Below are 57,671 nucleotides of genomic sequence, written 5' to 3'. Positions count from 1 at the left end.
TTCCCGCTGATCACCATGCGGTTGTTCGCGGAAGAGGAGCGCTCCGGCACGCTGGAAACCCTGCTCACCGCGCCCGTCCGGAGCTGGGAGGTGGTGTTTTCCAAATACATCGCCGCGATGATCTTCTACACCACGCTGTGGATTCCCTGCGTGATTCAGTTCAAAATGTTTGATTGGGTGACCGGGCTCCCTCCCGCCTGGACCGGCGGTGCGCTTGGCGGCGTCCTCACCATCCTGATGCTGATGGGGGCTGCCTTTACCGCGATCGGCTGCCTGGCGTCCGCTCTCACCTCCAGCCAGATCATCGCCGGAATTCTAACGATTGGCTTGTTGGTCATTCAGTATTTCCTGGGATACGTCACCGTCATCTGGGGAAACTCGTTCGCAGGTGCGTCCATGTTTGATTACATCTCCTCGCAGCAGCACCTCTACTATTTCGCCAAAGGTCTCTTCGACAGCCGCCCTGCCATCTATTACCTCAGTCTCACGATTTTCATCCTGTTTCTGACTTACCAAGTGGTGGATTTCCGCCGCTGGCGCCGCTAAACCCATTCCAATCCGCGAACTTCGCCCCGTGTCTGACACTCAATCGAAAACCAAGGGAAAATCCGCCCGCCCGGTCAACCGCTGGGGCGTCGGCACGCTTTCCATCATTCAACTCGTGTTGCTCGCCGCCATCCTGTTGGCTGCCAACTACCTCTCCTCGCAACATTATGACAGGCTGGATCTGAGTCGCGAAGGAGCCTACACCGTCTCTTCGTCAACCCGGCGCTACCTCACCAGCGACGCGATTCAGAAGCAGCCGAAGCCGATCAAAATGATCCTAGCATTCCGCAGGACTTCCCCGTTCTACGATCGCGTGCGGACTCTTCTCGAAGAATACTCCCGGCTTTCCCATGGAAAGATCGAATTGGAAATTCTCGACCCCATCCGCAGTCCGGATCGCACCCAGGAAGTGGCCGCCGCTTATGGCATCACCCTGATTCGCGATCTGATCATCATCGACTCGCGGACCGATGACGCACCGGTCATCCACGAAGACCAAGCTGGAACCAAGGCACTGAATGCCAATGTCAAACTGGTCCTGGCCGAAGACATGATCGTTTATTCAACCGACCAGCAAGGCCAGCGCCGCCCGATCGGTTTCAAAATCGAAGATGTGATGACGGCCCAACTGGTCCAGTCGATCGAGGGCAAGCCACGCAAGATGTATTTCCTTTCCGACAAGAGCCGGATCGATTCTGAGGGCGAAAATTCACCCTGGAAGTCGCTTGAGACCACCATTCGCTACCAGAACATCCAGCTGACCGCGCTCAGCCTCGCCGGTCTCACCGACATTCCGGAGGATGCGGAAGGCGTCGCCTTGGTCGCCCCAAAATACGATTTGACCGAAGACGAAGCCAACGTTCTGGAGCGTTATTGGAATCGTCCCAAGTCCTCGCTGCTGGTTCTGTTGGAACCGGGTGAAACTCCGCCAAGATTGCGGGCTTTCCTGCGTGAAAACGGAGTCACTCCCCAAAATGACCGGATTGTCACCCGTGAAAAAGGCAAACTGGTCACCGCAGCCCGTGGAAATTTCACCTACGGCATCGATTTCCTCAAAGACTTGGCTGGCCTAGCGACCGTTTTTGAGGGCAGTAGCTCATCGATTGAAGTCCGTGAAGGCGCGACCGATCTGATCAACCGCAAGATATTCCCTACCAGCTTGATCCTCGTCACTGGCAATTTCTGGGGTGAAACCCGCTTTGGCCAAGGGGATGAGCAATATGATCCAAAGGAAGACACCAAAGCCCCGCTGACGATGGCGGCCAGTGTGGTGCGAGGTGCTGCTGCGGACGACCGATTCGCCGAGGACACTTCCCGCATGATCCTCACCACCAACACGGATTTCCTCAAACCTGAAAATCAACGGGCTGAGAATATGGACTTCCTGGCATCATCCGTTAACTGGTTGGTCGGGCGTGAATCTCTCGCCGGGATCGGACCTCGTTCCATTGGCATCTACAAGATGCCGATTTTGGACGCACAGGTTTCATTCATCAACCGGGTCAATCTGTTCTTCCTCCCCGCTCTTCTCGCACTGATCGGCGGAATCGTCTGGTCATCGCGTCGGGCCTGATTTTTCTCACCATGCGATCCACCGCGTTTACTTCTTTCCTGCTGGTTTTAGCCGCTGCCATTTGCGGCCTTGCTGGCTGGCGCATCTCGAAAGGCAATCTGGATGCGCTTTTCGGCGTCCCGCCGGCGACACTCGGAACCCCGCTCTACGACCATTTCGATCCATCAGAAGTCGAAAAAATCACCGTCTCCGTGCGGGATTTGCATGCCGAGTTCATCAAGACCGAAACCGGCTGGATGTATGCTCAGGAACCGAAGGACCGCATGGACCCACGCGCCGCCATCGCGATCATCAGCTTTTCCCGTGGCCTGAGGGTCGAGGATTACGCCCCCGTCAAGGAGGTTGATTTGGAGAAGACCGGGCTCGACACCAATTCGATCCGCATTGATTTGGCCACGCACTCGGGCCAGGCCTTGGCGAAATACCGCATCGGTTCCCGCACCCCATGGTTCGGGCAAGACACGAAAACTAAAGATCCACTGCCAACGGTATTCATCAGGCCTCGTGAACGTGGCCGCAGGGATTTTGTTTATACCTGTTCCGGCGACATTTTAGAGCTCTTCAGGGATAATCTGAAGCATCTGCGCGATCCAAGGCCGTTTTATTTCAACCCGCTGAATCTCCATCAAATTCGCATCCGCAGCGCGAGTGGTGAGTTCACTTTATCGCATGCAGAACCACGTGAGGCCTGGAAAATTGTCATCCCCCAGGAACTCAATACCGATCACGACACGGTGCTCAAATCTTTGATTGGCAATCTTTTCGAACTTTCGGCAACCAATGTTCTGGATCGCTCAGCGGTCACCCTGCCTACCAGCTCCGGCACCAGCCGCCCGCTGCAGATTGCCCTCAAAAACTTCAATGAAGATCAGGAAACGGTGTTGGAGGTTTACCCCCCGGAGTCACCCGATGCACGGGAAGCCTACGCAACCGTAAGTGATCGGCCGAATGCAGTACTGGTCCTCCCCCTTAAGCCAGAACCAGAGCTCGTCTCAATCGCGGATCTTCCACTATCGGTCAACGAATTGCGCGATCAAACGCTGACCAATTTGAATCCTGAGGCTTTGAAAAGCATCACGATCAATGCAGCCACTGCCCAACCGGTTACTCTCTATCGGAAAGGCAAAGCTCCTTGGCGTACGCTGATTGAGGGAGTCGAGCGCACAGCCAATGAGAGCAAGCTCTACGATCTGCTAAAAGCCGTGACCGAAAGCCGGGTGGTGGAATTTGTCACCGATGCCGCAACCGATTTTTCCCCCTGGGGACTGGATCGCCCGATCCTTCGCCTGCAATTCACCGGTGTGGATGATGAGTCGATCGAGCTCAGATTTGGCTTCAACAACCACGGCGAATTGTTCGCCAATCGGATTGGCACCTCCACGGTGGTCCGGCTGGACCCAGATATCTTGTCGAAAATCGCCATTCGTTCCTTCGAATGGCGGGATTCGATTCTCTGGCCATTTAGCAAAGTGGACCTGAAAAACATCGTCCGCACGATCCCGCCGGAAGCGCCGTTGGATCTGAAGTATGGCTTCATCCGGGAAGACTGGCACGGGGAACAGGACGGCAAGGACATCAGTGCCCAGATTGACCCAATCAAAGCGAACTACTTCCTCAATGTGCTCGGGGAACTGAGGGTCAAAGCATGGCTTTCTCCTTACGACGAGAAAGTCAGGAAGGCCTTGATCAATCCGTCGCTCTTACTTTCCGTGACTCAAAATGAAGTCGACGAATTTGGCGACACGACCGGTGAAATCGAACGAATTCTTTTGATCGGTCCCGCCAGTGACGATCCAAATCCTACATCCTACTACGGAAGACTGAATACGGAATTGAATCCTTTCACAATCAGTCGGGAGACCTACGACAAGCTCACTTCAAAACTCATCATCGATAACTAATCCAGGCAGCGATCGCCAATCGCTCGATTGCTCCGGGATTCTTCCGTTAAATCCATGCTTAGCTCACTTCGCCTGCTGGATTTTCGCTGTTTCGCATCCCTCGATATTGAAGCGCCACCTGCTGGAGCCGTCCTGATCGGAGAAAACGCACAGGGTAAAACTTCCATTCTGGAGGCCATTTGCATGTTGGTGCGCCTCCATTCTCCTCGCACCCACCGCATGGCCACCCTGTCCCGATTCGGCGCCGACCAATTCGGCATCGCTGGAACTTCCTGGTCTCAAGAACGTCGCGTCCGCTACTCACGCGATGGCTTCCGACTCCGCGTCGACGAAGAAAAACGCCCGAATCAATCCACCTACCTGGAAGATGGCGGACTGGTCGTCTGGATGGGCAACGAGGACCTAGAACTCATTCGCGGTTCCGGTGAAATCCGCCGCCGCTACCTGGATTTCCTCGGAGCTCAGCTCGATCCCGCCTATCGCCGTTCGTGGTCACGCTATCGCCGCGCACTTCGCGCAAAAAACTTACTTCTCAAAGAAGGTCGGACCAGAGACGCAGAAATAGCCTCCTATGAAGAAATCCTGGTCGAGCATGGCACGGTTCTCATGGAAATCCGCGCCCGCTTGGTCGAGGGGCTCTCACCGTTTGCCGCAGCGGCCCAGCTGGCCATTAGTGGCAAGGATGAAAAGCTGACGTTGAATTACCTGCCAGCCAGCGGACCAGACATGCGCCAATCGATGCTTCAGGCAAAAGAGCGCGAAACGCGTCTGCGACAAGCCGTGGTCGGCCCGCATCGGGACGATTTGGAATTGCGCATCAATGGCATGCCGGCCGGAGATTTCGCCAGCGAAGGACAACAACGCACCATGGCGCTGGCCCTGAAACTGGCTCAAGGACGATTGCTGGAACAACGCGGCGGCAAACTGCCGATTTACCTACTGGACGATATTTTTGGCGAGCTTGATCCGCTTCGCCGAAATGCCCTGATGAATCATCTGCCGACCGATGCGCAAAAGTGGATCACCACCACCCACTTGGACTGGCTGAGGGAAACGCAGGAGATTTCAAAACTCGCCCGCCTCGTTATTTCTCAAGGCAGCGCGAAAACCCAGTGAGCCAAGCGCGGCTAACTTCGTTTGATGGCGACGAGAGCCATAAACATGGGAAACTCTTCCACCGCCCGGTGCTCTGCTTTGCTGAACGCTCCGCCGCCCTGAGACCGGCGATGACTGTAGAGTTCTTCGCAGCCAACCACCGCCAACCCATCTTCTCCTATCGCGCTAAGCAATTGGGCTAGAGGTCGATGGTAGAAGATCGTTTCTTCCCCCGTCCCCTTGCCGGGATGCGTCGCAATCTGGATTTCCCGGGCAGAACCATAGGAATCCAACCGGCGATATTGAATTTTCTGATCCGCATCCCAGCCCCAGTGGGATTGGCGTGGAATCCGGAAACAGGGATGCATGAAAACCAGCACAACCTTGCCGCCCGGCTTCAACCCGTCGGAAATATTCTGAAACATACCCACCGGTTCCGGCACATCGTGAACAGCCATCAGGCAAGTCGCCGCGTCATACGTCCCATCCGCCCATTCGCCAGGCTGGCAGGCATCCGCCGTTACGAAAGACACCCGCTTGTCCGAGCCATGCCGGGATTTCGCCGCCTTGATCAATCGCGGGCTGGCATCCACACCGAGGTAACGTCCGATCTTTCCTTCCAAAAGAGGCTTCACCAAGACTCCCTGGCCGCAGCACACGTCCAAAATCGACTCACCTCCTTGCAGATCGAGCCATTTCAGCGTGGCAGGGAGAATCACATGCCGATGGTAATCAGACCCGGCTTCCCCCACCAGCTTGTCATACCAAGCCGCAACTGGATCCCATCCTTTATCTTCCGATGGCGCGGTCTTTTTGGGCTTAAAGCCGGACTGGCCCTGAGGGCGAAAAGGCTTGCGTGGTCGTGGAGGCATGAACGGCACCCTAGATTCAAAACCGCTGCAGCAAAGGCTTTTTCATGCAACTACTATTTTAAGTTTACTTGAATTTCCTAGCATCTAGATAATTAGTTTTTCTTGACTTCTTCTTCTCAATTCCTACAACCACGGGGAATTTTGACGTAGAAACCGGATGACATCGCCTTGCATTCATTTGAAATCGGGCTTGGAAATTGGCTACGGCAAGCCAATCGCCAAGCTCAGCGAGTCGATTCAGCTCTCGAGCGGCACCCATTTTCTTCTCGCGCGCAATGGTCGCGGAAAAACGACCTTGCTGCGGACCATCGCGCGCACCTTGAAGGCGCGAGCCGGTGAGTTCGAGACCCAGGGGTACATGCAATATTTACCGGAAGATTTGCGATTCGACCCGGAAATCACTCCCGGAATGATCTTCCGCATGTTGATTTCGAAAGACAAACGCTCTGCGGCGATGGAGCTGGCGAAGCGGATCGAACTGGATGTCAAAAAGCCCTACGGTCGTCTTTCCACCGGGAACCGCCGCAAAACCAGCCTGATTATGGCGGAATTCTCCATCCGGCCCAACGTTGGGAATATTTTACTACTGGATGAGCCATTTAGCGGACTGGACGCATTTGCCCGACAAATTTTTGAGGATATGTGGAAACAATCCAGCGATCAGGTGCTCCGGCTGGTGAGCTGCCATCCTGATTATGATTCCATGCAAATGCCGAGTGCCGTTTTGATCGAACGCCAGGATGTTCGCCATATTTCCGATACAGACCAAACATGGAGTTCCTTGAAAACCATGCTCAACTAATCGGCTTATTAATTAAATAACCCGAAAAAGACTATCCAAGTTTCGCAAGAAAAAGCCATATTCTCTTTTATATATCAAAATGCCACTGTTCCGCCTTACATTTGCAACCATCTTTCAGCGCAAAGCTTGGGTCATTTGTGTCCTGGCCGTGATAGGGTTGCCATTTGTTCTTCCGGTTATTTCCAGTGCCAGTGAAAACTTCACCTTGATCAAACCAGCACGCATCCAGGCTGCCTGGGCCACGCTCTGGATCTGCACCCTGTTATGGGGTTTGTTTACCGCCGCCAAACAGGGTGAAGCCAATGCCAAAACCGGTATGGGTGAGTATTTTTTCACCACTGGCATCTCGAACGGCAAACAACTTTTCCAAATATGGCTTGCCGTGTTTGCATTCATCGCGCCGCTGGCCATCTGCACCGCAGGGATTTCACAATTCGCCGCCACTCCGGGAGCAACTGCTGAAAAGTCGATGTGGTGGACCTTAAACTTCCAATACCTCACCCTGTTTCTTTTGGTCGTCGGACCGCTTCTTGCATTAGCCATCGGCTTAGCATCACGATTCGGTGGCATCGTTGGTTTTGCTGGCTCACTCGGCATTGCTCTTTATGGACTCTACGGGGTGGGCTATTTGGACAATTTATTAAAAATCGAATCTCACCCGATGCTGCAAAGCATCTGGTTGATCTCTCCTCAATACCGTTTTGCCGATTTGACCCAACGTCTCTATTTCAAAGATGGAGCACTTCCAGCTGCGGCTTTCCGTGACATGGTTTTCTACTTTGTAGGTATATTAGCCATCTATTGCGGAGTCTCACGCTTTTGCTTTCGCGCCAAACTTTCGACCTGATTTTGATGAAAAAACTTCCCCATAGCGCTTATCTCTCGACCGGCCTGATTGCGATCGGTGGAGTGATGTATGCCTATGCCGGGCGCGTATTGGTGATGAATTCCGATTTACGTGTGCCCTTAAATGTATTGGGAATCAACCGCAGTCCGTATGGCGAAGTGATCGCCATGGCCATGCAATCTCCGATCAACCAATATTGGAATCGCGGCCTGGAAGTTCAGGGACCCAACAAAGCGCCCTCACCGGCTCAAACCTCTCAAGACACCTCAAGCGCCTCTAGCGGAGGAATCAGCACGTTCCTGAATCAGCTGAGCCTCGCTCATGATACGCGAACGAATCCGATCCCACCGTCGGCAACGCAGCGGCGCTACCTGCGCCAGGAAATCGAGGACAAACTGAAATTTGCCTACGAGCTCGATCCCTCGCATTATGCAAATTACAATTCCTATCACTTTTTCCTGACCGAACCGGAATTGGGAACTCGTCCGGAACTCACCCCAGGCGCAGCAAAGCTTGCCGAAAACACCATCAAGTATTGCCTGTCCAAAAAGCACGATCCCAGACCCTCGCTCACCGCGGCAGCAGCCACGGAAAACGTGCTGGAGCTGATGTTCAATGATCAGCATCATGCCACTCCGAAATATACCACCGCTCAAATGCGCAAGCATCTTGAGTTGTTAGATTATTGCATCCAACGCTATCATCATCTCTCCGCCGAGTGGCAAGCGGATGGCAATTGGGAATTAATCTCACCTTACCGCCGTGCCGAATGTGAAGAGCGGCTGCAATTTGTGATGGGGGTTCGGGATGCAGCCGCCGCAACCATCACCCGATTAGAAAAACTTCATCAAACCAAGTCTCTCACTCCATTGCTTCAAGGCTCTTGACCGGCCCTCCCCCGCCTATGACCCACCCTCAGACATTCATGCCAGGACATGTTCCACCCGTTAGCACGCCAAGATTTTCCCCTGGCATGTCGGGAGTGGATCTTCTCAGCATCATCTTTCAAGTCTGCCGCAAACTCGGCGTGTCCGATATCCAGATGCGGACCAGCAGGCCGGTCTATGTCCACACCAACAAGGGAGTCGAAAAACTGGACTATCTCGGCATCCTCGATGCGGGAAACATGGATGAAATTCTCAAGGAACTCATCCGTAACCGTGAAAGCGGAAGCCATGGATTTGGCCAGAGCGGCTCAAATGGAAACCAGCGAGCTGAAGACAAAATCCAGGAAGCAATTGCCGAATTTGCAGAGCGGAAAGTATCCGATTTCTCATGCGATGGCATTTCAATGGGCAGCAGCGGTGAAAAATCCGGCCGCCTGCGCATCCAGGCGCACCTCAGTTCATCCGGCCTTGGGGTCACTTGCAGAATTCTGAATGATTTCATTCCTGAGCTCGAACAACTTGGCATCGATCCCGACACCATCGAAACCTTGCGGCGCTCCGTGCTCAAACGGGCAGGTTTATGCCTGGTGACCGGACCAACCGGCTCCGGCAAGTCAACCACCCTTGCTTCTTTGATCGATTGGGTTCGGCAACATCATCCCAAGCATATTGTGACGGTCGAAGACCCGATCGAGTATCAATATCCGGACGACATGGATGATCCGGAATATCCAGGATACCGCGTTCCCTGCCCCAGCATCGTCACCCAACAGGAAGTTGGGCGGGATGTTCAATCCTATCGGCAAGGTCTGAAGGATGTTCTCCGCAAGGCACCCCATATCATTCTGCTTGGCGAGATCCGGGATCGTGAAGCGATGGAAACGTGCATGGAAGCCGCACAAACGGGACATCTCGTACTTTCAACCCTACATACTACAGGTGCCGTAAAAACCATGGGCCGCATCCTGGAGCTTTATCCAAAGGACAATCATCATTCCGTCCTGAGCCGGTTGTCCGAAATCCTCATCTTCATCCATTCCCAAGGCCTACTTAACGGCGTGCAGCGCCGAGTGCTCACCTATGAGTTTCTGCACAACAGCGAGGATGCCGTTTCCAGTGCCATCGCCAACTACGATGGTGGCGCGCGATCATTGGAGGACGTCATCACCCGATCGGGCAACATCCAATGGGACTCGAACCTTAAACGACTTCTCAGCAAAGGACTGATTACTTACGAAACTTTCCAAAATGCCAAAATGAACCGGGATGAAGATCCAGATTAACCATTGGCTTCATTACCTTCATTCAATCTAACAAACACATCAAATACCCAACTGTTAGATCACTTCAAACCCTTGATCCCTCATTCAAAAAACCTTCCTTGCCCCCCGTTTCACATCGCCTACGCGATCGCGGTATTCCTGAATCCGCAATTTTCGTTATGGTGATTTCGTTCGACAGCAACTCGATTCAATAAACAACCACCCACTGATATCCTCATGAAACTGACTCAAAACACCAAGCGCACCGCAGGTCTTACCCTCCTCGAACTGACGGTCGTTATCCTTGTCTTGCTCTCCCTCATCGGCATTCTCTTCTTCGGCGCCAAAGCCTGGAAACGTGGTGCTGACCGCGCTGCTTCCATCCTCGTCATCCGCAACACCCAACAAGCCGTTCGTTCTTACTCGAACATGTATGGTGTTGATCCAGGTGCAACGGTCGCCGATCTTCCTGACAAACTCTTCGGAACTGGCAAGTTCGTTGCAAGCAACCCAACCGACGTCACCACTCCGGAAGACGATGCATCTACACCTGACATCGACGAATCCGCAACTGCTACCGAAACCGGCCACCCAGCAGGCGTTGACTACAAGTTCGCCTATGTCGATGGTGCTAACAATGTTCCTGACATCGGCGCACTCTACATCCAAACTGTTGCCAACGGCGACGCAGACGATGCTGAAGAGTTCAACCCAACCGAGCACAGCGACTGGTAATCCAACCTGCCTGAAAATGGCGTAAAACTTCCATGACCCGCCTCCCTCGTGGAGCGGGTCATTTCCCGTATCAAAACCTGGTTCCCTGAGGTTTTGGAAATCCCCCAAGAAAATCCCTCTCACTCCATCCCTTGCCCAAGTATCTTCATCCGGCGCAACTGAACGTTCTCAAACGCTTTAGCCAGGCCAATGACATTCTCAGAAATACCAGCCGTGCGAGCAATCCGGCATGGTATCAGGATGCGCTTGAACTGGACCTGCAGCTTCACATCCGCACCGATGGAGCCAACATCAGCTGCTATCTCTTCGAGCGACCGGAGAACAAATGGACTGCCGGTCCTGATCTGACGCATGACCAACTTCAAGAGCCTGCGAAAATCCAGGAATTCGCCAAGGCAGTACTTGAGCACGCACGCTCCTTGGGAGCAACCGGCCTCGGTGTCGTTTTAACCATCGGCGACGAGTTCGCCATTACCGATCTAAAGCTGGAGTTCAACGACCCGGCAGCTCTGCCAGAAATCCGGGAGCGAGCCGTCATCGATCCGCCATCGGTGCTCGAAGACGCTTCTCGCGATGCCGCCGAAAATTCCTGGCGGGTGCTTCCCTATCCGGGAAATCCAAATGGCAAAATTGGCACCTCCATCGCTCTTTCCCACCACTATCAGCTATTTCTCGATACCCTGCGGGTTTATGGCGAAGCTGAAAATTTCCCCATCGTCACCTGCGCGCTGAGCGCTCCACTCGTCGCCTTACTCGGCATCATCGGCACGGTGACACGAAATCCCGATCGCCCGTTTGTCGCGATCCTCCAATACCCTTGGCTGACAGTTCTCGCCTTTTTCAATCAACAGGCCGATCTGATCCTGCTGCGCACCATGCAGCACCGCGGCTTGCTAAGACCGGCGAACTTCCGCCAGGCGGTCGCCACCGCATGCACCGCCTTGGAAATCGTCGATCCCGACCTGTTTATTTTTCCGCTCGGCAAGCAGGTTGATACCAATCTGGTCACTGACCTCGGCACGACCTTTCCGACCAGCCATCTTGAGGTGGTAAGACCGCGTGATACTCACGGACTACCTGCCTGGGCGATCGAGCTGATCATTGCAACCCAACCCGCGAGCGAGGAACATTTGCCTGGCATCACCTTCGATACTTTCCGACGTGAAGGCTGGGTATTTCAAAATTTCCTGCCGCCGATCGGAGATGCTGTTGGCTTGTTCCCCACGAAATCCGAGATCAAATTATTACGGGGTCTGTTGATTGGCCGACTCGCGCTGGTAGGTCTCGTGCTGCTCGCGTTTGGCTGGCTGACCTTCAGCTTCAGCCGCAAAATTTTCCAGCCTGATATCTTTTTCCTGAAGACATCGGAGTCAGCGGATCTGTTAAAGCGGATCGCCAAACTCAACATTGAGCGCAAGCAAACCCAGCAATTGGAAAACCTGCTGGAAGACCGATCGAAGGCCTGGACATCGATGGAATTGCTCGCGCGTCTTCTACCTGAAAACTGCGGGGTGAAGGTGACGTCCTTCAACCTCAGCGTGCGTCCGCAAAACACGCCAGGACAGCCGAAAGTTGGATTTATCAAAGAATGGCAGATCAAGGGGCTGACTGATTCCAAGGGATTGGATTTGTTGAACCACTTGAACAACAACGAATCCATCGCTACGCATTTCGCCGAAATCGCGGAGCTCACCGGCAACACCGCGTTCGATCCCAAGGTGCCAACCCGGACTTTGGTCGTGAGCGTGAAATCGCGCGGAGTTGAAACCTCAAAAAGCCCGAAAATCGAAGGCACCAACCAACCACCGGCCTATCCTTATTCTTTCGAATTCGTCATCACCCAACGGTTTGAATCTGCCGACCCTCTGGCGATCAATGTTCTGAAAGCTCCCTGAATGTCCCACCTTCTCCGCTATGTATAAGACCCCGATCATCATGTTTGGCATTGTGCTGCCAATGACGATTGCGATCGCCATCATCGGTGCATGCGTCGTGGTGAATTCGAAACTGAACCACAGCTTTGAAGAGAAACAGCGGAAGTATACGACCAACGATCAGAACCGCAAAATCGCGCAGGCCATCGAAATCCAAATCGGCAAGCAGCGCCCTCATATCGAGCGCTGGGCGAACGATCTGAATCGCGAAACCGCCAGCGCTTTCAGCGAAAATCTTGGCAAGATCCGCAGTGAGCTTCCGGCTAAAGAATTCCAACAAACCGCTCCGCTCAACCGCGAGAACAACCAGGCTGGATTTGGCGCCATTTCCGCGCAAAACTCGTCTCGGGTAAGCATCGGATTCCGGGGTTCCTTCCGGACTGTCCAAAAAGCATTCTTGGAACTTGAAACTAGGATGCCGCGCCTGCAGCTGGAGCAATTCGACATCACCCCAGCCGCCGGGCCCGTTCCACAGCTGGATTTCAAGGTCACCTACACCTCATGGGAGAAATGAAACAACACCTCATCCTCCGCAGTTTTTTCCCTGATCGTCTGGCGCTGGGTTTCCTGGCTGCCCAGCTGTTCGGTGTCGCCATCTCTGGAGCGGCGGTCGAGCCTTCCCGCTACGCAGGGGCAGATCCTACCGACTACATCAAAACCATGGAGGCGAAGCTCGCCGCCCCGAGCCGCAAAACCGATCCATTCGGCTTGTTGCAAGATCCCGATGCAAAACCTGCCGGACCCGCCCAACCGATTGATGTTCCCAAAGTGCCATCCATTCCTCTCGAAAACATCGTCGGGCGGATGCAAATCAACACGATCATGCCTGCGGAGCATCAATTCCTCATTGGCTCGCGGGTGATTTCCCAGGGTGACATGCTTCCTGTAAGCTTCAATGGTGCGGTCGTCCAAATCGAGATCGTTGAAGTCAACTCCCGCCGCATTCTCTTTCGCAATCCGCAAAACAAGGATACCTATGCCCGCGAGCTTGATCTGCTCCCGCCCGGCATGACCCGCAGTTCAGGCAACGATGCGCCACCTGGAATGGTCCCGGACAGCGCCGGAACGCCTCTCCAACTTGATCCCGCTCCTGCTCCGACCAATTCCTCCAAACGTCGATAATTTCCGCTCATGAAATTTCCCATCAAGCTTTTACCATTTCTGCTGACTTTCCTGACTGGATTTTCGCTGGCTCAACCATCGGATGCTCCGTTGGTCGAACCCACGGTGCCGACAGAATCGCAGGCGACCCTGGACAGCGATCCGCCTTTGATCACTCCAAGTTCTCCGACCGATCCGGCGGACGCCTTTGTCGAGCAAACCTCGGGGAATCAAACTGCCCAAACCACCGCGACTCCGCATGATCCATCCGCCCAAGGGCCAACCGCTTCGCCCTTCGGACCACTCGAAGAGCAAAAACGCGAGATGGAGGAATCTCAGGATGGCTATCTGATCAAAGACGCCGCGTTGAATGACATTTTCCAGTTCCTGGCCAAAAAAGCCGGACGGCAGTACTTCCATAACGCCAAAATCAACGGCCCGGATTATCTGGTGACGGGTAACCTGAATGACGGCAATCCGCTGTCGCAGATGGAGGAACTTGCCTTCCAGTTCAATCTTTCACTCCACACTAAGGGCAGCACCATCTACGCGCTCACTCAGGCGCAACTCAGCCAATTACCAAGCACCGAGTTCCACTATCAGCTACGCTATCTGCGGCCGACTGATATGGAGCAGATCATGACCTTGGTCCGGCCGCTTCTCAGCCCGGGCACCGGGATCGTCAATTTCGAGCCGAAAACCAACACGATCGTCATCATTGATTCCCCACACCGGATCGATCAGGCCCGCGAATTCCTGCACAGCATCGACCGATCCAAAGGCCAAATCATCGTCGAAACCAAAATCCTCCGGGTGAACACCAAGGCTGCGGAAAGCGTCGGCGTCAACTGGTCGTCCTCGCTCGGCGATCTCGGCGTGCCGATTGATATTTCGCGGGATTTGAGTTCGATTTTCGGACTCCCCTCCAGCACAGCCAGCCAGATTGCCGATGCGGATGGAGCCAACCTGGTGCTATCACCGACCCAAGCATCCGGCGTGCTCCGCGCCCTGGCTCAAGGCGGCATCACCAATCAGGTCTCCAATCCGACTCTGATCACGGAAGACAACGAACAAGCGACGATCTCGATCATCGATCGTATCCCGATCATCACCACCACCGTCAGCGAAACCACTTCAGGTCAGAACACATCGGAAGAAGTTCGGTATAAAATCGACACCTCCGACAAATCCATCACGGAAGATCCCGAGAACCATCGCGAGATCGGTATTTCCATTGTGGTGACGCCCACTCTGCTTCCGGACGGGACGATCCGGATGAACATGAGACCCCGTTCATCCCAAATTGCCGAATATGTCACGGGTGCATCCGGCAATACTTATCCGCGCGTCACTGAATCCATGATCGAGACGATCGCCCGCATTCCCGATGGATATTCACTCATCGTGGGTGGCTTTTACGGCGAAGTTCAATCCAAGGATAAGACCAAAATCCCTCTTCTGGGCGACCTTCCGCTCATCAATTTCTTCTTCAAGAGCAAGGAAGCCAGCAAGGAGAACTCCAGCCTGGTATTCGTCGTGACTCCGAAGTCTTATGATCCGACCCGCGGGGCTCAAAACAACATGGCCTCATCACAAATCCGGCGCTCCACTCAGTTAGGCATCGAGTCGGAATGGGTGGATGAAAATAATCCTGGCCCGGCCCATGAGCCAAATCTTCAACGCTCGATCCGTGGTCTGCAGCCTGAACAGGCACCGTATTATCCTCGTACGGATTCGAACACCAAGACCAGCCGTTGAGTTTCCTTTCAGAGCATCATGTCGGATTTTACGCCCAGCGATCTCATGTCTGCCCACCCCGGGAGAGATGTAGCTGCTGCCATCGAAGAATGCCTGACCCGAACCTCTGAAGCGTTACTTGAATTAGGCCTCGCGTCCCGAGAAGAACTGACCCGTTGTGAAAACGCGGTGCGGCAGTCGCACGAAGATGGCCACCCGGGAGATCTGATAGAAGCGATCGCCCATCTCCAGGGAAATCCCCCGGATCAGGTGACCTCAGTGATGAACCAGCTTTCGGAAAAGATTGCCCGTTCGTTAAGCCCGACGCCGCCGATGATTCCGTTTGCCGCGCGCTTGATTACCCCCACTGCTTTCTACGAGGCATTTCCGGAAATCCGCAAACTTTGCAAAGCTCTGCTTTCGCCGGTCGTTTATGCCGAAGATACGGATGCCATCGGAACCGCCTCCCTGAACCCGATTGCGGCCATGATCGTGGCTGAGGAAATCCAAATTGCCGCCCAATTCCAAACCGGCATCCGCCCGTTTGTTAGCATTGCTCTCATTGATTTCGACGGTTGGGCCGCCGTGACCCGCAAGCATTTCGAGCGATGATCGAATTCGACGGCATATCCTTCAACGAGCTGATCAGCAGCCGCATCATGGCGGAGCTGGGCGCACACGATCCGTCGTATGCGGGAATCACCCACGATCAGGTGCCAAACCGGGTGACGCGATTCAGCTTCATGGCGGCGCTGGCACGGATCAACGGACTCGCGTTTTTTCCGAAAATCGCAGAATTTTGTGAGCCGGAATTGCACCATCACTGCGACGCTGCGGTGATGACCCGCGGTTTTTTTGCGCCACTTTGCATGGTCGGTGGGAGCAAGTTGATCGTAGCGATTTCCAATCCGTGGAGTCCGTTGGCAGAGGAATACCTCGCTCCCAGGTTTCCAGGATTGGAAATTGTAAAAATCGTCACGCTGGTATCGGAAATCAGCCGCACCATCGAATCCGTCGCAACCAACAGCGGCCCATCGCGGTCTGAATTGGAAGCGATCGATGTTGAGGATCTGGATGAAGGCCTCAGCGACTTCGATGTCACCTCCGAACATAGCGAGCCGATGGCTCAGTTAATCGCCACCATCATGGCGGATGCGGTCCGGACCCGCGCCTCTGACATCCACTTCAAAGTCGAAAAGGAGGATTTCTATTATTCTTTCCGCGTCGATGGAGACCTTGGCAGAAAAGTCGAAATTCCGATGAAGCTGAAGGATCGGCTGGATGCGTTCCTTCTCAATCTGATGAAGTTGCCGACGGAAATCCGCAACACCGCGCCAGGTATTTCCGGCCGCTTCACCATTTCCTATTTCCGGCGATCCATCGACATTCGCTACGAAAGGCATCGTACTTACCGCGGCTATCACGTGACCATGCGTTTGCTCGATAAAAGCAACATCAACGTCACTCTGGGAAAAGGCACACTCGCGTTCGATGAAGAAACGATGTTTTCGCTGCACCGCGTGATGAAAATTCCGGCAGGGATCATCGTCATGTCCGGCCCGACAGGATCCGGAAAATCCACCACCCTGAATGCAATTCTGCGCGAGCTGAACCGCCCAGAAGTGAATATCCTCACTCTGGAGAATCCAGTGGAGGACGAAGTTCCTGGCATCACCCATTGCGACTTGAAAAGTCCGAAGGAATTCAAGCCGATGATTGCTTCGTTCATGCGATCCGACCCGGACATCATTCTCATGGGAGAGGTTCGGGATCTGGAATCCGCCGAATTGGCCATCGAGGCCGCAGTGACTGGCCACAAGGTTCTAACAACCATTCACACCCCGCGCGCATCCCAGATTATCGAGCGCTTCGAGCAACTTGGCATCGAGCGCTGGAAAATCGCCCAGACCCTCAAAGCCGCTTGCGCTCAGCGTCTGGTCAAACTTCTGTGCCCGTATTGCAAGGAGCCAGTACGAGGAATCTCCGAGCTGGATCGTAAAACCTTCAGCCTGGATGACTCCTGGGCGGAAATCCCTTTGTTCAACGCCAGACCTGATGGTTGCCCTGAATGCCGCCAATCCGGGTATTCCGGACGGACCGCCATCCTTGAAATCATTCCCATTTCACCAAAAATTTCCGACCTGCTTTCGAAGGGAGAAATGACCCCCTACGAACTTGAAATGCAGATCGCAGCCGAGGGCAAACTCCCCAGTTTGCGTCGCAGCGGACTGCGATTGCTGCGCGAAGGAAAGACCGATATCCAAGCAGTCAGCCAAGTCATCGATATGACCTACACCGATGAATAGCACCTCTCCTTTTCCCGCCCCCGCTGGTAATCCCAAGGTGCAAAAGCCTGCACCGAAACCGCTTTTCCCCAGCCTCAGCCAGCCGAAAAAGCCGAAACCGTTCAGTAAAAAAGAACTGGTCGCGCTGTTCCGTGGATTGAGTTCGATGCTGCGGGCCCAGATCAACACTGCGGACGCGCTGAAGTATTACACTCATGGCCTGCCGAACAAATCGATGGTCGCCTCGCTGCTCAAAATTCGCGAAGACATCGGCGCGGGAATGAATGTGCATGAAGCATTCCGCCGGACCGGTCGATTTGATGACACTGTCATCGGCTTGGTTCAGGCTGGATCCGACGCCGGCCAGCTTCATGAAGCGTTCCGCGCGCTGGCAGCCAGGTTGACGAGCGAGCTGCATTTTCAAAAGCAGATCCGCAAGGCAGTGGTCATGCCCAGCATCATCATTTCCGTGCTGACGGGAGCATTCATCGTTTCGCAGGTAAAAATCGTCCCCCAGGTTGAGGAAATGCTTTCGGGGGTCGGTCTGAAGCCGGAAGGGCTGACGGCAATCTCTTTCAAGGTCAGCCATCTGACGCAAGCAGTCTGGCCGTATTTCATCGTCAGCGCGCTGGTCATCGGAATCAGCATTGCCCGCTCGAAAACGGTGCGCAGTATTCTGTTAGGTCTTGGAATGGCAAGATTCCGATTGTTCAGGTTGCTCGTTCTGAGTCTTCGCCAGATGACGTTCATCTCGACCATCAAGCTGCTGCACTCAAACGGGATCAACCTTTCCAAGTCCATCCGGGTGTCTGCCAACAGCGTGAAAAACACGCCTTACTTCAAGGAGCTGCGCGACGCTGCGGACAAATACGAGCATTCCGGCGTGCCACTTTCCACGGCCTTTGCAAAATATACTTCTGTCGATCCACAAGTGACCCACATGTTGGCGATCGGTGAAAAATCCGCATCGCTGGATTCGCAGTTGGATATGTTGGCGGGAATGTATGAGGAGGACTCCAATGCCTACATGGAGTCCTTCACCACCGCCATCAATCTGGTCGTTCTGCTGATCGCAGTCATCTTGGTCGCGGCGGTATTGTTGGGAACCTATCTGCCGATTTTCCTGATGGGCCCTCAGTTGATGAAAAGCGGCATCTAACCGACACCACGTCATGCAACTCACAAGATTCGATCGCTGGTTGCGGGAACGCTACGTTTACGAAACTCTCATCTACACCTTGAGCGAGCCTGCCAAGCTGCCGAAAGGCATTCAGAAAAGCTCGAAGGATTTAGGACCCGCATCTCATTACAATCATCTGTTCATCACGCACGATGCGAGTGCGGCAGACGAGTTGATTCAACAACTTAGAGCGAACAATCAGAAATTCTCCACCCGCATCGTGGATCGCGACAAGTGGTATGTGCCTTTGATTGCCCCGAAGGGAAAATCCGTCACCTGGTCCTTCATGTGGCTCATCATCGGCGCGATCAGCTCCACCGTGATCACCCATCTGGTGATCAAGATTCTGAGCAGCGCTGAGATGAAGCGCATTCTTGCCGAATCCTGGAAGATGATTACGTCCGGTTGATTTCGCCTCAAATTCAATCTTTTCAGAATACTTTGGTCATGTTAACTATTGCCCCTGCCATGCGCGCAACCCGTACATCACGCGACAGCCAGCCAGGCCTCACCTTGCTTGAGCTAACGGTGGTGCTGTTGGTGCTGCTTACCCTGATGGCAACCGGATTTTACGTCACCAGCGAGGTTAAGAATTGGCGTGCCGGGCGCGAAGCCGGTGAAACCCTGCGCACGGTTTACACCGCCCAGCGCATGTATCTCGCGGATCATCCGACAGAGCCAGTTACGGACCTGACGATGACCAAACTACTCGATTACCTCCCTAACAAAGTTTTAGATAGCGATGGGAATATCATACCTCCGACTGTAAAATCTCTTAAAAATACCAACCTCACAATTGTGGTCAATGAATCTCCACCATACCTTGAGGATGGTGGAGTTCGATACGACCAAAACGATAACTACACCGACGGCGTTTGGGATGTAGGTGAATGACACATGACCTCGATTCATCCATTCATTCTCAGGAAATCGAATATCATCAGGGAAAACTTAATGATGGCAGATCGTCGTCGTTTATTCTTAGTTTTTCTATTTCAGATTGTTTTAGCCATTCCCGCCGCTGCGGAGTTTCGCCCGGTTGGAGACTTTTTGCTGACCGCTCATTTCAAGATCACGGGCGATAAAATCACTCCGATTCCGATGAAACCCATCGCCTTCCACGTTACCACGGACGGTGTGCAGATCCGGGTGTCCTCAGCTGACGATGAAGAATCCTACACGACTTTTGAAATTTACCGGTCAGACGGGATTGGAAGGCAACGCAGTGATGGCGCGCTCGAAGTCATTCCCGGAGTGCAGGCGAAGAGCCAGACTGATGGCGTGCTTCGTCATCTCCGTCTTTGTGGCGAATCCATGACCATCACCACCTTTCCCGGAGTTTCGGATCAAACTGTGGTCAGTTACTCGGTTGCTGCGGAGGCCAAGCCTGCAACCACTACCGAATCCCCCGCCCCTTCCCCCGAAAAATGAGACCCATCCCTTCGGAATCCCCAATGCCCACCGTGAGCCAATCCGGTGCGCTGCCAGAAATCCCCCCCCAAAGACCGGCGCCCGGGTCCCAAGTGCCGAAAGCTTACCCGATTTTGCTAACACTGAGCACCCTCATGACCGCGGTGTTTTGCGGGCTCTATATCACGAAGCCTGTGATCGTCGCCCCAGCGGCAACCGCTCCGGTTAAAAACACTTCGCCAGCCGCCCAGCTTCAAGCCCCGCCCGCTCCATCGAAGAACGCCGAAGTTACGAATCCGCCCCTGCTGCCCAATGATTCGCACCTTCCCGGTGAACCCATTGATGACACGATTGCCTCTTCCCCATCACCCGCAGGTGCGCGTGATTCATTTGAAGAAACCAATCTCAGTGTCCAGCACGTGATCGACGCGGAAACGCCCGATGGCGATATCAGCCGCATCATCCTCGATGTTCCCGTGCTCTATCAAACCCGCAAGCTTCGATGGACGGCCAATGAACTGGGCGAAGCACGGGAGCTTCTGAAACAACTCCAGGATCATCAGGAAAAGTCCCGCCAACTCCGGGCAGAAGCGGCCAGCTTGCTACAATCCTGGAACCAACTGATGGAAAGATCCATCCCGGATGCAGGGCTGCGTGCGGACAGCCCCTCCTTGCCTGGAAATCAAGCGGCTTCAGCCAATCTTCCGCGCCCTGCCGGACTCGATAGCAACGAAGCGATCCAACTCAAGCCCGCCGAGAAATGAAGCGCTCCATATTCATCTGCCTCGCCCTTGGCACTCCACTCGCGTTTTCGCAGAATCCCCCAGCCGGAGAAAAATTCGACCCGGTTCAGGAAGCCATTCGCGAATTCAACAAACATCGAAGCGAAGGCAGAGACGTCACCGTGGTTCTGCCGCCACCCACTCAGGAAAAGGCAACCAAACCGGAAAAAGAGAAGGATAAGGAAAAAAGCTCCGATTCAAAAGCGGCGAAATCCCCATCTCCGGAAAAGACGGCTCCCGATTCAACTCCACCACCAGCCCCTAGCAACCCGCCTGCAGCTGCGGCGTCTCCGCATTCCAACGCCTCACAGCGGAAACCCGGCCTTGGCGTGGAGGTGAAGAAAATCCAAACAGGCAGCGGCCCCATCGATCCCAGCCAGGTGAAATTATTGGCACCCTTTGCCGCCAAACCCTTGCTGCAGCCCCCCGCGGGCTGGCGCATCGAAAGCAACGCGGAAGCTCCTCCCTTCACCCGCGAAGTGGAACTTGCACCAGGGGCAAAAATCACTCTCACCATACGACCCCACCTGCTGACTCCGATTGCCGATGGAGCCAGTATTTTCGCGATTCCGGAACCTGGCTACGAATCTGCAGCCGGATACAGGCAGACCAAAACGGTCGGAGCAATTCTCTCCAATTCCATCCAGCAAATGGATCGCGATACCCAGCAGCTCGGGCACGCCATTGATCAGCTTCAACAGCTTCTTTCCTCGTTACCAAGCACCACTCCGGCTCCATAATTCTTCCGCTCCCCTCCATGAAATCCACCACCCCACCGATCGTTTGCAGCGTGGCCCTCGCCGCGATGGCAGCAGCTGGCACGAGCCATTGGTGGTCCGTGCGGCAAATGCTTTCCAACCCGCTGCTTAGCATCCAGGAAACACCGGTCACTTTCCCGATTCCTTCAGTCAGCAACACGGTGAAGGCCGCCGCATCAAACGCGACTGATTCGATGTCTGAGGCGAAGCATGCCCTTCCGGATGATCTAACCACGACTTCCTCCGCTCAGGAAAAGTTTTACCAAAACCTGGTCGCCGAGCTGAAAGAACTCCGCACTCAAAATCAGGATCTGCGCGATCAAATCGCCGAAACCAATCGCGATGTCATGAAGCTGGAATTCCGAGTCGATACGCATTCGGAATCATTTCGACCGCTTCCTGTGAGTGAAGACCGCTTCGACACGACTTTCGAATCAAACAGTGGCATTCTGCCTCCGCGCGCGCTTCCCGTGGACTCGACCGATCACCCGTAAGTTGCAGTTGGCTTTGTTGCCTGCTTGCGTCTGAGCAAAAATGGGGCATAACTTCGGGTGATCGATTTACCATGAAACCTACGGCCCTGATTTTTTTCGCCAGTGCAACGTTGGCATCCGCTGCTCCTGAATGGGTTGGCGGACTTACTTCCCCAAGTGCCGGGCCACACCCCATCATCACGCCGATGAGCGTTGATTATCAGATCAGCTGGAAGGGCTTGGTCGACTCCGGCAAACTTCACATCGACTTCGGCCCGAAAAATATCAAGAAACCCGGGGCCTTTGTGATTCGTTCACACGCGGTCAGTCAGGGACTCGCAGCGAAACTTTACTCCTATCATCACGATTTCTGGAGTGAAGTTTTGCCCACTACCTTGCGACCACGATATTTTCACGCTGTCGAAACCGATCCGAAGGAAACGGTGACTTACACCATCCGCTACGATTCCAAACAGGTCGAAAGCGAATCGATCACCAAGAACCTCAAGTCCGGCAAATCCAATACCAAGAACCGGACGTTCACCTTTTCTCCAGTGTTCGATCTGTTTTCCGCAATGCTGCATGTCCGCAGCCAAAAGCTCGAAGATGGTGATCAAATTGCGATCGTGATCCATCCGTTCGACACCCCATATTTGCTACGAACCAAAGTCGTCAGCCATGAAGTTCACGAAGGGCAAAAGTCGATCCGCCTGAGCGTGGGAATGAATAAAATCGACCGCGATTCGCTCGAACTCAAAAGCTACAAAAAACTCAAGGATAACGCGACGCTCTGGCTCAGTGACGACAACGACCGTATCCCGCTCGAATTTCGCGCCGCCGTTTTCATCGGCGATGTCCGAGCGGTCCTGACCAACAAAAAGAAATTCTAACAACCTTCACCATTTTCCATGCACATCATCCCCCGCACTGCCATCGCGTTTCTCGCAACTGCACTTCTCGCCTGCGGATTTGAACTCCCGAAGTCCTCGACTCAATGCGTTTTAGGCATCGCGGATGATTGGGATTCCTCACAAGTCACCTTGCGCCTCTATCAGAAATCAGGCGGTTCATGGAAAGCCACCGGAGAGTCATGGAAAGCCAGGCTTGGTAAAAAGGGGCTCGTGTGGGGTCTTGGTCTGCACCCCAATCCTTCTGGTGCCACGGTGAAGAAAGAAGGCGATGGCCGCTCCCCAGCCGGAGTTTTCGCCATCGGCGGAGCCTGGGGATACGATCGAACGATTCAGAAAAATCCGAAGCTGTTTTATCATCAAGTCACTCCGCGCGATCTGTGGGTGGAAGATCCAAAATCACCGCAATACAATCATACCATTGTGTTAGATCACGATCCCGCCACCAAGTGGGAAAAGGCGCAGCAGATGCGGCAAGGAGATTACGCGCATTCACTCAAACTTTTCATCGCCCACAACGCGCCTCCGCATGTTTCACCCGGCCGAGGTTCTGCGATCTTTTTTCACATCTGGCGCGGCGGTGGCAGTGTCCCAACGGCAGGCTGCACCAGCATGCCGGAGGAAAAACTTCGCAGCATGATCTCACGCATCAACCCGGATCAAAAGCCGCTCTATGTGCTCCTGCCGAAGAGTGAATATCAGAAACACAAAGCGGATTGGAAACTGCCTTGAGGCGAATCCTCGTGATCACTTTTTGGTGATTTTCCAATCCTTCGGCGCAACAAATCCTTTTTTGCCGACGTCATAAGGTGGGATGGCATCCGCTGGCTGAAGCTTGCGGAAAGTTACCAATTTTTTCATCAGTCGCTCCACCACCTCCGGATTCTCTTCGGATAGCTCCTGCTTTTCGTTAGGATCTTTTGCCAGTTTGAAGAGGCGGATCTGATGTTTTCCTGAAATGTCACCCGCAAGTGAGGGCCCGTTCACGATCAATTTCCATGGACCGGAATGAATCGCGATGGTTTCGGAGTCCTCACCCGTTTGACCATGATAAAAGTAGAGATCGCGTGCTGGCAGTTCAGCAGTTTTCCCCGTTAGCACCGGGTTGAGATCAACACCGTCGAGCGGTTTGCATCCGGCAGATTCCGGCGTGTGATCTGTTAGAGCCATGACGGTTGGCAGCACATCAATGAAAGCCATTGGCTGCTCAATTTTTTTACCGGAAGCATAAACGCCAGGGTAGCGAACACACGCAACGGTGCGCACTCCACCTTCGAAATTGGTGAGCTTGTTGCCACGCAAGGGAGCGTTGTTCTTTTTGATATCGTGCACTCCACCGTTGTCGCTAAAGAACCAGACAACCGTATTTTTCTCGATCCCTGCCTGTTTGATAGAATCCAGAATCCGGCCAACCTGATCGTCCATCGCAGTAATCATCGCATAGTAGGTGCGCTTTTTGACGTCTTTGATTTGGCTGTATTTTTCGAGATAACTTTCCGGAGCCTCGAACGGTGAATGCGGCGCGTTGAATGGCACGTAGCACAGAAATGGTTTTTCATCGGTGGCGGCTTTGCCGATGAAATTGACCGCAGCGTCACCAATCACGGTCGTAGAATATCCTTCAGGCCGAATGGATTCTTCATTGTGATGCCAATCCACTTCGCCCTCCCGTTCAAAAGTGAAGTAGTCGATCGCGCCGTTGTAACAGCCGGTGAATTCGGTGAATCCGCGAGCAAGTGGCAACCATTTTTGCTCCGCATGCCCGAGATGCCACTTGCCGAATGCCCCACATTGGCCGTAACCGGCCGCTGCCAGTGCAGCCGGCATCATGACCTCATCCACTGAAACTCCGTAATCACGCCAAGGCGGAATGACCGAACGGGCGCAGCCAAATCGAATAGGGTAACGCCCGGTCATGAGGCCCGCCCGCGTGGGGCTGCACATGGGAGACGTGTAAAATTGATCCAACTCAACGCCATCTTTGCAGAGCCGATCGATGTTCGGGGTCTTCACCTCCGCATTGTGATAGCCTACCGCATTCCAGCCCAGATCATCCGCCAAAAGGATCACCACATTCGGTGGTTTCGGTGCAGCGTCGGCAGCTTCCGATTTCGACAAAAAGCACCAGCCGAAGAAAAAGATCGAATAGCAGAGAGATAATTTCATGGGTTGGCGGAATGGGATTCGGGGATCTAACCGAACGAACGAGACTTAGTTACGGACTGAGATGACTCTAACATTCAAAAAATTATTTCAGGCAATTTAGTTAGGTTCATCTAACATCCCCGGACATCAATTAAGGCTTGCGTCGCGCATGAGCAAAGCGCAGCACTAAACCCATCATGAAGAGCCGAATTCTCCGCTGGGCTATCGCGACTGTTACCCTCACCACTCCTCTGCACGCAGAATTTCGCACTTGGACCAGCACGGAAGGCTCCAAGATTCAGGCTGAGTTCGTTAAAGTAGAAAACGAAAGTGTCACCCTCAAACTGCTAAACGGCAGCATTAGCACCTTCCCTGAATCGAAACTTTCACAAGCGGACCAGGAGTTCATCAAAAGTTCTCAGACCACTGTTGCTGCTCCATCTGCTTCGACCGAAAAAGAAAAGCCGACTGTTCCAGAAAATCGGAAAGCCAAATGGCTCACCAGAATGGACAAGGCGAAGCAAGAGTCTGAAGAAACTGGCCTACCTATTTTCGTACTTTTCACCGGGACCACCTGGTGCCCCTACTGCATCAAACTGGAAAAAGCGGTGTTTTCAGAAAAGGAATTCAAGAGCTACGCCAATCAACATCTGGTGCTTCTGATGCTCGACTTCGGCCCTGGCGGCACACCGAACAATCGCCGCGATGAAAAGCTCGCGAAAGAATTCGGAGTCAAAGGTTTCCCGACTTATTTCCTGACCAACTCTGAAGGCAAACAGCTTGCCTCGGGAGGTTATCACGACGGCATCACCCCATCAGAATTCGCCAAATGGGTGGATTCCAATGCCTCGAAGTCCTAATCAGGGCTGACCGATTCCTATTCTTCAAGCCTGCGGCATGGATCCCAATCCCTGCCGCGGGCTCTTTTTTCGCCAGTAATTTCTGGCTAATTTCCTTGGGCTTGAGCGCCCTATTTCTAAGCTCACGCCATCCATGAACGCGCCATCACCCCCTTCTGCCGACCCGCAAGTCCGGATGGTAAACAGCTTCGAAGAATTGGTCAGCGCGACGTTCGAAAATGGCGTGAATGCACTCTGCTGGCCTCGAACTCTTCCCGGCGATTATGCTGAAATCGTTCAGCATCTGGATCACGATACGAGCGATGGAGTCATGTCGTTAGATGCAGATTTTCTCCGCTCACTGCCGCTCAGCCCCGCTGGAAAAATCGCCATGGAGACGATGCTCCAAGATCTCCAGCTCTTGCGAGATCATGATCTTGAACCCATCCTCAATTGCATCACCGCCTATCCCCGCGATGAAGAACCTGGTCCGATCGTCACCGATGTCTTTTCATTCCACGCAGACAGTGCTCCCGTAGAAGCAGATACCTGGCTTTGCACCTACCATGGAGCGTGCAGTGAGCGCTTGCCGAATGATCAAGTCCAACGCCGAGTGGACGTGCCCGATACCCGAGCCGAGCTATTGGCCATCTATGGAGGAGCAGATGACGAGGAATTTGAATCATTCCTCACGGATCACTGTTACGATCTCCACTATGCGCGCAGCTCCGGCTCACAACCCCAAAAGTTTGGGATCGGCAATCTCTGGCGCATCGCAGTTGCCTGGCCAGGCAGCCCGGTGCCACCGTGCGTTCATCGTGCTCCGGACACCTTGCCTGGAGACCCGCCACGCCTACTGCTCATCAGCTAATCTCGAATAGATCTAACAGTTTTTGTTAGAGATTCATCAGGAAGATAAAAAGCATAGCAGCCGCCTTGACTCATTGGTTTCACACCTACGCGGAGCAAATGCAAAATTCGCCATTCAAAGCGACTGCCATCTATGCGAAGATCCGTTGTTTATTTGCGTCGGCGAATCATAAGCAATCCTGCCCCAAGAATTCCCAGCATGGCAGAACTAGGCTCAGGAACCATCAATTGGATGGCATCTAACGAAACGTGATCTGCTTCACTGCTGATCGAAATCGAATAGGATTCGCCACTATCGAGGCCACTGAAGGTCCAGGCATAGATTTCGAAGGTATTCGAGCCTTCCGTCACTGAGCCAAGATATTCGGGCGTTGCGCTGGCCAAAGTAAGGCCGTCGCTGGCAATCGAGAAGTAAGATTCCGCCGTATAGGCACTTGGTGCGGTATATTTCATGATCAGAGTGACCGACGAAATCGTTTCAGTCGCCTCGCCGGAGATCTCCATGGAAAACGAGTTTCCACCAGAGTAAATTCGATCACCTCCACCTGTTAGATAGCCCGAAGTGTAGGAATCCAATGTTGCCGTCAAAGGAGCATCTGAAGTATCGGGCAAGTCACTGTCAAAGGCGACGCCAGGAAATGTGTCCCACGTGGTGACCAATTCGCCTCCTGGGAGGCCTACGGTCGTTGCTGATGCCATGCTTGCCAAAGCCAAGCTGGCGAGAATCGGGAGGCAGATATGAGATTTCATGTGTGCGAGCAGCATCCCTCGCGACGTGGATTTCTCGCAAGCGGTCGGTTATCCATTCCTGGCGTCGAATTGCCAGATGTTTCACCTGCCCAGCTTTACTCAATGGACTCATTTTTTCGGCTTCATGAATTTGAAGCGACCGTACAACGGATGGTCATCACCAATAACCTGCGGCTTCATCTTAGCTTTCCAATCGCTGTAATCCTCCTTCAACCGCTCGACAACCCCCGCATTCTCATTCGCAACATTCTTACTTTCACCAGGGTCGCTAGAAACTGAATAAAGCTCAGGCGCATTGTCGCCCTCCATGACAAGTTTCCAATCCCCTTCACGAATCGATCGCAATGGCCGCGCCAGGTTGGTATCCCGTCCGGGGATGCGCCATTCTTTGTGATCATTGTAGATCCAGCAAAGTTGTGGATGGACAGGTGATTTGTTAGAACCCGCCACGTACGGCATAAGGTCGACTCCATCGACGTTAGCCGGAACTTTCACACCTGCGGCAACCAAACTGGTGCTATACGCGTCCATGACATGCACCATCGGCTCATACGTGCTGCCCGCAGGAATATGACCAGGCCAACTCGCGACAAAGGGCACACGTATGCCCCCCTCAAGAACATCAAATTTCATTCCCCGATGAGGTCCATTGCTGGTTCCCAGCACCGGAGGCTCTGCTCCATTGTCACTGATGAAAAACACCAGTGTGTTCTGGTCCAACCCGGTTTCCTTGAGAGTCGCCATCAAACGGCCGATATTATCATCCAGATTGGTAATGATCGCCGCTGCGGTTTTGCGCTTTCCTGTCAGATTCGGAACCCTGGCAAGATCCTCCGGTTTTGCCACTTGTGGCAAATGGGCAGCCATGTGGGCCAAGTGAATGAAAAATGGTTTATCATGCTTTTGCTTGAGGAAATGACAAACTTCATCCGTGAGAAGATCGGTGATATACCCCTTCCGAATTTTCTCAGTGCCATTGCGCGACAACTTCGGGTCGACATATCTGCCGGCAGCACCGAAATAGCCGTAAAATTCGTCAAAACCGCGATTGCGCGGAGCGAATTCAAAATGATCGCCTTTCCCAAGATGCCATTTGCCAATCAATCGCGTTTCGTAACCAGCTTCATGCAATTTCGTCGGCAGGGTGACCTCATTGACATCCATCCCACCCTTCGGTCCATCGAGAGGACGATTATCCTCAATGCCAAATCTAGCGGGATAACGGCCTGTCATTAAAGCCGCGCGAGTTGGCGAACACGATGGCAACGCGTAACCATTGGTGAAAATGCATCCACTCTTCGCCAAAGCGTCGATGTTCGGTGTCGGGAAATCCGTTCCTCCGGAAAACCCGAAATCCCCCACGCCAATATCGTCCACCAAAATCGCAATGATGTTCGGTTTGGCATTTTCCTCTGCAACCAAGGTTCCAGCGGAGCACATCACCACCAGCATGCAAATTAGCCGACTTGAAAAACGCGATCTCATGACGGCTCCAAAACTGAGCGACTTCAAATCAGCCGGTCAAGGCATTAAACCCAAATGGATGCCTGATGGATAGGCCAGGCATTTGAATCAACTCACAGCATCATGAACCGAAAAAGCCGACCATCCAAATGTTTTAGGAAGCTGATTGCTTAACCCTTTTCCGTAGCCAAGCTCTAACAGGTTCATCATAAAGCTTCAAACTCGCATAAGCTAAAACGGCGGCTCCAGAAAATGTAAGCAGCGCATAGGGCCAGGCTTGTCGCAAAGTGATCCCACTGTGATTACTCACCCAAGCGACATAAAAGTAAACCAGCACATAATGAGTCATGTATAAAGGATAGGATAATTCGCCGAGAAACTTACAAATTCGTCCCTTCGATTCAGTCCTCATCACCTGACTGGAACCAAGATAAACGATCAGCGGAAATACAACGATGATGCAAAATGCTTCATATAAGCCATTCATCCAAAGGTGATCTTCACCACCGATTCTTGGCATGAACAGCACAGTCACCAACAACAAGCTGCACCACAAGAACGAGTTCTTGATGTAAACGGGTCGCGCTACCCGAGACAAAAGCAAACCCGCAAAAAACGGAAACAGGGTACGGGTGATCCCAATTCGCATGTGCTCGGCATTCAGCGTCCAACCACCAGCGATGTCGCCATTTGGATTGGTCACTGCAAAATGCAGCAGCAGTGCGCCTGCAAGAAACACGAAACAGGCCAACCCTTTGTTCGATAATTTTCGCAAGCCAAGCGCATAGAAAATATTGGCAATGTATTCGAAGAACAACGACCAAGCCACGCTATTCAAAGGATGCATCTCCTGCCACCCACGGATATCCATCGAAAGCGGTATGGGCAGAACCGTGTAGCCAATCAACATGACCACGATCAACTTCCAGACCGGAACCTCATGGATATGCGGCCATATCGTGGAATCCGTAAAATAAAAGCCGATGGCTCCGAGAGTCATGCCCAGAATTACCAGAGGTTGCAATCGCTCGAAACGGCGCCGCAAAAAGCCGCCGATCGTCATCTTGCCCCAGCGATCATCGTAAGCATATCCGATCACATAGCCTGACAGCAGAAAGAAAAAATCAACCGCCAGATAACCATGATTGATCACATTTTCAAAACGACTGGCGGCGAGCGGTTCGGAAAGATGAAAGAAGACAACGATCACCGCTGCGACCCCACGAAGCCCATCTAACACCTGATAATGCGGCTTCGTTCCAAGTTGATTGTTGCTCATACCTCGACCCAATTTTTGGAAAAAGCACGCCCGACTGGATTCGAACCAGTGACCATCCGCTTAGAAGGCGGATGCTCTATCCAACTGAGCTACGGGCGCGTTGGGGGCACCGAATTAGCAGACGAAATCCAGGAAGTCAAAAACCAGCTGGAAAAAATCACTCGCCCCGTTACCTAAGACTCCATGGAAGCGCTTGAACCGAGCATTGGAATCATTGGAGGTAGCGGTCTTTATGAGCTGGAGGGGATCGAGCAAATCGAGGACAGAATCATCAAAACCCCTTTCGGTGACCCTTCGGATACGCTGATCGGGGGAAGATTGATGGGGCGGAAAGTCTGGTTTTTGCCGCGTCATGGGCGCGGACACCGGTTGCTGCCGACGGAAATCAATCATCGGGCCAATATCTGGGCGCTGCGCAGCTTGAATGTGCGCTGGCTGATTTGCGTAACGGCCGTCGGATCATTAAAAGCAGAGTATGAACCGCGGGATGTGTTGTTGCCCGATCAGTTTTTTGATCGGACCAGCCGTCGCACTGAACACACTTTTTTCGGCGGTGGCATCGTCGGCCATGTCGCCTTTGCGGATCCTGTCAGTCAGGGGCTGCGTGAAATTCTGCGGGACTCGGCAGTGGGCAAGGTTTCCCGTGTCCACGATCGGGGCACTTATGTGAACATGGATGGTCCGGCGTTCTCCACACGGGCGGAAAGCTTGGCGAACCGGCAGCTTGGTTTCGACGTCATCGGCATGACGAATCTGGCCGAGGCGAAGCTGGCACGCGAAGCGGAAATCGCTTTGGCAACGTTGGCGATGATCACCGATTACGATTGTTGGAAAGAGGAAGAAGAACCTGTGACCGCTGAAACGGTGATGGGCCATCTCCACGCCAATGTTTCTGCCGCAAAGCAGATTCTCGCAGCTGCCATTCCGAAAATTCCAACAGTCCCGGATTGGCCGGAACACTGTGCGCTGGATGGTGCGATCATGACTCCGAAGGCGTTATGGCCAGAGCAAAAAAAACGCGCCCTTCTGCCCTTGTTGGAGCGCTTCACATCTCTCTGACAGGAAAAAAGATAGACGTGACAACATCCGATTGTTCGATAACCTAAAACAAATTTGTCCGCACTCCCTCCCTTATCCTGCAATGAATCCGCTGAACCATTTGGGCCATCCACTGAATCCGAAGCACAACCTGGGGGACAACCTCTCCGGCCTTGAATTATCGAAGCTTTCACGGCGCAGCTTCATGCTGATGGCAGCCGCACTCACCAGTTGCGCAGCGGCTCCGCCACTTGAGGAAAAGAAAAAAATCGCGAGCCCGACTCCGATCAAAACCAAAAAATCGGATTACAAAACGCCTGCCGTAAAAGGCCCTGTTCCGCGCAATCCAGATCAGCATCTGACCACGGATTTCTCCCACACCGCCGACATCACCTTTACCCATGTGCCGGTCACCAGCAAATACATCGCGATGACCTTCGACGATGGCCCACATCCGAAAAATACTCCTCGGTTGCTGGATATGCTGCGCCAGCGCAACATCAAAGCGACGTTCTTCGTAATCGGTCGCAGTGTGAATCTCTATCCGGACGTCATCCGCAGGACTGTTGCAGAGGGTCATGAAATCGGAAACCACACGATGACTCACCGATCGCTCAGCAAATTGAGTGATGATGAGGTTCGTAGCGAAATCCGCCGATGCACGGATGCGATTGGCGTTGCCACCGGCATCCAGCCACGCACGCTGCGTCCGCCTTACGGTGCCTTGCTGCAACGCCAGCGCGCCATGGTTCACGATGAGTTTGGTTATCCGACGATTTTGTGGTCGGTCGATCCCCTGGATTGGAAAAACCGAGTCCCATCGCTCGTCTCATCGCGCATTCTCGCCGGTGCAAAGCCGGGGGCCATCATTCTTTCGCACGACCTCCATTCCACCACCGTGGATGCGATGCCTGACACCTTGGACGCATTGTTGAGCCGCGGCTATCAATTCGTGACCATATCCCAGTTGATTGCGATGCAAGTCGACGCAACCGCACAAGCGGCCCAAGGCTCCGCCAATTCCTGATCCCTACCCTCCACCCACCGAGCCAAGAAATGTTTGGCGAGCGATATTTCGCCCTGCGTGAAAGGCTCTGCGGAGTGATATCGGGAATTCACGCCCTAGCGCTGGATACCCATACCGATATCACCGGGCAGCTCCCGGACGATGCTGGATCCGATCTTTACCAGCCCTTCGTCCTGGCCGCCTGTGGCGAAACCAACAGCGGAAAGTCGACGCTTTTCAACGGCCTTGCGGGTCAGGAAATCTGCAAGGCCAATGTCCTGCCCGAGACACGCGTGGTGGGCATCTACCAACATGGCGCAACCCGCCGGGATATCGAGCGCGACCCGCTGCTGGTTGAAAAGCAGATCCCAATCGACTTTTTGCGGGATTTCCACCTCATCGACACTCCGGGGACCAATTCGAAAATCGAGGGTCATGAAGAGGTCACCCTCCCTCTCCTGCCTTCTGCGGACCTAATTTTTGTCGTTTTCCCCATCTCCAATCCCTGGGGCGCAGCCACCTGGAATTTCGTATCTCGCATCCCGGCTGAGGCTTTCGAAAAAGTCGTTTATATCATCCAGCAGTGCGATCAACGAGGCCCCAAAGACATCCATGTGACTCTGGGTCACATGAAGGATCTCTCGCTGAAACGGACGGGAATGGTCCCGCGCATGTTTGCCGTTTCCGCGAAATCCGCATTGGACTCGAAGCAATTGGAGGAAGGACTGGCGCTATTCAAGGCCAGCGGGATTGAGCCGTTGGAAAATTTTATTTCCGAGGAGATTTGCTATTCCAGACAACGGCGGGAGCGGCTTGACACGTGGCGGTATCGCTCAAGCCTGGCCCTTCGCGAAATCGAAGATCGGATCGAGGAGCAAACCCGCATCCTGAACGATCAGGGACATTTCATCGATTCCATCGAACAGGAAATCGAGGGAATCCGTGAGCAATTTGTCATCCGCCTGCCGCAGCACCTGTCTGGCGTCGCTGAAGTTTTCCAAATCGCTGCCGTTGGCGTGTCGAAGGTGCTGTCGCGTCGGCTGGGTGCCCTGCGTTCCATCGTGCGGCTTTTTACCAATGGTAAGGCCAGCCAGGACATGGAAACCCTGTTCGCCAAGCGTCTTGAGGAATCGGTGCGATCGGTCGCTGAAGATGATGGAACTGAAGTGCTGCGTGCTTGTTGCGTGCACTGGGAGGATCTACGGGAACGGGTCCGCGAAACCATGCATGTGGAGCTGGGAGATTCCGCAGAATTGGAAGAAACGCTGAGTGCGCCTAGAAAGCATTTCGTCAACCGGCTGCAAACTGCTGCGCGATCCGGAATCGGCAGCCTCAAGGTCCGGACTCAACTGGAAAAAGACCTGCGGCGGCGTGAAGTCGCGCTCAAGTCTTTCACTTTCACCACTTTGCTATTTCTCACCATCGCCGGCACCCTCGGCGCTTGCGGGCTGCAGCTCATCGCCGTCATCATTTCCTGCATCGCCGGGATTTTCCTCACGCTGGGCATTGTTGCGGCATGGCTGACCCGCAAGAGCATTCGCGCGGATTTTCAGGATCGGCTGCTCGACACCTGCGATGCCTTCGCAAGCACCTTGCGCGCGGATTACGAAGAAGCACTGCGATTGGTGTTCCAGGAATACACGGAATGCCTGGATGGCGTTCGCAAGCACCTGATCGCTGAAAAACAAGCCGTCGAGCCGCGGCTGACTCGCTGGAAAGAGTTGTTCCTCACGCTCAAAGCCATCGAACAGGACATTTGAGCGAATGCAAAAACCCTGGCACCAAACGATGCCAGGGTCTGTCATTCCAAACAAATCAATCTATGAACTCAGGCTGGCTTACTCGCCTGCAGGCTCGTCTTTGGTGGTGTCTTTAGGAGCATCCTCAGGTGCCTTTGGTGGGCGACCTTCGCCACGAGCGCCGCGCTGACCGCGTTGTGGGTTCGCTTCGCGCATGGCCTTCATTTCCTCTTCGCTCAATTTTCCGTCACCATCCTTGTCGAATTTGGCAAACATCTCCTTGCGGCGATCTTCGCGCATTTTCTTGGTTTCCTCTTCGTCGAGCTTGCCGTCTTTGTTGGCATCATACTTCTCGAGGTTTTCCTTACGCATTTTTTCAGCTTCAGCCTGGCGTTCTGCCCGCATGGCCTTGCGCTCTTCGTCGCTGAGCTTGCCGTCGCCGTCCTTGTCGAATTTCTTCAGAACTTCTTCTGGGATTTTTCTTTCGGCGCGTTTTGGAGGCTCAGGCTTTTCCTGGGCAAAGGAGATCGCAGCAGTGCCGAGGAGAATTCCGGCGATGGATAACAATTTGGTTTTCATCGTGGTTTGGTGGTTTAATTTTCGGAGACCGTGGATCGATCTCGCATGATCATGGAACCAGGTTTTTTGAAAAAGGTTGCGAAGCAAAAAACGGAATGAGTTGCCATGCCGGTCGCGTAGGTTTTGGATTCCGCTGCAAATGGCAGACAAACCGCCAGAATCACCACCATCCGCGCCCTCCAAAGCCACCGTATTCTTTCGTAGAACGGCTAGCACCCTGTTGCTGTGGGCAATTGTCGCAACCGCCTTGATCAGCATGCGGGCTTGGGCCTACCTCGGCCTGATCGGCATTTTGTGCACGATCTCAAGCATCGAGTATTTCCGGATGCTCAAAGGAGCTGGAATCCGAGCCTTTTCCTGCTTCGGCATCGCGCTCTGCATCGCTTATTGCGTCGCAATTGATCAACATTTTCTAAAAGGCGGGTCCGCCATCCCTCAAGGCTTTGATACACTTGCCATTTTTCTCGCGATCGCGGGGGCGTTCACCCTGCAGCTGTTTCGGCCGATCCTCGGGAAAGAACCGCTCATTTCCGTCGCCACACACGTGCTGGGCTTCATTTATGTGCCGTTTTTGTTCAATTTCGCGGCCAGATTGGTCTTCATCAGACCAGCCACTGCTGACGGACATGTCACTGCCACGGGAGCATATTTGCTGCTCTGGCTCCTGGCGGTAACGAAATTCAGCGACATGGGAGCCTACCTGACCGGCTCAGCCATAGGCCGCCATAAGATGATCCCGCACGTCAGCCCGGGAAAAACCTGGGAAGGATTCGGCGGAGCACTCGTCTTCTCTCAGCTCGCCGCGTGCGGGCTGTATGCGCTTTTTCCCAATCAGCTCTCCATTCTGGGTAGCTGGCCCCATGTCATTATGCTTGGGCTGATTTTATCGATCCTGGCGGTGATTGGCGATCTTGCCGAAAGCATCGTCAAGCGTTCACTTGGGGCCAAGGATTCCGGAAAAATGCTGCCTGGCATTGGCGGTGGCCTCGACCTCATCGATAGCGTCTGTTTCACCGCACCAGCGCTATATTTTTACCTTCAATGGATTCTGATTCCCGCCTGATGTCCGAAAAGAGGAAACGCAAGGTCGTTCTGCTAGGCTCAACCGGCTCAATCGGAACCTCAACTCTCAAAGTCGCCCGGGAATTACCCGACCGCATTGAAATCGTAGGACTGGCGGCAAACCAAAGCATCGAAACGCTGGCGGCCCAGGCACGCGAAACCGGGGTGCGTCATGTCGCTCTATTCGATCGCACTCAGGAATCGGCCTTGCGCCGGTTGCTGCCAGAGGGGGTAAAAATTTATCTTGGAGCTGAGGGACTTGCAGAAATTTCCGTCTTGGCGGAGGCAGATATCGTCCTGGTCGCCATTGTTGGCACCATGGGCCTCCACCCTGCGCTTGCCGCGATTCAATCCGGTAAGGATTTAGCCGTAGCTTCGAAGGAAATCCTCGTCATGGCTGGCGAGGTGATCACGAATGCGGCCAAAAAACACGGCGTCAAAATATTGCCAGTCGATAGCGAGCACAACGCGATCTTCCAATGCCTGGATGGTCACCGCGGCGGCCAGGAAGAAGTTTCCCGGCTCATTCTGACTGCGTCCGGGGGGGCATTCCGCGACATGCCGTCCGACCAGCTCGCCCATGTCACCCCGGAGCAGGCACTCAAGCACCCGACTTGGAACATGGGGCCCAAAATCACCATCGATTCCGCCACGCTTTTCAACAAAGGCTTGGAAATGATCGAAGCCCGCTGGCTGTTCGGCATCGACATGGATCGGATCGAGGCCGTGATCCATCCGCAAAGCCTCGTTCACTCAATGGTGGAATTCCGCGACGGATCGGTGCTTGCCCAGCTAAGTCGGACCGACATGTGTTTCCCGATCCAGTATGCCCTCACCTGGCCAGACCGGGTAGCGGGCCATCTCCAACCGTTGGATTTTCCAAAACTCGCAAAACTTGAGTTTGCAGAACCGCGACATGCCGATTTTCCCGCACTTGGGCTCGCGCGCAAGGCCGGTCTCGCAGGCGGCACCATGCCTGCGGTCTTCAACGCGGCCAATGAAGTCGCGGTAGACGCGTTCAGAGCCGGGAACCTGTCTTTCACCCATATCTCGGGCTGCGTGGCTCAAGTCATGAATGATCATGAGCTGCAGCCATCATGCGACTTGGAAACGCTCATCGCTGCAGACGCTGCAGCGCGGCAACTGGCAAAACGCTATTGCGAATCTCATCAAATGTGACCGTTCCGCGCCAAGTATTTCTACTGATTTCGACTATTCCCAATTTCAGAACTCATCGATAGTATTCCCACCATGAACCGCTTCACCCGGCTTTTCCCCTTGATTTCCCTGTTCCTTACGGCGGTAGCTCATGCCACGCCCCAGGAAGCAGCCAGCATCGAGAAAGAATACAAGCTCGCCGTTGAGAAGTGGCAACTTCAGCTCAAAATCGCCTCCAAACCGGAGGAAAGAATCACCGCTTGGAAAGCCAGGCCCAATGATTCCTCCTATGCAGATCGCATGTGGCAAGCGATTCAAGATTCACTTGCCCAAGACTGGAGCATCGAACCCTCCACCTGGTTCATTCAACTTGCCTCGGGCATCATCAAGACCAATCAGGATGGCATGGTAACCTCCAAATACACCGAAGAGGTTAATAAAATCATGAGCGCGACCGAAAGCTATCACACGAAAAGTGATAAAATCGGCCCTCTCTGCCTGGCTCTAGTCGCAGGAGGAAATCCCCGCTCCCTGAGTTTGCTGGAACAAATCCAAACTCAAAATCCCGATCTTAAAGTCCAAGGCGTGGCGGCGCTCGCCTCGGCCATGCTTTTACGAACCATCGGCGACGAAAATGAAATCACCCGCAAGCGCCTGAATTTATTGCGCAAGGCCATCGTTCAAAGCGCGGACGTGGAAATCAACGGCACCACCGTCGCCAAGCTGGCGGAAGACGAACTTTACATCATCCGGTATCTAACCAAAGGGCGCGTCGCCCCCGATCTAACAGGAACCGACTCCGCCGGACGCCCCATCACCCTTTCCTCGCAGGAAGGTAAAGTCGTTGTTCTCCTTTTCTGGAACAGTGGCGTGATCGATGCACAGCACATGATCGAGATTTGCTCCGGGATGGCGCAGAAATACAAAAATCGCCCGTTCGCCTTAATCGGAGTCAACAGCGACCCGCTGCAAAAACTCCGCAGCATGGAAGCGGATGGAACCGTGAACTGGCGTAACTTTTCAGATCCGCAAAACCAGCTGGCCAATGAATACCGTGTCGGCACCATGCCAGTCGCCTATGTCTTGGACGGCAAGCGCACCATTCAGTTTGTCGGATTGCCAGGATCGTTCGTAGATCTGTCGGTGGAAGCCTTACTCTCTGAAACCCACTAGTCTGCAAGCCAATGGTGCATTGGCATCTTGTTGCTGCGATCGTTCTCTCTGTTTACGGAGTTGAGAGATAAAGATTCGGCTATCGCGCCAGATTCTTCGATAAAATTCAGCATCGGTGGCCCCGAGCGCCAACAAGGCACGGCGATGGTTGACCCACAACACGGTCCCCGCCAGAATCGTCCGGGACAGGAACGCCATCGTCCCTATCAATCCCAGACTTCTGCGTTTGTTCAGATTACTCCCAGCAAGTCGGGAAGCATGAAAACCGATGTGACCCGCTTCATCACGGATGATCAGCGCGCACATTTGCCGGAGTGCCGGATCTTCTCCATGTTTACGGAGCATTTTATAATACACATGGCTAACGATTTCCGTACTCAGGAGAGTTTGTAATTCATACCGAACCCCTAAAAATTTTCTCACCCAACAAAACAATTCAAAGCTCCAATGACTTTGAATTCCCTCGCCATCCAGGCGCTTCAGCATCCGCCCCAGAAGTCTGGAATGCTCTTTTTCTTCCATGAACCAGAGATCAACCAGCTGCTTGGTAGCCGGATCTGATAGATATGCATCTCGGTCCCAGGCAATCAAGCAAGCAGGGCCTCCACCATCACCGAGTTGAAACTGTTGGATGGATTTCCTTAATCGCAACAGAGTAGCCCCCTCCAGTTTCATCGGTGCATCCCAGTCCGGCTCGGGCCGGTTTTTCGCATTCTTTTCGAAGTAACTTACCCACTTTTGCAGATCCATATTCAGCGTCTTGGTTCGTGACTGTAAAATGGAATGCGTATGAGAGGATTTTATGGATGCCTTGTGAAAATTCCGTGAATCCGAGCAAAGGCAATTTCCAAGAATTGGCACAGAATCATGATCACTTGGCGCAAGAGTGCTAAGCAATATGATTCACAAGCCATCATCAGCATCCAAAGTCACTGATGATAATTAAACCCAAAACATCAGCCATGCCTGCATGTTATTTTTGGATCTCTTTCTAATCATGAAGAACTTGAACTTCTCCAAGTCCGGAAAATCCTTAATCGGATTAACCATTTTCCTCGCGCTGCCTGCAGCTTTGGATGCTCAAACGATCGAAAACCCCAGCTTTGAAGCGGATGCTTTTTCCACCGCCCAAGGCGCGATTTCGGATAACGGTAACATCACTGGATGGGTCGGCTCACCTACTGATCGGGTGGGTATCAGCTCAACATCCCAAACTGGAACCTACGCTGACAACGGCACGATCCCGGACGGCAACAACGTTGCATTTTTGAAAAGTGGCCTTGATGGCGTTCCAACGACCTTATCAACCACCATCACCGGTCTTACTCCCGGTGAAACCTATAAAGTCACGTTTCGGGCTAATGCCTCATATGGCACCTTCAACAATCTGCCCAATCTAATCCTTTCAACGGATGGAGAAACTCCGTCTGGCGACACCAATGTTGGCATGCTGGTTTCCCGTGTCTCGGATAATGCCGGTGACGCGAATCCCTATCACACCATTGCCTACGAATTCATTGCGACTCAAAGCAGCCACACACTGACACTCACCAACAATAAATACTCCGATGGAGACACCTTGCTGGTAGATGACTTTAAAATCGCAGTCTCCAGCAAGGCCTGGGCCTTCAGATCTTGGTATGGTGATGCCGACTCAGGCATTCAAAACAATTATGAGTATACCCATGCGTATACCTTCAACAACCACACCAGCCCGATCATCAACAATGTTCAGTTTACAGGACTCCCAGAATGGAACAATCCGCCAAACGCTGACATTGTTGGACTGATTTACCGCGTCGGGCCCATCATTTCCAATCTGGAATATCCAAGTGGCAGTATCGAAATCGCTGAAACATTTCGATACGATACCGACTCAAACGACAATCTTTCGATTACACTGAATGGACTGGAGCCGAACACCAAATATGTATTTTCCCTCTACGGCATGGGATGGGGCGCCGTTGGAGAACGTGCATCAACCTTTTCAAGCAGCGTACCAGGCAGCGATTCCTTGACGGTGGACTTGAATCAATACGGTGACCTCAATGGACTGATCGTCGACTACACTTATACTACAGACTCTGTGGGAAGCCCCGTTACGATCACGTATCTCCCCACCAACAAAAACGTTTCCGGAAATATAGGAAACACATTCCATACCAGCGGCTTCAGCAACCGTACAGCTGAGCCACTTGTGGGAGCTCCTGTCATTGTTACTAATCCACAATCTGCTACCGTAGCCGCTGGTGATAGTTACACTTTCTCAGTTCTCGCATCCGGCTCCGATCTCACCTACGAATGGAAAAAGGGGGATAGCGTCATTCCTGATGAAACTTCCAATACTCTCACTCTAGACAACATCACTTATGACGACGCAGCAGATTACACTGTCTCTGTCGCAAACGATGGCGGCACAACAGACAGCACGGTTGCCACATTGATCGTTAAAGATCGAGTCGCAGGCCTTTTCGCAACCGGCCTGGATCAATCAGGATCGATCAACCTCGAGGGCGCACCAGATCCACACTATGTCTTCATGGCGAACCCCGACAATCCGGGCAGCCCAATCCCAACGACGGTTTACAGCATTCTATCCAGCAATCGACCGGGATCATGGACGCCTAATACCAGCGTCGCAAGATGGGTAGGACCAAAGGCAAATGTTTACGGAGCCGCAGGTGTCAATTCAAACGACGCAGGAGAAGACGCAGGTGTCTACGTCTACAGAACTCAAATGGATCTAACAAACTTTGATCTTGCTTCCGTAAATCTTGTCGGAGCTTGGGCAACAGATAATCAGGGACTTTCCATTCGGGTAAACGGAGTCGATACCGGCATTGTCAACGATCAGGATGGATCATTCATCAACCCGGCTGCCTTTTCCATCGACAGCAGCAATGCCACCTTTGTGAATGGGATCAACACGATCGATTTCGTGGTCAGAAATGAAGAGGACAACAATGTCACAACCCCTAGCGGCTGGACAGGACTCTTTGTGACAGGACTGGATGCATTCGGATTGCTGCCTGATAATACCCCGCCGCATATCACAGTCCAACCTGGCGATCTGACACTGAGTGATACCGGATTCACTGGCAAAGTCTATGTGGGTGCCACTGGAACCGGCCCTCTCACTTACGAATGGTATCATGGAGAGACCTTGCTCCCCGATCAAGGCAGCTCCGTTCTCGATATCTCAGGTTACGATGAAACGGATGCAGGCGAGTATCATGTCGTGATCAGCAACTCCGCTGGCACGGTGGAGTCGGATACCTTCACCATCACGATTGGAAATCCCCCACCCTTTGCAGGTCCGCTTAGCATCATGACCACGCAAGGCGCCGCTGTTGCCATTCCATTCCAAGCATTCACAGAACTCTGTTATGATCCATTGGGTGAAATGGTCACGATCACCGGATCGGACACGACCAGCACCTCCGGGGGAAGCATCCAATACAATGAAAGTTCAGGACAAATTACTTACACCCCGCCTGCAGGAGTGATCAATGGCACTGACACCTTCACTTATACCATCACCGATAATGGCACTCCCAATGCCAGCGCAACCGGAACGGTATATGTCATGATTGGAAACGGCGAGACCGAGACTGACCCGGAGGATACCGAACTAGGAGTGCCGGCCTTCAGCTATTCCACCCAATCAGGATCGGCCATGCTTAGCATTCAAGCGACTGCAAATGGAACGTATGTATTCCAACGCTCGGAGGATCTAGTCATCTGGACCGATTTGGAAACGAAAATTGTTAGCGAAGGAGAAACTGAAACTCTAGAATTCACCGATTCTGCCCCACCCGCAAATCGAGCCTTCTATCGAATCACCAAGCAATGAGGAAACCAAAGCCAGCGAGGCGGTGTGGATGTTTGGCATCGCTCTCGCTGGCTTTATTTTCAGCGCCGGGCCGATCACCCTTATATCTCATGGCAGGTATTCCTTTTCTGTAGCCCGTAACTGATTCAATACATCTGCTGCAGAATCCGCATCGCTCAAAAAACTCTCAAGCGGAGTCGAACCTGGTCCACAAATATGGGTAAAAAATACAGCGATAGCCCCCTTATCTGTGACGATTCCAAGTGTTCCACCATCCGCGCTGGAGTGGCTATCAACCGCTCTCATTGCGAGCCAGCTTCCATCCTGTAAGTTAAACTTTACATATCCTGGAGGCACCGAACCCACTGGAGCCTGCTTCATCTCAAGAAGCATCTGCTTGCCTTCCGCAGCCGACCCCTCACCTTTCGGCGCATGATCCTGATTGCATCCAACCAAAATGGACGAAACGATCGCTAAAAGAAATACCTTCATTTTTTCCTGCTTCAGTTGATCACGATAGAGGATTTTCTCTGTCAGAAAAATGCTTTTGTCCCGCCACGGCGGATTGATTCAAGCTCGCGAAAGTTCTGCGGTTCGATTCGCCACAAAGCGGCTCCTGGTGGGATCTGGTAAAATTCCCGATTTTTCGGCATCCAATACGGGTTGTGAGGTTGCCGAAGTGCTGAAGTTTCCGCTCTTTTCAAGAACGAGTTCCTCTTCTATCCTGAGGCTCGCTTCATGAATAAATTCTTTCTAACCATCCTCGCTTTCGCAGCCCTGCAGGTCAGCGGTCGTGGAGAAGTGGCTGCAAACGATGCCTCACCGGCGGCGGAGGTTGCACCAGAGGCCAGTGTTCCGGACGATGGCGTCCGCGTGGCGGTTCTGGGGTATCACGACTTTTCAGAGACCGCGCCGGAGACCGCCATGCGCATCCGCACCTCGAAGTTTCGCAAACAAATGGAGGTGATCCAGCAGCTTGGCATCACGGTCATCACTTACGACGACTTCATGGCCTGGAAAAAAGGCGAAAAGGAAATCCCGGAAAAATCGATTTTGCTGACCTTCGACGACGGCTGGAAATCCGTTTACACGGATGCGTTTCCGATTTTGAAAGAGTTTCACTACCCGTTCACCCTGTTTCTCTATAAAAACTACATCGATGGCGGCGGGAAAGCCCTGACCACCCCGATGATTGAGGAAATGATCAAGGCCGGTGCCAGCATCGGCTCTCACTCCACCAGCCATCCATTTCCGTCCCAGGTGAAGGCACAACGAAAGAAAGGCGAGCGGGCCTATGACGCCTTTTTGCGCCAGGAGCTCGGCGAATCCAAACGATTTCTGGAATCGAAGTTCCACCTTCCGGTCACCGCCTACGCCTATCCAGGTGGATTTTTCACCGATGAAATGCTGACCCTCGCCGATGAGTTCCGCTATACCTACCTTTTCACCGTGCAGCCGGGAAAAGTGAAACGCGGCATCGATGATAAAACGCTCCCGCGCTACATGATCCTCGGCAATTATGACAAAATCTTTGAATTTGCCACCACCTTCCGCGAAGCGACAACGCCAACCGTGGCTGCCTCCGGCGGCATCACCGGTCTGGTGCAAACGACCCCTTACCCGGTGACACCGGATGCCGGCATGATCGTCAACACACGCTTGCCGACCATCAGCGCGGACTTGTCCACTGTCCCGGATCTGGACCCGGCGACGCTCAGCATGCGCGTTGGTGGTTTTGGATTGGTTCCGGCCAAGTTTGACCCTGCGACCAAGCAATTGAGCTGGACGGTCAACCGCCGCTTGCGCCAATCCATTTGCCAGATCTCGGTTTCTTGGAAAGATACTGCCGGAAAGCCACCTGAGACGCCACTTCGCTGGAGCTTTCAAATCGATCGGACCGCTGCTTACATGCCCGACAGCGAGTGACCGCGCCTGACTTTCGTCCCCATTTCTCCCATTTGAATTCCCATCACCATGTTCTCCACACTTGCCGATAGCCTCGATAAATCCTTCCGCGACCTGCGCGGAGTCGGCCGTTTGTCCGAAAAAAACATCACCGATGCCTTACGCCAAATCCGCATCGCTTTGGTCGAGGCCGACGTTGAGTTCAATGTCGCCAAAAACTTCATTGAGCGCGTCAAAGACAAATCGATCGGCGAGGACGTTCTCAAATCGATCAAGCCCGGCGAGCAAATCATCAAGTTTTTCCAGGATGAACTGACTGAGCTGCTGGGTGGCGATCAGGCACCGCTCGACCTCAATCCCCCAGCCCGCGTGCTGATTTGCGGTCTGAACGGTGCAGGAAAGACCACGACCTCGGCCAAGCTCGCACTGCGGCTGAAAAAGGAAGGCCGCCGTCCATTGCTGATCGCCTGCGACCTCTATCGCCCGGCCGCTATCGAGCAGCTCGCCACCTTGGGCAAGCAGGCCGGTGTTCCGGTTTACACACCCGACGCCAGCGAAACGGATGTGGTCAAAGTCGCCAAAGATGCCCTCGCCTGGGCGGAAAACCAAAATGGCACGGTGCTGATCTTCGACACCGCGGGACGGCAGGAAATCGATGACAAACTGATTCTCGAACTCAAGCGTCTGCACGAGTTCCTGAAACCGAAGGAAACCTTGCTGGTGGCCGACGCCGCAACGGGTCAACAAGCGGTTTCGGTAGCAACCCACTTTGATGATGCGGTCGGCATCACCGGCATCATCCTGACCAAACTCGATGGCGACGCTCGGGGTGGCGCGGCACTCTCCATGCGCGAGGTCACCGGCAAGCCGATCAAATTCGCCGGTGAAGGCGAGAAGCTGGATCAGCTCTACGAATTTCACCCGAATCGCATGGCCGATCGGATTCTCGGCAAAGGCGACATCGTCGGCATGGTCGAGCAAGTCGCGGACAAGGTGAATGAAGCGGATGCGATGCGCTCGATGAAGCGGATGCAGCAGGGCAAATTCGATTTCACGGACTTCCTGGATCAGATGAAAATGATCCAAAACCTTGGCCCCCTCGATGGGCTTCTCGGCCTGCTGCCCGGTTTCAACAAACTCAAAAAGCAACTGCCGACCGGTGCACTGGACAACAAACGGCTCAAGCGCACGGAAGCGATTGTCCTCTCGATGACTCTGGAAGAACGTCGCCGCCCGGAAATCATCAAAGGCTCACGCCGCCAACGGATTGCAGCTGGTTCGGGCAGCAGCCTTCAGGACGTCAATCAGCTCATCAAGCAATTCTCAGAGATGCGCAAGATGATGAAATCACCCGGTAAGATGCGGAACATGATGAAGCAAATGGGTGGCCCCGGCGGCATGGGTGGATTTCCCGGAATGGGCGGTCCCGGTGCCGGAGGTGGCGACCTCAATGACATTTTGAAGAAACTGGGTGGCGGCGGAAAATCGCCATTCTGATCCAGCGAGCCTTGTCGCCGTTATCCTAGAAAGCCGGACGTTCGCGATGATCGACCTCCAGAAAGTGATCTTCGTTTGCGGACCGACGGCTTCCGGAAAATCCGCCTACGCCATCGACTTGGCGGAACAAATCGGCGGCGAAATCGTCAATGGCGACGCATTCCAGCTCTATCGCGGGCTGGAAATTCTCAGCGCTGCCCCCTCGCTGGAAGATCTCGCCCGGGTTCCGCATCATCTCTACAGCCAGCTTGAGCCGACAGCAAAGAACGACGCACAGGCCTATGTGAATCTTGCCAATCCGGTGATCGCGGAAGTCCTTTCTCGTGGAAAAACCCCGATCGTCACCGGCGGCTCGGGGCTTTACCTCAAATTTCTCACCCACGGCGCGTCGCCATTGCCGACTGGCGATGCGGAAATGCGCAAGCAGCTGGATGCTCGCCCGCTGGAAGATCTCGTTGCCGAATTGACCGCGCTTGATCCGGAAGAGGCCGCGCGGACTCATTTGAAAAACCGCCGCTACGTTTCCCGGGCTTTGGAAATCTGCCTGTTGAGCGGACAGAAGGCATCGGTGCTTCGCGATCAATGGCTATCCGCCAGCCAATCCAGGGAAAAACAGTTGAATGGCCGGCTCATCTCCATCCCAAGGCCGACCCTGCATGCGCGGATCGCCAAACGGACTCGACTGATGTTGACCTGTGGCGCCATTCAGGAAGTGGATAACCTCCAGTCGGCGTCCGATACTTTGGAAAAAGCGATCGGCTTCCGCGAGATACGCTCTTTCCTTCATGGTGAAATTTCGCGGGAAACCTGTGAGGAACTGATCAATGCGGCGACGCGGCAATACGCAAAGCGCCAGGAAACCTGGTTCCGCCGCGAAGGTTGGCTAACGCCTGTCCTGGCATGATCGAAATAAGGCGAGACGCAGGAATTTCCCAAAATCGTCCTTGGATCTGGCCACCGGATGGCGATGCTGCCCGCACCGTGACCTCCGCCCTATTGGAAATCCTTCGCGCGACCCAGCACCATGGCTGATGCCCCTTCCCCACCAGCCAAATCCGCCCGAGGCGGCGCAATTTTTGTAGCTGCCGGCATCTTTCTCAGCCGCATCGCTGGTCTGATTCGAGGAAGAGTCTTCGCTCACTACTTCGGCAAATCACTGGAAGCCGATGTTTTTTTCGCAGCGCTGAGGATCCCTAACTTTCTCCAAAACCTACTCGGCGAAGGAGTTTTATCCGCCTCCTTCATTCCGGTTTACGCACGCTTGCTGGGTGAGAAAAAATCGCTCGAAGCGGATCGGGTTGCCGGAGTCATCGCCACCTTGCTGGCAGTCATCACGTCGATCCTCGCCCTGCTCGGCGTGCTATTCGCACCGCACCTCATTGATCTCATCGTCCCCGGCTTCGAGGGCCACAAGCGCGAGCTCACGGTGCAATGCGTGCAGATCATGTTCCCGGGAGTCGCCCTTTTGGTGATGTCCGCCTGGTGCCTGGGTGTGTTGAACAGCCACCGGAAATACTTCCTCTCCTATGTCGCGCCGGTGGTCTGGAACTTTTCCATCATCGGCGTTTTGATCGCATTCGGCGGTCGGCAAGCGCTGGATCAACTCGCAAGAACCGCGAGCTGGGGATTGGTGCTCGGCAGTTTTCTTCAATTCGCGGTGCAGGTCCCAACCGTTTGGAGACTGGCTCCGGATCTGAAATTTTCGTTGGAATGGGCGTCGCAAAACGTTCGGAAAGTCCTAACCAACTTCAGTTCCGTCGTCCTCGGCAGAGGTGTTGTTCAGATCAGCGCTTACATTGACAGCGTGCTCGCCAGCTGGCTGCCAAACGGCGCGGTGGCCGCCTTGAACTACGCTCAAACGCTCTATCTCCTGCCCGTCAGCCTGTTCGGCATGTCCGTGTCTGCTGCCAATCTAGCAGAAATTTCCCGCCAGCAAGTGGATCACGACAATACAGAAGAAGGAAATGCCAAACTACGGGCACACCTCGATCGCGGGCTCCAACAAATCGCATTTTTCATCGTGCCATCCACTGCTGCATTGGTGTTCCTGGGCGACATTGCTGCAGCAGCGATTTTCCAATCCGGTGAATTCCAGGCAGACGCGGTGAAATTGGTTTGGCTGACGCTCGCAGGTAGTGGCGTCGGGCTGCTGGCATCCACGCTCGGACGCTTGTATTCCTCCACATTTTACGCGCTTCAGGATGCGAAAACTCCCCTACGATTTGCCATCGTCCGGGTTCTGCTCACCACCGTTCTCGGCTACCTCGGCGGCCTACATGTGCCCGGCTGGCTTGGCGTGAATGCGATCTGGGGAACCGTCGGACTCACCGCAACTGCCGGCATGGCGGGGTGGGTTGAATTCAGCCTGCTGCGCCGCGCGCTCAATCGAAAAATCGGCGTGACCGGCCTCAAAGCCACTTTCCTCGCCCGATTGTGGGGGGCGGCATTGATCGCAGCCGCAGGTGGCTGGGGAGTCAAATACCTGGCGATCTGGTTCCGCTCCATCCACGCCATTCATCCTGTGATCATCGCGGTTGGCGTCTTTGGAGTATTCGGCGTCCTCTATTTTGCCGGCACGGCGATCACCGGTGTTCCTCAGGCGATCGATCTTTTACAAAACATCCGAAGAAAAGTTCTGCGCCGATAAATCCGGGATCAGGAGTTGAGGCTTCAGATATCGATCCCTTTCAAATCACGGTCTTCGCGCGCCGCCTGTTCCAGATCGCCATCCATTTTGATGGCGCGTTGCAGGTGGCTTCGGGCGCGTTTTTTCTCGCCCAGCACCCAGAGGTAACACGCCAGGTTGTAATGAAAAATCGCGATCTTGAACAACGAGCGAGGTCCCTTCAGCAGCCACTGGCAGGCAGCATGCGTGTCCCCGGTTTCATGAATGCAGAACGCGGCGTGAATGAAGTAGCTCGGATCTTTTGGGTCACGCAGGCACAATCGTTTCGCTGTATCCGCAGCGGCATTCCAGAACTGGCACTCCATTTCGGCATAGAGTTTCAATTCGAGGACACCTGACTGACTCTGGTCTTTTTTGGATAGGGATTCGATTTCCACAAGAGCCTCGTCTGCGAGGCCGAGATCGATCCAGCCCGTCGCAGCGGTAAGAACGTTGGCAACTTCCATTGCGAGCCATTTTTCCTGAAATTTTCGTCAAGGGCAATGGAAGAATCCACGAACTCGGTGAAATCACGCACTTTTGATTTCGAACATCCAGGCATGAAACGGTGCCATTTCTCCGAGACAGACGCCCTGGCCGGTCAGCTCCGCTTTGGATGCATGGGCGGTCGTGGGTTCAGTAGTCTCCAGCCGATCAGTGAACGCCCACGTTTCATGGCTCTGCCGTTGCAGGATCTGAACCGCATCCTCTGGCACGATCAGGCGTAAGTCTGGAATCGGCAATGTCGGGTGAAGATTGGCGACGATCAGAAATGCCTGACCGCTTGCCGCATCATGGCGCAGGAAAGCGTAGAGCCAGTGACCTGAATAGGATTCCCCTTCCAACCGGTCAGCATGAGAATTCGTATGATTGTAGTAGTTGAGGCCGAAAAATTCGCCGTCCGTGAAAGAAGGCCCAGCGATGACTCGAAGAAGCCGCGCATACCAGTTCCGCAGGGATTTCTGCCCTTCGGACAATCCTCCACCATCATAGCGACCACCATTCACCCACTTGGAAAACTCCCGCATGCACCAGTAATCAAAGATGCTGGTCCGTGTGGGATCCTGACTAAAGCCTTCGCGATCGCCGCACGATTCGCCGATTTCCTGACCATTGTAAACCATCACCGGACCACGGCCCATGCCGAACAATATCGCAGACGCAGCCTTGCCAACCTGCATCCCATGACCACCCCAGACGTGGGGATTGGCAATGCGAACCTCGTCATGATTTTCCGCGTAGCGCAGCGCATGATGGAACCGATCACTGCCAAATATCAATGGATCCAGATCATTTGCCCAGAATCCTTCATCATAAATTCCCTCAAGAATATCATAAGCGGGATCATCATAAACTGCATCGAAACCTGCATCTAACAATTCATCGAACACATTCGAATCCGTGAGTTTCATCGGATCATTATCATAAGCTTCCGCCATGATGAAGAATGCAGCATCACGCCCACGTGCCCGACGCACCAGCCAACGCCAGAATTCCATCGGCACCATGTGAGCCATATCGACACGAAAGCCATCCACTCCCATTCCCTGCCACCATTCGAGGATTTCATCCATGGTGCGCCAGGTTTTCGGCACTTCATCGATCGATGCCTCGGGCCCAGGCAAGTGGGACGTATCTCGGCCTGTGGTGAAATCATGGCCGTAGTTCAACTTCACCGTCTCATACCAATCATGAATCGAAGGCTTCCAGGAAATGATATTATTTCCGGTCACCCGGCCGTGCAGATCTTCCAAGTCATATCGATGTGCCTCGCCGGAATGTTGCACTGGTAGCTGCAATGGCGGACCACTCTCATCTGGCGACAGATAATAGAAATGATTGTCTCGATCAAAAAATACCGACCGATCATCGCCCTCACCGAACGAACGTTCTGGATGCACATCGGATGCATATGAGCGCGCGACATGATTGGGGATGAAATCGAGTATGACTTTCATTCCAAGGGCGTGACACCGGGTCACCAGTTCCTGAAACTCCTCGCGTCGGCGAGCCGGATCGACGGCATAGTCCGGACAAACATCGAAGTAATCCCGCACCGCATAGGGACTGCCCGCCTGACCTTTCAATAAATCCGGGTGATCTGGAGGACGTCCCGGATAATCGGTTCCGCTTGCCTGTTCGAGAACTCCGGTCAGCCAAATGTGGGTGAAGCCCATCGATTGAATCGAGGTCAATGCGGCCTCATTGATATCCACGAACCGGCCGCAGCCGTTTTCCGCCAGGCTACCGCCAGGTTTGCGGGTTTCATTCGTATTGCCGAATAGCCGGACGAAGAGCTGATAAATTACGGGACGTGGTTTTCCTGTCATCGTGCCATCCTGTTATCCTCCTGATTCCGAGAGATCGCAAGGATTCGATCGCGAAAGCCAATGTCCGATCGCCGATGTAGCCCGAAATCAGTCGTCGCGAAATAGCTTTTCCCGCTCCTCGCGAATGACCGCCAACGCATCGTACAGTGCAAACAAGATCACTAAAATCGTCAGCAAGATACAGCCGCCCCACCAAAGCAGAAATCGCAAGGCACTCTCCATCAACCAGGCATTGATGCCCCACAAGCCGATCGCCATGCCCGCCATCACCGCGAGAAGCATCCAGAACAGGATTTTACGCCGCTCCGTCCGGTCTTGGAGGATCATGCGTGCCAATCCGAGACACACCACCGGCCAGCTGACTTTTCCTTGCGACATGGAGGAAGTTCACCATCGGAGTTCTGACTACGCAACCCATGAAATCGGGCAACCGAATCATCACCTCCCGATCAACCCGGAATCAGGAAATTCAGATACCAAGCCCAAATCATCCAGCCACCGAACATCCAAGTGACTGCACCCAGTGCCAAAAACGGGCCGAATGGCAGCTGCCTGCCAAATCCGATTTTACCAAACAAAGCGGCGACCAGAGCAAAGATGCAGGCCGCAAACAGCGAAAAGAACACGCCGCTGCAGCCGAAAAACACTCCGATCATGCCGAGAAGATGAACATCGCCCATTCCCATCGCCTCACGCGGAATCACAGTTGAAAGCGCTTTGCCATCCAAGGATTTCATTTTCGCCAGATGTCGGGTCGAGCCATCGGGCAGCTCGATTTCCACCTCGCGAATCACCAATTTCCCCTCACCCACTGAAACGCCATCCACGCGGATATCGGTCGCCTCGACGATCAAGCGGTCGGTTTTGCGGTAAAAAATATCCCACCAGGCGATTTCCTCGCCATCGATCACAAACAGCATCGGGTCCTGATCGCCCTCCGGCTCTTTCAGAAACCATTCGACCGGTTTTTCGAATTTCATCGCGCGTTTGCCGAAGACGAGTTTGCCCAGTTCAACGACTAGCCACAGGCCGATAAAGCCGGTCACCCAGCCGATGCCGGCGTGTTTGAGCCCATCTTTCCACGTGGCCATCGGATTCCCCGCCATGTCGGGAAGCACCGGATAGATGACACTCGCAATCAATCCCACCACCACCCCACTCCAGGTCAGACTGATGGGAATGATCATGTGTTCCGCATCGATGAAGGTGATCGCGATCAACAAGGCAAGCAGCACCCAAAGAAACACGACAACCTGCGGCGTGAAAAACCACCATGCGGCCATGAACAGCAAAGCCGTCAGTAGCTCGACCGCGAAATAGCGAAACGCGATCGGCGCGCCGCAATCCGCACATTTCCCGCGCAATAACAACCAACTGAAAAGCGGGATATTGCGTCCCATCGGGATCGGTTTCTTGCAATGTGGGCAAAAGGATCGCTTCGGTTCATTCACCGAAAGACCGAGCGGCACCCGGTAAATGACCACATTCAAAAACGACCCGATGCAAGCTCCGAGCAGGAACGCGGGAATCAACCAAATCCACAAATCAAAAATACCGTAGGGCAATGTGTCGCCATTCAAGCCACGTCGCTGACGGAGTAAAGAGAAAGTCGGAATCAAGCGACTACGGATCAACAAAACCAAGATTTATTGCCACATCTAACTGAAAGGATTTCTCAAAACATCAGTTCGTGTACAGGATAAGCCACTTCTTTCCAGCGCGTGACCAGCGAACCCAATCATCCAAACCCTTTCTCGAATCTGCAGGGAAAACTGCTGCTTGCCGAACCGTCCCTGCACGAAAGCACGTTCCGCAAGTCCGTGATCCTTCTGGCCGAGCACACGACGGAAGAAGGTGCGATGGGACTGATTTTGAATCACCCGAGCGGACGCCACGTTGGCGATCTGCTGAAAGATCCAGCCTTTGCCCGTTTGAGCCACTTACCCGTTCACCATGGGGGGCCGGTATCCAAAAATCAGCTGACGTTTACCGCCTTGTGGTGGAATTCCAGACACGAATTGAGATGGGCGTTGCGAATTTCAGCGGATGAAGCGATCGAGCACGCCGCCAAACCGGGTCGAATCGTGCGCGCGTTCATCGGCTATTCCGGGTGGGAGCCAGGCCAGCTGGAGTCAGAAATTGGCGCAAATGCCTGGATTCCTACGCTGCCCCACAAAAATCTGCTGGTGATGGATCATGATCTCTCACTGTGGAAAAAACTGCTTCATCATCTCTCACCACTGCACGGATTGCTGGCAGATGCGCCGGACAATCCGATGCTGAATTGAACCTTCCACATCTTTCCCGGGGCTAGCGCTGGACGACTCGCCAATATCAGTCGATGGTGCCCGGGAAATCGCGCCATGTCCGAACTCAAATTCCACCCCATTGATGAAATCGTCGCGGAAATCGCCGCAGGCCGCTTGGTGATCGTTGCCGATGACCCTTCCCGTGAAAATGAAGCGGATCTGGTGGGTGCAGCAGCACTTTGCACCCCGGAAATGATCAATTTCATGGCGGTTCACGCCCGTGGCCTCATCTGCGCCCCCATCAGCGCCGAGCGCGCGGAGTTTCTCGACCTGCCGCAAATGACGCGCCGGAATCTTGAGGGGCAAAAAACCGCGTTTACCATTTCCGTCGACGCTGCGTCCGAAATCACCACCGGCATTTCTGCGGCCGACCGCGCGGTCACCGTCCGCCTGTTGGCCGATCCTGCAGCCACTGCCGACTCATTTGTAAAACCAGGCCACGTTTTCCCAATCCAGGCCATCGCCGGGGGCGTACTTCGTCGCGCCGGCCATACGGAAGCCGCTGTCGATCTGGCCCATCTGGCCGGTCTTGAGCCTGCCGGGGTCATTTGTGAGATCATTCACGATGACGGGACCATGGCCCGCGTCGGCAATTTGGGCGAATATCAGGAGAAACATCAGCTCAAGGCCTGCACCATTTCCCAAATCATCGAATATCGCCGAAAATCCGAAAAACTCGTCCAACGGGAGGAAATCATCAAACTCCCCACTGATTTCGGCGAATTTGACTGCCACCTCTACCGCATTTCTACGGACGATACTCACCACCTCGCGCTGACACGCGGCACGATCGATCCTGAAAAGCCCACCCTGGTGCGGGTGCATTCCGAGTGCCTCACGGGTGATGTATTTCAATCCCGCCGCTGTGACTGCGGAGGCCAGCTGTCTGCCGCACTTGAGCACATTTCAAAAGAAGGCGGCGTTTTGCTCTACCTGCGCCAGGAAGGACGCGGCATCGGATTGGCGGCCAAGATCCACGCTTACAAACTGCAGGAAGAAGGGCTGGATACGGTCGAGGCAAATGAAAAACTCGGTTTTGGCTCCGATCTGCGTGACTACGGCATGGGCGCGCAAATTCTTTACGACCTCGGCGTGCGCAAAATCCGTCTCCTGACCAATAACCCGAAAAAAGTCATCGGTCTCGGCGGCTACGGGCTGGAAATTGTCGAACAATTGCCGATCCGTCTTCCTTCTAACCCACACAACGAGAAATATCTGGAAACCAAGCGCCTGCGTATGGGACACACTCTGTAACGAGTCGGCTCCCATCGCGGATCACAATCTCTTGCACTTTCCAGCCTGTCATTCAGTCTTCGCCCATGGATCTCGACCTCATCGACGTTCAATTCGATCTACGCAACATCAAGCCCCGGGAGCTTGAGGAGGCGCTCGAAGATCCGTTTTCTGTCCGTTTCCTGCCGGATTCAGACACATCTCGCTATTACTCACTCGGTCGCACCGTTGCGGATCGCTACCTGTTTTTCTGTTTCACCACCGACGGGAAAACCATTCGCGTGATTGCCGCACGCGACATGACTGAAAGCGAGCAACGTTTCTACGACCGCCGTTACGCTGAATTCCGCTGATTTTCTTTGTCATGACTCCAATTACCAACTGGTCTGAAATCCCGGATTTCGCTGACGAAGCGGAAGAAGCCGAGTTCTGGATGAAACACGAACTCGATAGCAAACTGATGGCATCCTCGGTGCACGAGGCCGACTCCCGCGAGTCCACCACCATCACCCTGCGCTTCGATCCACGGATGCTTTCCCGCATTAAACGCATCGCGCGCTCACGCTTCCTCAACTACCAATCCATGATGAAGCAGTGGCTGGCAGAGCGCTTGGAAGAAGAGATGCGTAAGCAGTAATCTCATGCCACAGCCGACACGCCATCCGCTTTTCTGGATCACCGCCGTGCTTATCTGGTTCGGCACGCTGTGGTGGCTTTCCTCTTCTGCAAAGACGATGGAGGATTTGCCGCCAATCCCCAATCTCGATAAAATCCTCCATTTCGGCTATTACTTTGGAGGTAGCGGTCTGATGGCTGCCTATCTATTTTGTCGACAGCCTGAGGCTCCCAAATGGCGCATGATCATTCTCTACTGCGTGGTTTTCATCGCCCTGGTCGGCGCTTCAGACGAAATTCACCAAAATTTCGTCCCGGGCCGGAGCGGACTGGATCCATTCGATTGGATGGCAGACATCAGCGGCGGTCTATGCGGCGCCCTAGTTTTCAAACGATTGCACTGGCTCCTGAAATAGAGGCCCAGCCTCGATACTGCAGCGGCTTCTCATGGGGAATACACTCCTCTCTTTGGCGCTGAGCCATAAGAAAAACTGCATGAAATAGCGAATTCCGGGCCAAACTCTGCCAATTCCCCAAAATTCTCCGAATTGCGCGAAAATTAATATCCGCAAAATTAAGAGTCGCCCACTCGACTCATCCAAATCGCAGAATGGCAAACTGATTGATTCAGAATTATTTGCCGATTTACAAAATTCACAATTTCGCTTTTTCGCGCTCGTGGACTGTTCCGGAGCTACTGTTCTCTAACAGAACTGCATTTTACCTCTGGCAAAATCGGGAAAGGTATCAATAATTTTCTTTACCCATTAAACCCAATCCATCCCCCCACCCCCCAATTATACTATGAAACCCATTATTCGTGATATCATTGTTGCATTGGCTGTCATCGGCTCCTTGCACATCATCATGGCTTGGTAATCCGATTGCCAACGCCGCTGAAAAACCCACAACGCCACAAGCCGCTCGACAAACAGAAGATTTGGAAGCGATAACGGCCCTGACCCATCCAGTTGGCTGGTCAGTTCCGATCTAACATTGCAACCTATCTTATGTACGTCTGGTCCAAGCTTTCAAATTCCCAGTGGATCGATGCCTGGGAGGAACGTTTCTCAGGAAACTCGAATCTGGTCATCGAATACTTGAAAGGCGGCAAATCCGTTCGACTTCGGCTTTTCTGTGAATCCAAGAAGGAAGCAGACGCCGTCGTCGAACGGTTTGGTGGATCGGCACGCAAGCTTGTTTCGGCCGATTGGAACAAAGTCGTTGAGCCACCCAAACCCGTCAAAATTCGCGACGCTTTTGTGCTCACGGCAGAGACTCGGCCGAAAGAGTTAGCCGCGCTAAAGAAAGCGAACGCGAAGCGCGATCTCATTGTGATCCCTCCGGAGATGGCCTTCGGCACTGGAGACCACGCCACCACCTCCACCTGTCTGCGCTTGCTCGTCGATGTAGGCCGGACTCGCAAAAATACCAAATGGAGTGTCGCCGATCTGGGCACCGGCACTGGAGTGCTCGCGATCGCTGCCACCAAGCTGGGTTGCGCGGAAGCCTACGCCTGCGATTTTGATCCGTTCGCGGTCGCGGTTGCCGCCAGAAATGCCGAGCGTAATGAAACTTCGGAGATCGTCGTTAAAGAACAGGATGTTCTGAAATGGAAACCACGTAAAAAGGGATATGATGTGGTGTTGGCCAATCTGTTTTCCACTGTTTTGATCGAAGCTTGGCCCGTCATCGCCCGATCCTTAGCTCCCGGCGGTGACTTGATTGTTTCCGGCATTCTCGCCACTCAGGCGTGGGATGTTTTCACCGCAGCTGCTGAACACGGCATTGGATTCCCACAGGTGATCAAAAAAGGCAAATGGGTCACCGCCCGCGGCGGTCATCTCAAAGATTTGATCGAAGCACCTGATCTCTAAGAATCTGCCAGATCATCGGACTCGCTGTTTTTTTTGATCCGTAAAAATTTTTATGGAACTTGTGGGGCGACCGCTCATTTGGACAATTCTAGCCGGGTCCAATTTATGACTAAGGCCTATTCTCTGTTATGCATTTATTCAATCGAGGTCACCTTGCATATTCTGGTATGAAATCACGAAAAAAATCCCCGTAATCTTCCTTAAATCGGTCGAATGACATCGAGTATTCTGATATCCGACTTCCAAACATCACATCACGTCTCGACAACTTGACTTCATGATTTGAAATTGTTTCCGTGTCATAATTATCCATGAAATCAATACGCGTCTCATAAATCATATAATCATCAAATTTATAGTATATAGAAAAATTACATATGTAATCATCTAATTTTTCTCGACCTATAATACTTTGCAGAGTGCCCCGCATTTGATCTAAAATCATCTGACCTTGTTCTATTGGAGGAATTAATAAAGTTGTAATATGTTTTGCGGGATTCTCTTCTAAAGACGCATTTGCGACGATTGCCCGTCTCATCGCAACGCAAGAATCATCATAAGCCTGTTGGAGTCTCGGCTGTAGACTTGGATCTATATTTAGCGCTAGAAGCCCGTCCACATTGATAGTTTGATCATCATTTAGTATTTTGATTTTTACCGCTGGTATTGGAGGAAGGTTGGAATATCTTGAGAGCCTTTTATTCTCTCTTTCTTCAATATTTTTTCGCCTCTGTCGTAGTGCATCAAATTTACTATTTATCTCTAAGGAATCTCTCTTTGAATCACGAAAGAATTCTGGAGAAGAAGTTTTATTTTTGAAAGTATCAATAGGTTGAATCCATAGCCACGCAAGGCACAATAACCCTATGACATTCAACGAGATCCAAATATTTTTCTTATGGAGACTCATTTCATTCATTATCTTCATTTAAAAAATAGGGATAAAAATGCACCTCTTCATCACCAGAAACAAAAGTTCCCTGCCTACGGACAACTTTCCCCGTAGTAGGATCTGTTGCTACGAGACTTACGTTTTTTTCTGTTGGATTTGATGAATTCACGACTCGCAAAATAACATCATTTTTCCCAAAATCGCCAAAAAAGGCCTCGCTATTGAAGCCTTTAGACCGTTTGCCAAAAATAATTGCCGAAAAATCTCATAAAAAGCTGGTACGACTATTTGAAGCCTATTAGCTTTCCTCATCTGCCGTCCCCGTC

At 53.3% G+C, this 57,671-nt stretch carries 56 protein-coding genes and 1 tRNA gene (1 of these 57 running past the window's edge); 43 read left to right on the top strand and 14 right to left on the bottom strand.

The genetic code is table 11. The features are described 5' to 3' along the window. The 4 genes in view from JIN85_RS09265 to recF are tightly spaced (at most 54 nt apart) and all read left to right on the top strand, a layout consistent with a single transcriptional unit that may run on beyond the window. Positions 1 to 546, top strand: partial view of an ABC transporter permease gene (locus tag JIN85_RS09265; protein ID WP_200269919.1) — the 3' portion only. The gene continues 207 nt to the left of window position 1, outside the view; 546 of the gene's 753 nt are visible here — the last part of the coding sequence; its start codon lies off the left edge, out of view; its stop codon occupies positions 544 to 546. 28 nt (positions 547 to 574) lie between these two features. Beyond that, positions 575 to 2,119, top strand: a complete 1,545-nt coding sequence (locus JIN85_RS09260) for a DUF7088 domain-containing protein (protein WP_200269917.1) — start codon at positions 575 to 577, stop codon at positions 2,117 to 2,119. Positions 2,120 to 2,130: 11 nt separating this feature from the next. Beyond that, complete coding sequence (locus JIN85_RS09255) at positions 2,131 to 4,020, top strand: DUF4340 domain-containing protein (protein WP_200269915.1); 1,890 nt, start codon at positions 2,131 to 2,133, stop codon at positions 4,018 to 4,020. A 54-nt stretch (positions 4,021 to 4,074) separates the two neighbouring features. Further along, positions 4,075 to 5,136 carry a DNA replication/repair protein RecF gene (gene recF / locus JIN85_RS09250; RefSeq protein WP_200269913.1) on the top strand — a complete coding sequence of 354 codons (1,062 nt, stop codon included), beginning with the start codon at positions 4,075 to 4,077 and terminating at the stop codon, positions 5,134 to 5,136. A gap of 11 nt (positions 5,137 to 5,147) precedes the next feature. On the opposite strand, the gene JIN85_RS09245 is transcribed toward recF, so the two are convergent. Next, positions 5,148 to 5,987 (bottom strand): class I SAM-dependent methyltransferase, encoded by an 840-nt coding sequence (locus tag JIN85_RS09245; protein WP_200269911.1) that lies wholly within the window; start codon positions 5,985 to 5,987, stop codon positions 5,148 to 5,150. 157 nt (positions 5,988 to 6,144) lie between these two features. On the opposite strand from JIN85_RS09245, the gene JIN85_RS09240 reads away from it, so the two are divergent. From JIN85_RS09240 to JIN85_RS09145, 20 genes are all read left to right on the top strand, one after another. After that, a complete protein-coding gene (locus JIN85_RS09240) occupies positions 6,145 to 6,789 on the top strand; it encodes an ATP-binding cassette domain-containing protein (protein WP_200269909.1) in 645 nt (214 codons plus the stop codon). A 79-nt stretch (positions 6,790 to 6,868) separates the two neighbouring features. Further along, on the top strand, positions 6,869 to 7,636 hold the full coding sequence (locus JIN85_RS09235; protein ID WP_200269907.1) for a hypothetical protein: 768 nt from the start codon (positions 6,869 to 6,871) through the stop codon (positions 7,634 to 7,636). 5 nt (positions 7,637 to 7,641) lie between these two features. Beyond that, positions 7,642 to 8,523, top strand: coding sequence for a hypothetical protein (locus JIN85_RS09230; protein WP_200269905.1), 882 nt, complete (start codon positions 7,642 to 7,644; stop codon positions 8,521 to 8,523). A gap of 38 nt (positions 8,524 to 8,561) precedes the next feature. After that, positions 8,562 to 9,806 (top strand): type IV pilus twitching motility protein PilT, encoded by a 1,245-nt coding sequence (locus tag JIN85_RS09225; RefSeq protein ID WP_200269903.1) that lies wholly within the window; start codon positions 8,562 to 8,564, stop codon positions 9,804 to 9,806. 216 nt (positions 9,807 to 10,022) lie between these two features. Then, positions 10,023 to 10,520 (top strand): type II secretion system protein, encoded by a 498-nt coding sequence (locus tag JIN85_RS09220; protein WP_200269901.1) that lies wholly within the window; start codon positions 10,023 to 10,025, stop codon positions 10,518 to 10,520. Between the two features lie 131 nt (positions 10,521 to 10,651). Further along, a complete protein-coding gene (locus tag JIN85_RS09215) occupies positions 10,652 to 12,415 on the top strand; it encodes a hypothetical protein (protein WP_200269899.1) in 1,764 nt (587 codons plus the stop codon). Positions 12,416 to 12,434: 19 nt separating this feature from the next. Beyond that, entirely contained in the window at positions 12,435 to 12,968 is a 534-nt protein-coding gene (locus JIN85_RS09210; protein ID WP_200269897.1) for a hypothetical protein, read from the top strand. After that, complete coding sequence (locus JIN85_RS09205) at positions 12,965 to 13,576, top strand: hypothetical protein (protein WP_200269895.1); 612 nt, start codon at positions 12,965 to 12,967, stop codon at positions 13,574 to 13,576. Before JIN85_RS09210 ends, JIN85_RS09205 begins: the two co-directional genes overlap by 4 nt. Positions 13,577 to 13,585: 9 nt before the next feature. Then, the gene (locus JIN85_RS09200) at positions 13,586 to 15,313 is read left to right on the top strand and encodes a type II secretion system protein GspD (RefSeq protein ID WP_200269893.1); all 1,728 of its coding nucleotides are present in this window, start codon (positions 13,586 to 13,588) and stop codon (positions 15,311 to 15,313) included. Between the two features lie 45 nt (positions 15,314 to 15,358). Then, positions 15,359 to 15,904 (top strand): hypothetical protein, encoded by a 546-nt coding sequence (locus JIN85_RS09195; RefSeq protein WP_200269891.1) that lies wholly within the window; start codon positions 15,359 to 15,361, stop codon positions 15,902 to 15,904. After that, positions 15,901 to 17,598 (top strand): GspE/PulE family protein, encoded by a 1,698-nt coding sequence (locus JIN85_RS09190; RefSeq protein ID WP_200269889.1) that lies wholly within the window; start codon positions 15,901 to 15,903, stop codon positions 17,596 to 17,598. The genes JIN85_RS09195 and JIN85_RS09190 overlap by 4 nt, the downstream gene beginning before the upstream one ends. After that, positions 17,591 to 18,736, top strand: coding sequence for a type II secretion system F family protein (locus JIN85_RS09185; RefSeq protein WP_200269887.1), 1,146 nt, complete (start codon positions 17,591 to 17,593; stop codon positions 18,734 to 18,736). The genes JIN85_RS09190 and JIN85_RS09185 overlap by 8 nt, the downstream gene beginning before the upstream one ends. Before the next feature lie 13 nt (positions 18,737 to 18,749). Next, a complete protein-coding gene (locus tag JIN85_RS09180) occupies positions 18,750 to 19,166 on the top strand; it encodes a hypothetical protein (RefSeq protein WP_200269886.1) in 417 nt (138 codons plus the stop codon). Between the two features lie 38 nt (positions 19,167 to 19,204). Beyond that, positions 19,205 to 19,651, top strand: a complete 447-nt coding sequence (locus JIN85_RS09175; RefSeq protein WP_200269884.1) for a hypothetical protein — start codon at positions 19,205 to 19,207, stop codon at positions 19,649 to 19,651. 3 nt (positions 19,652 to 19,654) lie between these two features. Beyond that, on the top strand, positions 19,655 to 20,188 hold the full coding sequence (locus tag JIN85_RS09170) for a hypothetical protein (protein WP_200269882.1): 534 nt from the start codon (positions 19,655 to 19,657) through the stop codon (positions 20,186 to 20,188). Between the two features lie 23 nt (positions 20,189 to 20,211). After that, positions 20,212 to 20,931, top strand: coding sequence for a hypothetical protein (locus JIN85_RS09165; protein WP_200269880.1), 720 nt, complete (start codon positions 20,212 to 20,214; stop codon positions 20,929 to 20,931). Continuing rightward, positions 20,928 to 21,689, top strand: a complete 762-nt coding sequence (locus tag JIN85_RS09160) for a hypothetical protein (protein ID WP_200269878.1) — start codon at positions 20,928 to 20,930, stop codon at positions 21,687 to 21,689. Before JIN85_RS09165 ends, JIN85_RS09160 begins: the two co-directional genes overlap by 4 nt. A gap of 17 nt (positions 21,690 to 21,706) precedes the next feature. Further along, the gene (locus tag JIN85_RS09155) at positions 21,707 to 22,201 is read left to right on the top strand and encodes a hypothetical protein (RefSeq protein WP_200269876.1); all 495 of its coding nucleotides are present in this window, start codon (positions 21,707 to 21,709) and stop codon (positions 22,199 to 22,201) included. A gap of 71 nt (positions 22,202 to 22,272) precedes the next feature. Beyond that, complete coding sequence (locus JIN85_RS09150; protein WP_200269874.1) at positions 22,273 to 23,070, top strand: DUF3108 domain-containing protein; 798 nt, start codon at positions 22,273 to 22,275, stop codon at positions 23,068 to 23,070. Positions 23,071 to 23,088: 18 nt separating this feature from the next. After that, positions 23,089 to 23,820: a L,D-transpeptidase family protein gene (locus JIN85_RS09145; RefSeq protein ID WP_200269872.1), complete on the top strand. Its 732-nt coding sequence runs from the start codon at positions 23,089 to 23,091 to the stop codon at positions 23,818 to 23,820. 15 nt (positions 23,821 to 23,835) lie between these two features. On the opposite strand, the gene JIN85_RS09140 is transcribed toward JIN85_RS09145, so the two are convergent. After that, positions 23,836 to 25,254: a sulfatase-like hydrolase/transferase gene (locus JIN85_RS09140; protein ID WP_200269870.1), complete on the bottom strand. Its 1,419-nt coding sequence runs from the start codon at positions 25,252 to 25,254 to the stop codon at positions 23,836 to 23,838. Between the two features lie 176 nt (positions 25,255 to 25,430). Between JIN85_RS09140 and JIN85_RS09135 the strand changes: the two genes are divergently transcribed. After that, positions 25,431 to 26,093: a thioredoxin fold domain-containing protein gene (locus tag JIN85_RS09135; RefSeq protein WP_200269869.1), complete on the top strand. Its 663-nt coding sequence runs from the start codon at positions 25,431 to 25,433 to the stop codon at positions 26,091 to 26,093. A 133-nt stretch (positions 26,094 to 26,226) separates the two neighbouring features. After that, positions 26,227 to 26,943, top strand: coding sequence for a DUF1826 domain-containing protein (locus tag JIN85_RS09130; RefSeq protein ID WP_200269867.1), 717 nt, complete (start codon positions 26,227 to 26,229; stop codon positions 26,941 to 26,943). A 149-nt stretch (positions 26,944 to 27,092) separates the two neighbouring features. Here the strand turns inward: JIN85_RS09130 and JIN85_RS09125 are convergent, their stop codons facing one another. The 4 genes from JIN85_RS09125 to JIN85_RS09110 all read right to left on the bottom strand — a co-directional run bounded on the left by JIN85_RS09125 (position 27,093) and on the right by JIN85_RS09110 (position 30,534). Then, positions 27,093 to 27,692, bottom strand: coding sequence for a PEP-CTERM sorting domain-containing protein (locus tag JIN85_RS09125; protein WP_200269865.1), 600 nt, complete (start codon positions 27,690 to 27,692; stop codon positions 27,093 to 27,095). A 108-nt stretch (positions 27,693 to 27,800) separates the two neighbouring features. Continuing rightward, positions 27,801 to 29,177: a sulfatase-like hydrolase/transferase gene (locus JIN85_RS09120; protein WP_200269863.1), complete on the bottom strand. Its 1,377-nt coding sequence runs from the start codon at positions 29,175 to 29,177 to the stop codon at positions 27,801 to 27,803. Positions 29,178 to 29,310: 133 nt separating this feature from the next. After that, entirely contained in the window at positions 29,311 to 30,435 is a 1,125-nt protein-coding gene (locus tag JIN85_RS09115) for an acyltransferase family protein (protein ID WP_200269861.1), read from the bottom strand. 25 nt (positions 30,436 to 30,460) lie between these two features. Next, positions 30,461 to 30,534: transfer RNA gene (locus tag JIN85_RS09110), tRNA-Arg, on the bottom strand. A gap of 84 nt (positions 30,535 to 30,618) precedes the next feature. Here JIN85_RS09110 and mtnP point away from each other — a divergent pair. The 3 genes from mtnP (at position 30,619) to JIN85_RS09095 (ending at position 34,239) form a co-directional block, all read left to right on the top strand. Continuing rightward, complete coding sequence (gene mtnP / locus JIN85_RS09105; RefSeq protein ID WP_200269859.1) at positions 30,619 to 31,494, top strand: S-methyl-5'-thioadenosine phosphorylase; 876 nt, start codon at positions 30,619 to 30,621, stop codon at positions 31,492 to 31,494. A gap of 82 nt (positions 31,495 to 31,576) precedes the next feature. Further along, positions 31,577 to 32,500: a polysaccharide deacetylase family protein gene (locus JIN85_RS09100; protein ID WP_200269857.1), complete on the top strand. Its 924-nt coding sequence runs from the start codon at positions 31,577 to 31,579 to the stop codon at positions 32,498 to 32,500. A 29-nt stretch (positions 32,501 to 32,529) separates the two neighbouring features. Continuing rightward, a complete protein-coding gene (locus tag JIN85_RS09095) occupies positions 32,530 to 34,239 on the top strand; it encodes a GTPase (protein ID WP_200269855.1) in 1,710 nt (569 codons plus the stop codon). A gap of 78 nt (positions 34,240 to 34,317) precedes the next feature. Here JIN85_RS09095 and JIN85_RS09090 read toward each other — a convergent pair whose 3' ends face one another. Next, complete coding sequence (locus JIN85_RS09090) at positions 34,318 to 34,797, bottom strand: EF-hand domain-containing protein (RefSeq protein WP_200269853.1); 480 nt, start codon at positions 34,795 to 34,797, stop codon at positions 34,318 to 34,320. A gap of 139 nt (positions 34,798 to 34,936) precedes the next feature. Between JIN85_RS09090 and JIN85_RS09085 the strand changes: the two genes are divergently transcribed. The 3 genes from JIN85_RS09085 to JIN85_RS09075 all read left to right on the top strand — a co-directional run bounded on the left by JIN85_RS09085 (position 34,937) and on the right by JIN85_RS09075 (position 38,190). Beyond that, positions 34,937 to 35,860, top strand: coding sequence for a phosphatidate cytidylyltransferase (locus JIN85_RS09085; RefSeq protein ID WP_200269851.1), 924 nt, complete (start codon positions 34,937 to 34,939; stop codon positions 35,858 to 35,860). Next, positions 35,860 to 37,038 (top strand): 1-deoxy-D-xylulose-5-phosphate reductoisomerase, encoded by a 1,179-nt coding sequence (gene dxr, locus JIN85_RS09080; RefSeq protein ID WP_200269849.1) that lies wholly within the window; start codon positions 35,860 to 35,862, stop codon positions 37,036 to 37,038. Before JIN85_RS09085 ends, dxr begins: the two co-directional genes overlap by 1 nt. Positions 37,039 to 37,110: 72 nt before the next feature. Beyond that, positions 37,111 to 38,190 carry a peroxiredoxin family protein gene (locus JIN85_RS09075; protein ID WP_200269847.1) on the top strand — a complete coding sequence of 360 codons (1,080 nt, stop codon included), beginning with the start codon at positions 37,111 to 37,113 and terminating at the stop codon, positions 38,188 to 38,190. Here JIN85_RS09075 and JIN85_RS09070 read toward each other — a convergent pair. After that, positions 38,170 to 38,865 (bottom strand): ferritin-like domain-containing protein, encoded by a 696-nt coding sequence (locus JIN85_RS09070; protein WP_200269846.1) that lies wholly within the window; start codon positions 38,863 to 38,865, stop codon positions 38,170 to 38,172. The two genes, JIN85_RS09075 and JIN85_RS09070, sit on opposite strands and share 21 nt — an antisense overlap. A 322-nt stretch (positions 38,866 to 39,187) precedes the next feature. Between JIN85_RS09070 and JIN85_RS09065 the strand changes: the two genes are divergently transcribed. Further along, a complete protein-coding gene (locus tag JIN85_RS09065; protein ID WP_200269844.1) occupies positions 39,188 to 42,043 on the top strand; it encodes an immunoglobulin domain-containing protein in 2,856 nt (951 codons plus the stop codon). An 87-nt stretch (positions 42,044 to 42,130) separates the two neighbouring features. On the opposite strand, the gene JIN85_RS09060 is transcribed toward JIN85_RS09065, so the two are convergent. After that, positions 42,131 to 42,514 carry a hypothetical protein gene (locus tag JIN85_RS09060; RefSeq protein ID WP_200269843.1) on the bottom strand — a complete coding sequence of 128 codons (384 nt, stop codon included), beginning with the start codon at positions 42,512 to 42,514 and terminating at the stop codon, positions 42,131 to 42,133. A 246-nt stretch (positions 42,515 to 42,760) separates the two neighbouring features. Between JIN85_RS09060 and JIN85_RS09055 the strand changes: the two genes are divergently transcribed. From JIN85_RS09055 to murJ, 4 genes are all read left to right on the top strand, one after another. Next, positions 42,761 to 43,948 (top strand): polysaccharide deacetylase family protein, encoded by a 1,188-nt coding sequence (locus JIN85_RS09055; protein ID WP_200269841.1) that lies wholly within the window; start codon positions 42,761 to 42,763, stop codon positions 43,946 to 43,948. A 48-nt stretch (positions 43,949 to 43,996) separates the two neighbouring features. Beyond that, positions 43,997 to 45,424: a signal recognition particle protein gene (gene ffh / locus JIN85_RS09050; RefSeq protein WP_200269839.1), complete on the top strand. Its 1,428-nt coding sequence runs from the start codon at positions 43,997 to 43,999 to the stop codon at positions 45,422 to 45,424. A 46-nt stretch (positions 45,425 to 45,470) separates the two neighbouring features. Continuing rightward, positions 45,471 to 46,328 (top strand): tRNA (adenosine(37)-N6)-dimethylallyltransferase MiaA, encoded by an 858-nt coding sequence (miaA, locus tag JIN85_RS09045; protein ID WP_200269837.1) that lies wholly within the window; start codon positions 45,471 to 45,473, stop codon positions 46,326 to 46,328. Between the two features lie 120 nt (positions 46,329 to 46,448). Further along, a complete protein-coding gene (gene murJ / locus JIN85_RS09040; protein WP_200269835.1) occupies positions 46,449 to 48,071 on the top strand; it encodes a murein biosynthesis integral membrane protein MurJ in 1,623 nt (540 codons plus the stop codon). A 23-nt stretch (positions 48,072 to 48,094) separates the two neighbouring features. Here the strand turns inward: murJ and JIN85_RS09035 are convergent, their stop codons facing one another. The 4 genes from JIN85_RS09035 to JIN85_RS09020 all read right to left on the bottom strand — a co-directional run bounded on the left by JIN85_RS09035 (position 48,095) and on the right by JIN85_RS09020 (position 52,038). Next, positions 48,095 to 48,556 carry a TPR end-of-group domain-containing protein gene (locus JIN85_RS09035; RefSeq protein WP_200269833.1) on the bottom strand — a complete coding sequence of 154 codons (462 nt, stop codon included), beginning with the start codon at positions 48,554 to 48,556 and terminating at the stop codon, positions 48,095 to 48,097. Positions 48,557 to 48,619: 63 nt separating this feature from the next. Then, complete coding sequence (locus JIN85_RS09030) at positions 48,620 to 50,419, bottom strand: alpha-amylase family glycosyl hydrolase (protein WP_200269831.1); 1,800 nt, start codon at positions 50,417 to 50,419, stop codon at positions 48,620 to 48,622. Positions 50,420 to 50,506: 87 nt separating this feature from the next. Continuing rightward, positions 50,507 to 50,797 carry a hypothetical protein gene (locus JIN85_RS09025; RefSeq protein ID WP_200269829.1) on the bottom strand — a complete coding sequence of 97 codons (291 nt, stop codon included), beginning with the start codon at positions 50,795 to 50,797 and terminating at the stop codon, positions 50,507 to 50,509. A gap of 71 nt (positions 50,798 to 50,868) precedes the next feature. After that, complete coding sequence (locus JIN85_RS09020) at positions 50,869 to 52,038, bottom strand: prepilin peptidase (protein ID WP_200269827.1); 1,170 nt, start codon at positions 52,036 to 52,038, stop codon at positions 50,869 to 50,871. A 102-nt stretch (positions 52,039 to 52,140) separates the two neighbouring features. Between JIN85_RS09020 and JIN85_RS09015 the strand changes: the two genes are divergently transcribed. From JIN85_RS09015 to JIN85_RS08990, 6 genes are all read left to right on the top strand, one after another. Then, the gene (locus JIN85_RS09015; protein WP_200269825.1) at positions 52,141 to 52,707 is read left to right on the top strand and encodes a YqgE/AlgH family protein; all 567 of its coding nucleotides are present in this window, start codon (positions 52,141 to 52,143) and stop codon (positions 52,705 to 52,707) included. Positions 52,708 to 52,782: 75 nt separating this feature from the next. After that, positions 52,783 to 53,982, top strand: a complete 1,200-nt coding sequence (locus JIN85_RS09010) for a bifunctional 3,4-dihydroxy-2-butanone-4-phosphate synthase/GTP cyclohydrolase II (RefSeq protein ID WP_200269822.1) — start codon at positions 52,783 to 52,785, stop codon at positions 53,980 to 53,982. Between the two features lie 65 nt (positions 53,983 to 54,047). Continuing rightward, positions 54,048 to 54,314 carry a BrnT family toxin gene (locus JIN85_RS09005; RefSeq protein ID WP_200269820.1) on the top strand — a complete coding sequence of 89 codons (267 nt, stop codon included), beginning with the start codon at positions 54,048 to 54,050 and terminating at the stop codon, positions 54,312 to 54,314. 11 nt (positions 54,315 to 54,325) lie between these two features. Then, positions 54,326 to 54,598: a CopG family antitoxin gene (locus JIN85_RS09000; protein WP_200269818.1), complete on the top strand. Its 273-nt coding sequence runs from the start codon at positions 54,326 to 54,328 to the stop codon at positions 54,596 to 54,598. A 4-nt stretch (positions 54,599 to 54,602) separates the two neighbouring features. Further along, positions 54,603 to 54,992, top strand: a complete 390-nt coding sequence (locus JIN85_RS08995) for a VanZ family protein (protein WP_200269816.1) — start codon at positions 54,603 to 54,605, stop codon at positions 54,990 to 54,992. Between the two features lie 594 nt (positions 54,993 to 55,586). Then, on the top strand, positions 55,587 to 56,453 hold the full coding sequence (locus JIN85_RS08990) for a 50S ribosomal protein L11 methyltransferase (RefSeq protein ID WP_200269814.1): 867 nt from the start codon (positions 55,587 to 55,589) through the stop codon (positions 56,451 to 56,453). 148 nt (positions 56,454 to 56,601) lie between these two features. Here the strand turns inward: JIN85_RS08990 and JIN85_RS08985 are convergent, their stop codons facing one another. Next, the gene (locus JIN85_RS08985; RefSeq protein WP_200269812.1) at positions 56,602 to 57,381 is read right to left on the bottom strand and encodes a hypothetical protein; all 780 of its coding nucleotides are present in this window, start codon (positions 57,379 to 57,381) and stop codon (positions 56,602 to 56,604) included. Between the last annotated feature and the right edge of the window lie 290 nt (positions 57,382 to 57,671).

The sequence above is a fragment of the Luteolibacter pohnpeiensis genome, assembly GCF_016595435.1.
In the GTDB taxonomy this organism is placed as follows: Bacteria; Verrucomicrobiota; Verrucomicrobiia; order Verrucomicrobiales; family Akkermansiaceae; genus Luteolibacter; species Luteolibacter pohnpeiensis.
This window is presented reverse-complemented; position numbering and strand designations above follow the sequence as displayed.

Coding starts and splice junctions, on each gene's coding strand:
- JIN85_RS09255 (WP_200269915.1), top strand. CDS start 2,131: ATGCGATCCACCGCGTTTACTTCTTTCCTGCTGGTTTTAGCCGCTGCC.
- recF (WP_200269913.1), top strand. CDS start 4,075: ATGCTTAGCTCACTTCGCCTGCTGGATTTTCGCTGTTTCGCATCCCTC.
- JIN85_RS09245 (WP_200269911.1), bottom strand. CDS start 5,987: ATGCCTCCACGACCACGCAAGCCTTTTCGCCCTCAGGGCCAGTCCGGC.
- JIN85_RS09240 (WP_200269909.1), top strand. CDS start 6,145: ATGACATCGCCTTGCATTCATTTGAAATCGGGCTTGGAAATTGGCTAC.
- JIN85_RS09235 (WP_200269907.1), top strand. CDS start 6,869: ATGCCACTGTTCCGCCTTACATTTGCAACCATCTTTCAGCGCAAAGCT.
- JIN85_RS09230 (WP_200269905.1), top strand. CDS start 7,642: ATGAAAAAACTTCCCCATAGCGCTTATCTCTCGACCGGCCTGATTGCG.
- JIN85_RS09225 (WP_200269903.1), top strand. CDS start 8,562: ATGCCAGGACATGTTCCACCCGTTAGCACGCCAAGATTTTCCCCTGGC.
- JIN85_RS09220 (WP_200269901.1), top strand. CDS start 10,023: ATGAAACTGACTCAAAACACCAAGCGCACCGCAGGTCTTACCCTCCTC.
- JIN85_RS09210 (WP_200269897.1), top strand. CDS start 12,435: ATGTATAAGACCCCGATCATCATGTTTGGCATTGTGCTGCCAATGACG.
- JIN85_RS09205 (WP_200269895.1), top strand. CDS start 12,965: ATGAAACAACACCTCATCCTCCGCAGTTTTTTCCCTGATCGTCTGGCG.
- JIN85_RS09200 (WP_200269893.1), top strand. CDS start 13,586: ATGAAATTTCCCATCAAGCTTTTACCATTTCTGCTGACTTTCCTGACT.
- JIN85_RS09195 (WP_200269891.1), top strand. CDS start 15,359: ATGTCTGCCCACCCCGGGAGAGATGTAGCTGCTGCCATCGAAGAATGC.
- JIN85_RS09190 (WP_200269889.1), top strand. CDS start 15,901: ATGATCGAATTCGACGGCATATCCTTCAACGAGCTGATCAGCAGCCGC.
- JIN85_RS09185 (WP_200269887.1), top strand. CDS start 17,591: ATGAATAGCACCTCTCCTTTTCCCGCCCCCGCTGGTAATCCCAAGGTG.
- JIN85_RS09180 (WP_200269886.1), top strand. CDS start 18,750: ATGCAACTCACAAGATTCGATCGCTGGTTGCGGGAACGCTACGTTTAC.
- JIN85_RS09175 (WP_200269884.1), top strand. CDS start 19,205: ATGTTAACTATTGCCCCTGCCATGCGCGCAACCCGTACATCACGCGAC.
- JIN85_RS09170 (WP_200269882.1), top strand. CDS start 19,655: ATGACCTCGATTCATCCATTCATTCTCAGGAAATCGAATATCATCAGG.
- JIN85_RS09165 (WP_200269880.1), top strand. CDS start 20,212: ATGCCCACCGTGAGCCAATCCGGTGCGCTGCCAGAAATCCCCCCCCAA.
- JIN85_RS09160 (WP_200269878.1), top strand. CDS start 20,928: ATGAAGCGCTCCATATTCATCTGCCTCGCCCTTGGCACTCCACTCGCG.
- JIN85_RS09155 (WP_200269876.1), top strand. CDS start 21,707: ATGAAATCCACCACCCCACCGATCGTTTGCAGCGTGGCCCTCGCCGCG.
- JIN85_RS09150 (WP_200269874.1), top strand. CDS start 22,273: ATGAAACCTACGGCCCTGATTTTTTTCGCCAGTGCAACGTTGGCATCC.
- JIN85_RS09145 (WP_200269872.1), top strand. CDS start 23,089: ATGCACATCATCCCCCGCACTGCCATCGCGTTTCTCGCAACTGCACTT.
- JIN85_RS09140 (WP_200269870.1), bottom strand. CDS start 25,254: ATGAAATTATCTCTCTGCTATTCGATCTTTTTCTTCGGCTGGTGCTTT.
- JIN85_RS09135 (WP_200269869.1), top strand. CDS start 25,431: ATGAAGAGCCGAATTCTCCGCTGGGCTATCGCGACTGTTACCCTCACC.
- JIN85_RS09130 (WP_200269867.1), top strand. CDS start 26,227: ATGAACGCGCCATCACCCCCTTCTGCCGACCCGCAAGTCCGGATGGTA.
- JIN85_RS09125 (WP_200269865.1), bottom strand. CDS start 27,692: ATGAAATCTCATATCTGCCTCCCGATTCTCGCCAGCTTGGCTTTGGCA.
- JIN85_RS09120 (WP_200269863.1), bottom strand. CDS start 29,177: ATGAGATCGCGTTTTTCAAGTCGGCTAATTTGCATGCTGGTGGTGATG.
- JIN85_RS09115 (WP_200269861.1), bottom strand. CDS start 30,435: ATGAGCAACAATCAACTTGGAACGAAGCCGCATTATCAGGTGTTAGAT.
- mtnP (WP_200269859.1), top strand. CDS start 30,619: ATGGAAGCGCTTGAACCGAGCATTGGAATCATTGGAGGTAGCGGTCTT.
- JIN85_RS09100 (WP_200269857.1), top strand. CDS start 31,577: ATGAATCCGCTGAACCATTTGGGCCATCCACTGAATCCGAAGCACAAC.
- JIN85_RS09095 (WP_200269855.1), top strand. CDS start 32,530: ATGTTTGGCGAGCGATATTTCGCCCTGCGTGAAAGGCTCTGCGGAGTG.
- JIN85_RS09090 (WP_200269853.1), bottom strand. CDS start 34,797: ATGAAAACCAAATTGTTATCCATCGCCGGAATTCTCCTCGGCACTGCT.
- JIN85_RS09085 (WP_200269851.1), top strand. CDS start 34,937: ATGGCAGACAAACCGCCAGAATCACCACCATCCGCGCCCTCCAAAGCC.
- dxr (WP_200269849.1), top strand. CDS start 35,860: ATGTCCGAAAAGAGGAAACGCAAGGTCGTTCTGCTAGGCTCAACCGGC.
- JIN85_RS09075 (WP_200269847.1), top strand. CDS start 37,111: ATGAACCGCTTCACCCGGCTTTTCCCCTTGATTTCCCTGTTCCTTACG.
- JIN85_RS09070 (WP_200269846.1), bottom strand. CDS start 38,865: ATGAAACTGGAGGGGGCTACTCTGTTGCGATTAAGGAAATCCATCCAA.
- JIN85_RS09065 (WP_200269844.1), top strand. CDS start 39,188: ATGAAGAACTTGAACTTCTCCAAGTCCGGAAAATCCTTAATCGGATTA.
- JIN85_RS09060 (WP_200269843.1), bottom strand. CDS start 42,514: ATGAAGGTATTTCTTTTAGCGATCGTTTCGTCCATTTTGGTTGGATGC.
- JIN85_RS09055 (WP_200269841.1), top strand. CDS start 42,761: ATGAATAAATTCTTTCTAACCATCCTCGCTTTCGCAGCCCTGCAGGTC.
- ffh (WP_200269839.1), top strand. CDS start 43,997: ATGTTCTCCACACTTGCCGATAGCCTCGATAAATCCTTCCGCGACCTG.
- miaA (WP_200269837.1), top strand. CDS start 45,471: ATGATCGACCTCCAGAAAGTGATCTTCGTTTGCGGACCGACGGCTTCC.
- murJ (WP_200269835.1), top strand. CDS start 46,449: ATGGCTGATGCCCCTTCCCCACCAGCCAAATCCGCCCGAGGCGGCGCA.
- JIN85_RS09035 (WP_200269833.1), bottom strand. CDS start 48,556: ATGGAAGTTGCCAACGTTCTTACCGCTGCGACGGGCTGGATCGATCTC.
- JIN85_RS09030 (WP_200269831.1), bottom strand. CDS start 50,419: ATGACAGGAAAACCACGTCCCGTAATTTATCAGCTCTTCGTCCGGCTA.
- JIN85_RS09025 (WP_200269829.1), bottom strand. CDS start 50,797: ATGTCGCAAGGAAAAGTCAGCTGGCCGGTGGTGTGTCTCGGATTGGCA.
- JIN85_RS09010 (WP_200269822.1), top strand. CDS start 52,783: ATGTCCGAACTCAAATTCCACCCCATTGATGAAATCGTCGCGGAAATC.
- JIN85_RS09005 (WP_200269820.1), top strand. CDS start 54,048: ATGGATCTCGACCTCATCGACGTTCAATTCGATCTACGCAACATCAAG.
- JIN85_RS09000 (WP_200269818.1), top strand. CDS start 54,326: ATGACTCCAATTACCAACTGGTCTGAAATCCCGGATTTCGCTGACGAA.
- JIN85_RS08995 (WP_200269816.1), top strand. CDS start 54,603: ATGCCACAGCCGACACGCCATCCGCTTTTCTGGATCACCGCCGTGCTT.
- JIN85_RS08990 (WP_200269814.1), top strand. CDS start 55,587: ATGTACGTCTGGTCCAAGCTTTCAAATTCCCAGTGGATCGATGCCTGG.
- JIN85_RS08985 (WP_200269812.1), bottom strand. CDS start 57,381: ATGAAGATAATGAATGAAATGAGTCTCCATAAGAAAAATATTTGGATC.